This is a genomic window from Streptomyces sp. NPDC034084 (genome assembly GCF_055575535.1).
Map to the genome: position 1 here is coordinate 727,827 of NZ_JBVISK010000002.1, position 53,209 is coordinate 781,035.

A 53,209-nucleotide genomic window follows, 5' to 3' on the forward strand; every position below is an offset into this window, starting at 1 on the left:
AGGTGGACGTCCGTGACTACGACGCTCCGCCGGAGGGCTTCGACGCCGTGTGCGCCTTCTTCCCGCTGCTGATGATGAGCCGGGCGGAGGCGTCCGCCGCCCTGGAGCGGATGGCCGGCTGGCTGGTGCCAGGGGGCTATCTGGTGTCCGCCACGGTGCCGGCGGACGTGGACGGGGTGGAGATCGAGTTCATGGGCCGGCCGGTCAGGGTCTCCAGCTTCCCGGTCGATGAGTACGTGCGGACGCTGCGGGAGGACTGTGGCCTCGACGTCCTCCGGCACGAGGTGTCGGTCTTCCGGCCGGACGACGAGCGCGCGGTCCCGGAGGAGCATCTGTTCTGCTTCGCGCGGCGTCCCGACCGGGCCGGCGGCGGGGGCGTCTGAGCCCGGCCCGTGCGGGTGGTCCGCCGTTCGGGCGATCGTCTCGGAATGCGGAAGAGAAGAAGGTCACAGTCGTACGCCCTCCTGCACCTTTGTGGATCTCCCCTAGCATCCGAGCCATGACGGTCCTGCCTGATGACGGGCTCTCCCTGGCGTCCGAATTCCCAGACGCGCCACACGAACAGTGGCAACACCTCGTGGCGGGTGTCCTGCGCAAGTCGGGCAAGGAGGTCTCCGGCGCCGCCGCCGAGGACGTCCTGTCCACCCTGCTGGAGGACGGCCTCGGCACCCGCCCGCTGTACACCGCGCGCGACGCCGCGCCCGACCCCGGCCTCCCCGGCTTCGCGCCCTTCGTGCGCGGCGGGCGGCCCGAGGGCAACACGGCCGGCGGCTGGGACGTGCGCCAGCGCCACGTGACGGCCGACGGCGAGGCCGTCCTCGCCGACCTGGAGAACGGCGTCACGTCCCTCTGGCTCGGCGTCGGCGGCTCCGGCATCCCGGTGGCCTCGCTCGACGGTGTCCTGAACGGCGTCTACCTCGACCTCGCGCCCGTCGTCCTCGACGCGGGCGACGAGACGGAGGCGGCAGCCGAGCGGCTGTTCCGGCTGTACGAGGAGCGGGGCGTCGCCCCGGAGGCGGCCCGGGGCAACCTGGGCGCCGACCCCCTGGGCCACGAGGCCCGCACCGGCCGCCCGGCGTACACCCTGGCGTCCGTGGCCGGTCTCGCGCGCCGCTGCGCCGACGGCTACCCGGGGCTGCGGGCCCTGACCGTGGACGCCCTGCCGTACCACGAGGCCGGCGGTTCGGCCGCGCAGGAGCTGGGCTGCTCGCTCGCGACCGGTGTCGCGTACCTGCGCGGTCTGACCGAGGCCGGTCTGAGCGTCACGGAGGCGTGCGGGCAGCTGGAGTTCCGCTACGCGGCCACCGCCGACCAGTTCCTCACGATCGCCAAGCTGCGCGCCGCGCGCCGCCTGTGGGCCCGCGTCGCCGAGGCCTGCGGCGCCCCGGAGGCGGGCGCCCAGCGCCAGCACGCGGTGACCTCGCCGGTGATGATGACGCGCCGCGACCCCTGGGTGAACATGCTGCGCACCACCATCGCGACGCTCGCCGCCGGCGTCGGCGGCGCCGACAGCGTCACCGTGCTGCCCTTCGACGACGCCCTGGGCCTGCCGGACGCGTTCGCCCGCCGCATCGCCCGCAACACCTCCACCGTCCTCATCGAGGAGTCCCACCTGTCCCGGGTGATCGACCCGGCGGGCGGCTCCTGGTACGTGGAGCGGCTCACCGACGAACTCGCCCACGCCGCCTGGGACTTCTTCCAGACCATCGAGCGGGAGGGCGGCCAGGAGACGGCGCTGCGCTCCGGCACGATCGGCGCGCGGCTCGCCGAGACCTGGGCCGCGCGCAGCAAGAAGCTCGCCACCCGCCGCGAACCCATCACCGGCGTCAGCGAGTTCCCGCACCTCACGGAGAAGCCCGTCGACCGCGCCCCGGCGCCCGAGCCGCCCTCCGGGGGCCTCCCCCGCGTCCGGCGCGACGAGGCGTACGAGGAGCTGCGCGCCCGCTCCGACGCCCACCTGGCGGCGACCGGCGCCCGGCCCCGCGTCTACCTGGCCGCGCTCGGCCCTGCGGCCGCGCACTCGGCCCGGCTCACCTTCGCCGCCAACCTGTTCCAGGCGGGCGGCATCGAGGCCGTCACCGAGGGCACGTTCGAGGAGAGCGGCGCCCGCGAGGCCTGCCTCTGCTCCAGCGACGCGCTGTACGAGGAGCGGGCCGAGACCGCCGCCGGGGAGCTGCGCGCGGCCGGGGCCGAGCACGTCCTCCTCGCGGGGCGCCCCGGGTCGTACGCCGGTGTCGACACGTACGTCTTCGCCGGCTGCGACGCCGTCGCCCTGCTCTCCACGACCCTCGACCGCATGGGAGTGTCCTGATGTCCATCCCCGATTTCTCCGGGATCGAGCTCGGGGCACAGGCCGCCGCCGGCGGGCCCGACGAGTGGCGCTCGGCCGTCAAGAAGGCGGCGGGCGGTGACGACCTGCTGTGGGAGACCCCGGAGGGCATCGCCGTCCAGCCGCTCTACACGGGGCAGGACCTGGAGGGCCTGGACTTCCTGGACACCCGCCCGGGCATGGCGCCGTACCTGCGCGGCCCGTACCCGACGATGTACGTCAACCAGCCCTGGACGATCCGGCAGTACGCGGGCTTCTCAACTGCCGAGGAGTCGAACGCCTTCTACCGGCGCAACCTCGCCGCCGGCCAGAAGGGCCTGTCGGTCGCCTTCGACCTGCCGACCCACCGCGGCTACGACAGCGACCACCCGCGCGTCACCGGTGACGTCGGCATGGCCGGTGTGGCCATCGACTCGATCTACGACATGCGTCAGCTGTTCGACGGCATCCCGCTCGACAGGATGACGGTGTCGATGACGATGAACGGCGCCGTGCTGCCGGTCCTCGCGCTGTACATCGTGGCCGCCGAGGAGCAGGGCGTACCGCCCGAGAAGCTGGCCGGGACCATCCAGAACGACATCCTCAAGGAGTTCATGGTCCGCAACACGTACATCTATCCGCCCGGTCCCTCGATGCGGATCATCTCCGACATCTTCGCGTACACCTCGCAGCGGATGCCGCGCTACAACTCCATCTCCATCTCCGGCTACCACATCCAGGAGGCGGGCGCGACGGCCGACCTGGAGCTGGCGTACACGCTCGCGGACGGTGTGGAGTACATCCGCGCGGGCCGCGAGGCCGGGCTCGACGTGGACGCGTTCGCGCCGCGCCTGTCGTTCTTCTGGGCGATCGGCATGAACTTCTTCATGGAGATCGCCAAGCTGCGCGCGGCGCGGCTGCTGTGGGCGAAGCTGGTGAAGCAGTTCGATCCGCAGAACGCCAAGTCGCTGTCGCTGCGGACGCATTCGCAGACCTCGGGCTGGTCGCTGACCGCGCAGGACGTGTTCAACAACGTCACGCGGACGTGCGTGGAGGCGATGGCGGCGACCCAGGGCCACACCCAGTCGCTGCACACCAACGCCCTCGACGAGGCGCTCGCGCTGCCCACCGACTTCTCCGCGCGCATCGCCCGGAACACGCAGCTGCTCCTCCAGCAGGAGTCGGGCACCTGCCGGACGATCGACCCGTGGGGCGGCAGCGCGTACGTCGAGAAGCTGACGTACGACCTGGCCCGGCGCGCCTGGCAGCACATCCAGGAGGTCGAGCAGGCCGGCGGCATGGCCAAGGCCATCGACGCGGGCATCCCCAAGCTGCGCGTGGAGGAGGCGGCGGCCCGCACCCAGGCCCGTATCGACTCCGGCCGGCAGCCGGTGATCGGCGTCAACAAGTACCGGGTGGCGACCGACGAGCAGATCGACGTCCTCAAGGTCGACAACTCCTCCGTCCGCGCCCAGCAGATCGCCAAGCTGAAGCGGCTGCGCGAGGAGCGCGACGAGACCGCCTGCCGGGACGCGCTCGACGCGCTCACCCGGGCCGCCGGCGGCGACGGCAACCTCCTGGAGCTGGCCGTGCGGGCGGCCCGAGCGATGGCCACCGTCGGCGAGATCTCCGACGCCCTGGAGAAGGTGTACGGACGGCACGCGGGCCAGATCCGTACGATCTCGGGTGTGTACCGCAACGAAGCAGGCGAGTCCCCCTCCGTGGAGCGCACCCGGGCCCTGGTCGACGCCTTCGGCGAGGCCGAGGGGCGCCGGCCGCGCATCCTGGTCGCCAAGATGGGCCAGGACGGGCACGACCGCGGCCAGAAGGTGATCGCCACCGCCTTCGCCGACCTGGGCTTCGACGTGGACGTCGGCCCGCTGTTCCAGACCCCGGCCGAGGTGGCGCGGCAGGCCGTCGAGGCGGACGTGCACATCGTCGGGGTCTCGTCGCTGGCCGCGGGGCACCTCACCCTCGTGCCGGCGCTCCGCGAGGAGCTGGCGGCGGAGGGCCGCGAGGACATCATGATCGTGGTCGGCGGGGTGATCCCCCCGCAGGACGTGGCGACGCTCCTGGAGATGGGTGCGGCGGCCGTGTTCCCGCCGGGGACGGTGATCCCGGACGCGGCCCACGACCTGGTGACCCGGCTCGGGGCCGACCTCGGGCACGACCTGTGATCGGTCTCGACACGTACGTGAAGGGTGTGCTCGACGGGAAGCGGGCGGTGATCGCCCGCGCGATCACCCTCGTCGAGTCCACCCGTCCCCAGCACCGGGCCCTCGCGCAGGAGCTGCTCACCGAGCTCCTGCCGCACAGCGGCAAGGCCGTGCGGATCGGGATCAGCGGGGTGCCCGGGGTCGGCAAGTCGACCTTCATCGACGCGTTCGGCACGATGCTGACCGGGCTCGGCCACCGGGTGGCCGTGCTCGCCGTCGACCCGTCGTCGACCCGTACGGGCGGCTCGATCCTCGGCGACAAGACCCGGATGGAGCGGCTCGCCGTCGACCCGGCGGCCTTCGTCCGCCCCTCCCCCAGCGCCGGCACGCTCGGCGGGGTCGCGAAGGCGACCCGCGAGTCGATGGTCGTGATGGAGGCCGCGGGCTACGACGTGGTGCTCGTGGAGACGGTCGGCGTCGGGCAGTCGGAGACCGCCGTCGCGAACATGGTCGACTCGTTCCTGCTGCTCACCCTGGCCCGGACGGGCGATCAGCTCCAGGGCATCAAGAAGGGCGTACTGGAGCTGGCCGACGTGGTCGCGGTCAACAAGGCGGACGGCCCGCACGAGCGCGACGCCCGCGCCGCCGCGCGTGAACTGGCGGGCGCGCTGCGGCTGATGCACGGCGCCGACGCGATCTGGACGCCGCCGGTCCTCAGCTGCAGCGCCCGGGAGTCGGCGGGCCTCGACGAGGTCTGGGAGCGGCTGCGGCAGCACCGCGCGCTCCTCGATTCGACCGGCCGTCTCACGGCCAAGCGTCAGGACCAGCAGGTCGACTGGACCTGGACCATGGTCCGCGACGAGCTGCTCCGGCGGTTGAGCGCCGACCCGGCGGTCCAGGACGTCACGCCCTCCCTGGAGCGGCGGGTCAGGGACGGCGAGCTGACGGCGACCCTGGCCGCCGAGGAGATCCTCAGGACCTTCGGGGAGCGGCGGGACTGAGGCGGCGGGCCGAGGGCTGTGCCGGAGGACGCCTGGAGAAGGGCGCCTGAACGGGTTTCCCGTCAGGCGCCCTTCTCCGGTCCCGGGCTCAGGCGTCCTTCTCCATGCCCGGACGCAGCCGCGCGAGCAGGGCGTACAGGGTGGCACTGTCCTCCGCGCCGAGGGTGTCGAGGGCGCCGTGGGTGGCCTGCATCTCCTCGCGGACCCGCCGGATGACCTCACGGCCCTCGTCGGTCGCCACGACGTTCTTCACGCGCCGGTCGGAGGCGTCGGCCTCGCGGCGCACGAGACCGCGTCCCTCCAGGCGGTCCACGATCCCGGTGACGTTCGAGGCGTCGCAGACCAGCAGGGTGGCGAGGGCACGCATCGGCAGCGGGCCGTTCAGCTGGGCGAGGACCTTGGCCTGCGTGGACGTCAGCCCGTGGTGGGCGGCGGCCGCGGCGAAGTCGCGCCACTGGGCCGTGCCGATGGCGGCGAGGAGCTCAAGCAGCTGGAGCTTGGTGGGCGTCTCGGGGGTCGTCGCGGTCATGCTGCGAGCGTACTCACGATCCTTGACATTATCAATTGTTTACTTAAGCACCTCAAGCAATTACTTGACCCTCTCAAGCATCGGGCCTACCGTCGTCGTATTACTTGATGACATCAACGATCGACGACCTGAAGCACCGAGAAGGCCCCCACACATGAGTCAGACCACCCCGCCCGCCACCGATCCCCGGCGCGAGACGCTCATCGTCTTCGCGCTGAGTCTCGCCGCCATGGTCGTGTCGATGATGCAGACCCTGCCGGTCCCGATCCTCGGCCTCATCCGCGCCGACCTGGGCACCTCGGTCGCGAACGTCAGCTGGGTCACCACCGCCACGCTGCTCTCCGCGGCCGTCTTCACCCCGCTGCTCGGCCGCTTCGGCGACCAGCACGGCAAGAAGCCCACCCTGGTCGCCGTCCTCGGCGTCATGGTCGCCGGCTCCGTCGTCGCGGCCCTGGCGACCTCGCTCCCCCTGCTGATCCTCGGCCGCGTCCTCCAGGGCGCCGCCACCGCGATCTTCCCGCTGGCCCTGTCCGTCCTGCGCGAGGAGGTCCGCCCGCAGAAGCTGCCCGGCGCGATGTCCCTCGTCAGCGGCACCCTCGCCTTCGGCAGCGGCCTCGCGCTCGTCGCCACCGGCCTGCTCACCTCCGGCTCCGACGCCGACTACCGCAGCGCCTTCTGGATGGCCACCGGCTTCGCCGCGATCGCCCTGCTCGCCGTCGTGCTCCTGGTCCCCGCGACCCGCCACAAGACCGGCGGCCGCACCGACTTCCTCGGCGCGCTCACCCTCGGCGCCACCCTGCTGCTGCTCCTGCTGCCGATCTCGCAGGGCCACGAGTGGGGCTGGACCTCCGGCCGCACCCTCGGCAGCTTCGCCGGCGCGGCCGTCATGACCGTCGTCTGGGTCCTCACCGAGCTCAAGGTCCGCGAACCCCTCGTCGACATGCGCATGTTCGTGCACCGTCCGGTGCTCATGGCCAACCTGGCCGGCATCCTGGTCGGCTTCGGCATGTTCGCGAACTTCCTGGGCGTCTCGTACCTCGTCCAGATGCCCGAGGCCCTCACCGGCTACGGCTTCGGCGCGTCCATCCTCCGCGCCTCCGTGGAGTTCCTGCTGCCCGGCGCGATCGTCTCGCTGCTCGCCTCCCCGATCGGCGGCCGGCTCGTCCGCCACCGCGGCCCGCGCACGGCGCTGACCCTGGCCGCCGCCCTCGGCGCCGTGGGCTTCGCCTGGCTCGCGATCGACCACGGCCACACGGCCTCGGTGATCGGTGCCGGCGTGATCGTCGGCGCGGCCGTCAGCTTCGGGTACGCGGCCATGCCCGCCGTCATCATGGCGAGCGTCCCGCACCACCAGAGCGGCATCGCCAACGGCATCAACTCCATCTCCCGCTCCACCGGCAGCGCGATCGGCAGCGCCGTGGTCACCACGATCCTGGCCTCGAAGACGATCGAGCACCTGCCCGCCGGAGTCCCGGCCCTGCCCGCCGAGTCCGGCTTCACCCTCACCTTCGGAATCGGCGCCGCCGCCTTCGCCCTCGTCGCGGTCATCGCCCGCCTCGGCCTGCGGGCCGGCCAGGCGCCCCGTACGGAACGGGTGAGCGCCCCGGCCACCGAGACCCCCGTGAAGGAGAAGGCCCCGGCCGCATGACGCGAGGGGCGGGTCCGCCGATGGACGGACCCGCCCCCTCGGTCGTGGGCCGGGACGTCAGACGCGGTCGGCCGCGATCAGGACGTACTGGAACGAGCCGTCCTTGTACGACTCGATGAACGCCTCCTCGATGCCGGTGACCAGCGAGGACGTGGCCCGCAGCTCCCAGTAGGGCAGGGTGTCCGGCGTCAGGTCGATGACGGCCTGCGGCACGAGCCGGTTGTCGGCCATCGCGCGCAGGTACTCACGGCGGGAGTGGATGTTGCACTCGAAGTGCGCGTTGATCTGGGAGACCCACTTCGAGGGCTGGCCGTACTTCGGGTTCCAGCAGCCGGTGATGGTCACATAGCGGCCGCCGACCTTCAGGAAGCGCGAGTGCTCGGCGAAGAGGTCGTCCAGGTCGACGTACATGCTCGACTCGTTGTTCCACGAGGCGGCGATGCTGCCCTTCTCGAAGGGGGTGTCGAGCATGTTGCAGACCTGGGCGCGGACGTGGTCCTGGATGCCCAGTTCCCTGGCGCGCCTGTTGGCGAACTCGGCCTGCGCGGAGGAGAGGGTGACACCCTCGACCTTGCATCCGAAGCGCTGGTGGGCCATGACGCTCGAACCGCCGCGGCCGCAGCCGGCGTCGACGAGGGTGTCCTCGCCGGTGATCGCACCCAGGTGGTCCAGGAGGACCTCGGTCTGCGCCGACTCGAGCCGGTGCAGCTCGGCGATCAGCTTCTTCTCGTACTCGCTGTCCTCGATGTCCCCGAGGGCGTCGTGGTCGACGGCGCCGATGCCGTAGTGGTGGTGGTACAGCCCGTCGACGTCACCCAGGCGCAGGTTCACGGGCCTGGCCTCGGCGTTCCAGTACCGGGCGATGTCTCCCTGGTACGGCGTCGCCGGGCCGGGAACGAACGCGGAGGTGCCGTGGACGGTGGGGAGCTCGGTGTGGGTCACAGATGACATCCGTTCTTACCAGAAATCGGGCAGGCTGTAGCGGTAGGTGTTGGTCTGGTGCCAGTAGTGGTTGCCGTCGACCCACACGGCCACTCCCCGCAGGAAGCGGAGGACGCTCGGGACGGGGCAGGCGTCGGCCAGCTCGGCGGACGCGGCCTCGAAGTCGCGCATGAGGTCGTTGTGGACCTCGACCGCCTTCAGGTAGGCGTCCCTCTCCGAGAGGGACTCCCGCTCGGCGAGCACCACGGGCAGGTTCATGTGCCGGCCGGGGCTGGCGAGTTCCTTGGTGTACGAGTACAGGTCGTTGACGATGGTGCTGGCGTTGCCCGCGAGCGCGAGGACCCGTTGCATGGCCGGCTGGGCGTGCAGGTCGGCGGGGAGTTCGTAGCCGCCGACGGTGTCGGTGATGGTGGGGCAGGGGCGGAAGTTGTTGAACTGACGCATCACGAGGTACTCCCAGACCTCCGGCACGTGGTTCGTCTCGTCCCACGCGGCCTCGGCGAGGTAGCCCAGGTGCAGCCGCGCCATGTCGTGCCGGAACCGGTCGGCCTGGGAGGGGGTCGCCTGCCGGACGAAGTACTCCATGGCGGAGCGGTAGGCGCGCCGGGGCGCGTCCGCGTGGAGCGACTTCGCCCACTCCGGCTGGTACTCGGCGGTCGAGTGCAGCGGGTCCAGGGCGGTGTGGGCGAGGAGGAGACGTCCGCCCAGACCGATGGGCGAGCCGCCGAGGTCCTCGCAGTAGCAGTCGTCCACGGCGTTCTCGGCGACCATCAGCCGGGTGGCGACCATGAGGTGGTCGACGGTCGGGGCGTCGGGGTGGCAGGCCACCATGTAGCGCCCGACGTGGAACCCGTCGAAGTCGCCCTCCCAGTCGTCGGGGAAGAGCTGCACCTCGTCGACGGCCCAGGACTTGATGCGGCGGCTGACCTCCGCCACGCGCACCGGGTCGGGCTCGGGCACCGGGTGCCAGTAGAGGCCGGGGATGATCAGGGCGTCCGCCGGAGGCGCGGGGGCCGCGGGAGGCTCCCTGTGCGGTCCCGCCGCCGGAAGCTCCGCGCGCGGGGCCAGGGAGAGGCCGGCCGTGCCGAGACCGGTGGGCCCGCGCGGGACCCACGCCGCCCCCTCCCCACCCTGAACGGGCGGTTGTACGCCCCCGGTTGCGGCCGCCGCGACCGGGGAGGCGCCGAACGGCGCGGAGGGCGGGGCCGATCGGTCGGCGCCGGGCTCGGCGACGGGGGCTTCGGTACCGGTTCCGGCGGGCGGCCCGGCCGGGGCCACGGCCCGGACCTGGGCGGCGGTGGCCAGCGGGGGGTGTCCGAGGGCGAGGGCCTCGGCACGGGCCGCCGCGGCGGCGAGGACGTCGGCCCCGAAGTGGGCGGCGGCGTCGGGCAGGCTGGACTGCAGAGGGGAAAGCCCGGGATCGGGCATCCGTGACTCCTTGGAGAGGGCGGGTGGGCCGTCCCGGATTCCGGGCACGCCGGCCCGGCCCGGGTGGTCCGGGTGGTGATGGCCTGCGGGGGGGGGAGCCCCGGGCACGTCCTAGTCGCGCCTGCGCGCGATCTGCACGTTCTCCAGAACGCCGAGCGCGTTCGGGACGAGGACGGCGGCGGAGTAGTACGTCGTGACGAGGTACGACATGATCGCCTGCTCGTCGATCCCCATGAACCGCACGGACAGGCCCGGCTCGTACTCCTCGGGCAGACCGGTCTGGCGCAGACCGATGACGCCCTGGTTGTCCTCGCCGAGACGCATGGCGAGGATCGAGCTGGTGTTCTCCTTGCTGATGGGGATCTTGTTGCAGGGGAGGATCGGGACCCCGCGCCAGGCCGGGACCTGGTGCCCGTCGAGCTCGACGGTGTCCGGGTAGAGCCCGGCGCGGTTCCACTCGCGTCCGATCGCGGCGATCGTCCGGGGGTGGGCGAGGAAGAGCTTGGTGCTCCGGCGGCGGCAGAGCAGCTCGTCCAGGTCGTCCGGGGTGGGCGGGCCGGAGTGCGGCTGGATCCGCTGCTTGAAGTCGGCGTTGGGGAGCAGGCCGAACTCCGGGTTGTTGATCAGCTCGTACTCCTGGCGCTCGCGCAGCGCCTCGACGGTGAGCCTGAGCTGCTCCTCCGTCTGGTTCATCGGCCCGTTGTAGAGGTCCGCGACGCGGGTGTGGACCTTCAGGACGGTCTGGGCGACGGAGAGTTCGTACTCGCGCGGGTTGAGCTCGTAGTCGACGAAGGCGCCGGGGATCTCGGCCTCGCCCTTGTGGCCGGCCGACATCGCGATCTCGGCCTCGCCGTGCTTGTTCTGCCGCTGGAGGGGCAGCGAGCCGAACTCCTGGATGTGGGCCTGGAGGCTCGGTGCCGAGGCGAGGATGTTCGCGAAGTCGGCGCGGGAGAGGGTGAGCAGGGTGCCGGAGGTCTCGGCGGTCGCGGTGTAGTCCCAGCCGGCGTCGGCGTCCAGCAGGGCGTTCTCACCGAACCGGTCGCCGTCGGCGAGAACCGCGACCGCGACCTCGTCGCCGTACTTGCCGACGGATGTCTGGCTGACGCGGCCGTGGGCGATCAGGTGGATCTTCTCGGCGGGCGTACCGCGCTGGACGAGCACCTCGCCGGCCTGGAAGTCGCGCTGGACGCAGCGCTCGGCGAGGGCGTTCAGCACGTCGATGTCGTCGAAGCCCCGCAGCAGGGCCAGTTCGCCGAGTTCGCGCGGGATCACGCGGACGCGGGAGCCGTCCTGCACGAACTCGACGCGTCCGTCGCCGACGGTGTACGTCAGCCGGCGGTTCACCCGGTAGGCGCCGCCCTTGGTCTCCACCCAGGGAAGCATCCGCAGCAGCCAGCGGGAGCTGATCTCCTGCATCTGCGGGGCGGACTTGGTGGTGGTGGCGAGGTTGCGGGCGGCCGTGGTGCTGAGACTGGACTGCCGGGGCGGCGCCGGCTGGACGTCCGGGTGATCGTCAACGGTCATCGGGCGGGCTCTCTTTCGCACAGGCGGATTCCGGCGCGCGGGCGCGCTGAAATCCGGTGAAAGAAGACGAGGGGGGGCGAAGATCCGGGAATCCGTCCAGATCCCGGGGAACAGTAACGGCCGTCGAGCCCGCCTCACCCTTGGACTCCGGGGGCATTACCTCCATGCAGTGATCTTGCTTGAACGATGTTTATCCCGGCGATCAGCAGGGTTCCGGCCACTCACTCGCGAGTCGGCCAACGGCGCGCGACGGGCCGGCCGGTTCGTGCGCCCGTTCGGCCCCCCGGTCCGGGGGGCCGGGGGGCCGGGGGCGCATGGCTCGTCCGTGCGTGTGAAGTGTCGGCCTTCCTCTGCGTCGTGTTGACCAGGGGTCAGCGCTTCAGCTGGGCATCCAGCCACTCGACGACCTCGGGCGTCACCTGGTCCGTGAGGTCGGCGAACTCCTCGTGCTTCTTGAGGAACTTCGCCACGTAGGGGCAGACGGGGACGATGCGCATCCCGGAGGCGCGCACGTCGGTGAGGGCCTGCTCGACGAGGATCGCGGCCAGGCCCTGTCCGGCGTAGGCGTCGTCGATCTCGGTGTGGAAGAACACCCTCCGGTCGTCGCGGTCGCGGTACGCGGTCAGGCCGGCGCGCTTCTCGTCGACGAGGATCTCGTACCGGTGCCGGGGGTCCACGCGCCGGACCACCGGGTGGGTGGTGGTGGTCTGCTCGGTCATGGGAGTGCCTTTCGTGGGGTGGGAGGAGGTGCGGGGGAACGGGGCTTCGGCGGGCCGGGCGTTCTGGCGCGGGGCGATCAGGACGTCGGCCGGGGCTGGGGCGGGGAGCCGGTAGCCCGGGTAGCCCTCGACCGCGCGGCCGCGCTGACTGCGGCTCGACGACGTCCTCGTGGCCGCGGCCGGTGAAGTTCCACCACAACCCCCGTGGAAACCGCATCATCACAGGTCAGCACCCTTTGCGCCAGGCAGCGGTCGGCAGGAGGCCGGCATCGGCGCCTGGGGTCGTGTCGGCCCTGTGGTCGGGCAAGCCAAGTGGCCTGGTCACGGGTAGTGCCGTGGTGCCGTACAGTTGGGGCTACCGACGCGGGGTGGAGCAGCTCGGTAGCTCGCTGGGCTCATAACCCAGAGGTCGCAGGTTCAAATCCTGTCCCCGCTACTGAAGTGTCATGAGGCCCGGATCCTGTGGATCGGGCCTCATGCGTGCGCCTGCACCTCAGGCTGTCCGCCCGGTTCTCGCGGGGGCTTTCGCCGTGCGGTGCAGGGAGCGAGGGCTTCTCAGGACACGATGAGGGCCCGGGTTCCGCCGGGGTGGGCGGCGGTTACGGTCGCCGGTCACGACTCGTCGCTCTCAGCGCGGGCGTGCGGGATCAGTCGTGATCCGGCGGTATCCAGCTCGGACTTTCGCGGCCGGTACGGCCGAGCCTACGGCTTCGGGCGGTCGGCCGAGGCTTGGCGGGTGTCCGCCCCGGAGCTGACGTGCCGCTGGGTCTCCTGCGGACCGTGCCAGTCCAGACACATCACGGTGGCATCGTCCTCCAGGCGGTCGCCGGCTGCGTCCCGTACCGCCGACGTCATCGCCAGAGCGGTCTCGCGGGGGTGCAGGTTCCGGGTGCGTTCCAGGAGGCCGGGCAGATCGACCTTCTCTCCGTGGCGCTCGAGCATGCCGTCGGTGAACATGAGCAGTCGGTCGCCGGGGCGCAGGTCGACGTCCTGAGCGCGGTACGGGTGGGGCATGGGCACGGACAGTCCGAAGGGATGGTCCACCTCGCAGGTGATCGCCTTCGCGACCCCCTGGCGCAGTCGCAGTGGCCAGGGGTGACCGGCGTTGACGAGCTGGGCCCGCCCGGTGCGGAGGTTGATGCGCAGCAGCTGCCCCGTGGCGTGGCCCTGGCCGTGGTCGGCCAGGGCCTGGTCCGCCAGATGAGCCTGCTCCACCAGGCCGGCCCCTGCGCGACGGGCTCCCCGCAAGGCGCCGACCAGCACGGTGGCGGCCAGGGCCGCGTCGATGTCGTGCCCCATGGGGTCGGTCACGGACACGTGCAGGGTGTCGCGGTCCAGGATGTAGTCGAAGGTGTCGCCGCTGAGGTCTTCGGAGGGCTCGAGGCTCCCGCACAGGGTGAACTGGGCCGCTTCGCACGACAGGGCCGGGGGAAGCAACTGGTACTGGATCTCCGCGGCCAGCGTGGGCGGCCTGGAGCGCTTGCCCCAGGTGTAGAGGTCGGTGAAGCGACCGTTGGCGATCACGACGTAGGCCAGGACGTGCGCGGCCTCCCCGACCGCGGTGAGGGTGTCCTCGCCGGGTCCGGCCGGCAGAAGGAGTTCCAGGAGCCCGATCGCGTCCCCTCGGTTGGTGACGGGCGCGATCACGCGGTGTCCGCGGTGGGTCGCCTCCTGGTACAGCCGCTGGGTACGGATCACATGTTCGTACACGCTGCCGAACAGTGGAATGCGTTCCGCTCTCCGGCCGCTCTCCCCCACCGCGGTGGTGGACAGCCGGGCCACCGCCTTCCCCGTCAGGTCCACGATGAGGAAGGAGACCTCGACGGCCTCGAACCGCCGTCGCAGATCCCGCGCGACGACGTCGACGGCGTCCACCGGCGCGGCCGTCTCCGCTGCGGTCAGAAGCCGAGGAAGCTCCCTCTGCCCTTCACTCACGGCCACGGTCCCTTCGACGAGCCCGCCCTGCGCCGACGCGGTGATCCGCCAGGGTGAGCGCCACAGCCAGGCCCTTCACCTAGACATCATCCACCCGGAGAGAGCCGACCACAGGTCTGCCGCGTCGCGCCGTAGCACGGCGCGGCAGGTTACCGGCGTGTAAGGCCCCGGCCGGACGCCGATGCAGCTCTGGCGACGGGCGCACGCGCCTCGACCAGCGCCTTCCGGCTCAGGTCACCTCGGCATCGCCGAGCCCCCGGTCCGTTCGTTCCGCAGTGTCAACCACAGCGTGAGTGCGTTCCGGGGACACGCGGATCGGGGTGCGCAGAGCAGCGGCGCGTCTGGAGTCCGGTGCCCCCGGTTTCGCCGACGGGGTGGTGACGGATCAGGCGAGGGAGATGTTCTCCGCCTGGGGGCCCTTCTGGCCCTGGGTGACGTCGAACGTCACGGCCTGGCCCTCCTGGAGCTCACGGAAGCCCGAGGAGTTGATCGCCGAGTAGTGGGCGAAGACGTCCGGGCGGCCGCCGTCCTGGGCGATGAAGCCGAAGCCCTTCTCCGCGTTGAACCACTTCACAGTTCCCGTAGCCATGTCTCATGCCTTCCAGTCGATGGACGCCGCCCACACGGTGTGGGAGGCGGAGGTGATCGCCCTGGTTCCTGCGGCACAGCACAGCAAAACGCCCACGCCGAAAGCGTGGGCAAAGGGAACGTCCGAACCACGACAGCTAACGGGGACGGTACACGCCCGCACACCCCGTCACCAGAAGGGCTCCTCCAAGTGGGAACGGTCCGCCGAGGGACGGCGGGGGGCGCACCGTCACAGGCCGCGGCCCGCGGGTCGGACCTCTGCCCCCGTAAACAAGGTCAGCCACATGCGCACCCGGGCGTTCCTCATCCCCTCCATCGACTCGACAGAGAAAGACCCAGGTCAGCCGAGCGCCGGGTTCTTGCGCGGGGCGATCCGGGCATTGGGGAGGGCGGGGGCGGGGAGGCGGTCGCCGGGGTAGCCGTCGACCTCGCCGAAGCGGTCGGAGGCCTTCTCCCACTCCTCACGGGCCTCGACGATGTCCTCGTGGCTGCGGCCGATGAAGTTCCACCACATGACGATCTCCTCCTCGAACGGGGTCCCGCCGAGGAGGACGGCGCGGGCGGGGGCGTCCGACTCGTTGGTGAGGGTCAGCTCCTCGGCGCCGGTGCCGGCGTATCCCAGCTCGGCCGGGCGCAGGAGCGTTCCGGCCAGGCGGACCTCTCCGCTGTCGACGAGCAGGCCGTGCTCGAAGGCGGCGTCCGTGCGGAGGGTGACGGTCGCGCCCGGGTCCAGGAGGAGTTCGGCGCCGAGCAGCGGGGTGAAGGTCGGGACCGGGGAGGCCGAGCCGGCGAGGGAGCCGAGGAACACCCTGAGGTCCGCGCCGTCGACGCGGACCGTCTCCGGGGCGTAGTGCTGGAAGTTCCGGGCGGTGTCGCGGTGTTCCCCGGGGAGTGCCACCCAGAGCTGCACGCCGTGCAGGGTGGTGGTGCGGGCGGTGGACACCTCGGTGTGGCTGATGCCGTGGCCGCCGGTCATGAGGCTCAGCTCGCCGGGGCGTACGTACGCGTGGCTGCCCAGGCTGTCGCGGTGCTCGATCTCGCCGCTGAACAGCCAGCTCACGGTCTGCAGTCCGATGTGCGGGTGGGGTGCGACGTCCATGCCGCCGGATTCGGAGACGTCGTCGGGACCGTAGTGGTCGGCGAAGCACCAGGCCCCGATCAGCGTCCGGGCCCGCTGGGGGAGCGTCCGCCGTACGGTCATCGCGCGCGGCCCGCCCAGGGGGACGTCCCGTGCCGTCAGGACCTCGATCTCCGCGATATCCATGCCGACCCCTCCGAAATTAGTTCCATTTTCAACAATCATGGATCATGATAGCTCCTGCGACGGTGACGCGCACCGTCCGGTGACGCGGCCACGAAGGCCCGGAGGGAGCGCACGGTGAGCGACACGGCAGGAGCCCCGGCGGACAGGCGGATCCACCTCGACAAGCAGAGCCCCGACGCGTACCACGCACTGCTGCGGACGGCCAAGGCCGTGCGCGCGACGGCCGACGAGGCGGGGCTCGACCGCATCCTGGTGGAGCTCGTCAACGTGCGTGTGTCCCAGATCAACGGCTGCGCGTCCTGCCTCGACGCGCACACCGGGGCCGCCCTGCGCTCCGGCGAGACGCCCCGCCGCCTCGGCGTGCTCGCCGCCTGGCGCGACACCGAGCTCTTCACGGATCGGGAGCGCGCGGCCCTCGCCCTGGCGGAGGCCACCACCGCCCCCGCCGACGCCCTCGCGCAGGAACGCGCCTACGCCACGGCCCGCCGGTCGCTGAGCGACGACGAGATCTCGGCGGTCATCTGGGTGGCGATCACGATCAACGCCTTCAACCGGGTCTCGATCCTGAGCAAGCACCCCGTACGGGAGACGCCCGCCGCGTCCTGACCCCGCCGGCGGAACCGGCGAAGGTCCGGCGCCACCCGGGCACCGGACCTTCGAGAGGAACGCGGCGGCGGATCGAGGAGATACGCCGTGTCGAGGTCGCACCCTCACGACGGGCCGGGCTGCCGCGGGCCGCGGTCCTCCCCCGCCTCAGCGCCCGAACGGGAATCCCGGCGCCTCCGGCCGGCTCAAGGGGTCGTACGTACGGGGAAGCTGAAGGTGTGTCCGCTCTCCTTGAGCCACGGCAGCACCTGGCGCAGGGCCGCGACGGTCTGGCCGCGGTCACCGCCGCCGTCGTGGAAGAGGATCGTGGGCCCGTTGGACAGCTCGTTCTTGACGGTGTTGACGATCGAGGCCGTGCCCGGCTGCTCGAAGTCCTTCGTGTCCACGTTCCAGCCGAGCGGCCGCATCCCCGCCGCGGCGGCGAGCCGCCGGCTGTCCGGGGTGAACGCGCCGCCCGGCGCCCGGTAGTACTCGACCTTCGCTCCCCCGGCGGCGTCCTCGATCATCTTCCTCGCTTCGAGGATCTGCTGCTTCTGGTACGCGACGGGCTTCTTGTCCATCGTCGTGTCGTGGGACACGGTGTGGTCGCAGAGCCGATGGCCCTCGGCGACGACCCTCCTGACGAGGTCGGGGTGTTGGCGGGCCTGCGGGCCGACCATGCAGAACACGGCCTTGACGCCGTTCTGCTTGAGGATGTCCAGCATCTGGGGCGTCCACCGCGGGTCCGGCCCGTCGTCGATGGTGATGTTCACCGCCGATCCCCCCGCCTCCGCGGCGTGCGCGATGCTCTCGGGCACCTTCTGCGGCCGCACCTCGGCCGGCTCCCCCGGCTTGCCGGCGGGCGCCTGCGAGCTGGGCGCGTCGCCCATCTTCGCGGCGGCCTCACTGTCCATCAGCGCCGCGGCACCCCACACCGCCAGACTCAGCCCCACCGCCGAAGCCACCACGGCTATGTGCGCGGTGTACTTGCCCTGCCCCATGGAAATCCCCACTCCCCGTGTTCCGATCATCTCCCTGGTGAGAGGACGGTACGAGGAGTCGCAAGGTTTCACCGAATCCCGACCAACTGCCGGGACGTGTGCGCGGCGGGGGCGCTCCGGCCCGCTGACTGCCGCTCAGCTCGCGGCGAGCGGCAGGTGGTACAGGGCGAAGGCCCGGTCGATGACGGGCTGGGCGACGTTGCGGACGCGCACCCCGCCGGCGGTCATGCCGTGTTCGGTGCCGAGGTGGGCGTGGCCGTGCACCGCGAGGTCGGCGCCCGCCCGGTCGATGGCCTCGGCGAGGTGGTAGCTGCCCAGGAAGGGGTAGATCTCGACGGGTTCGCCGGCCAGCGTGTCGGGCACGGGCGCGAAGTGGGTGAGGGCGATCCTGGCCCCGCAGCCGTCGGCGCCCACGTCGGCCAGCGCCCGGTACAGGCCTTCGGCGCTGCGGCGCGCGCTGCGTACGAAGTCCTTCATCTCGCGCTCGCCGAACTCCCCGGCGCTGCGGCCCGCGAAGCCGCCGCAGAAGCCTTTCGCCCCGGCGACGCCGACCTTGCGTCCCGCCACCGGCAGGACCACGCCGTCCCCTTCCAGGACCGTGACCCCGGCCTCGGTGAGGACGCGGGTGACGTCGGCCTCCCGCTCGGAGTGGTAGTCGTGGTTGCCGAGGACGGCGACCACGGGGACGCCGATGTCGCGCACCTCGTCCGCGACCACCTCGGCCTCCGGGACCGTGCCGTGCCGGGTGAGGTCGCCGGCGAGGAGCAGCAGGTCCGCGCAGAGCGGGAGGGTCTCGAAGGACGGGCGGAGCAGGCCCCGGCAGTCCGGGCTCAGATGGATGTCGCCCACGGCCGCCACACGGACGACGGCCCCGTCCCCTTCGGCGTCGGTGGTCACGACAGGTCCTCCGAACGGTCGGGGGGCTCGGCGGAGGCGACCAGGAGATCCGCGTGGAGGGGGATGCCGGCCAGCTGGACGCCGGCGAGGCGGAGGATCTCTTCGCGGCGGTCGGCCGTGGGGAGCGTGCCCGTCAGGACGACGGCGGCGCCGCGGACCTCGACGCGCACGCCGAGTTCGGCCACGTCCTCGCGTGCGAGCCGTTCCCTGAACCGGGCGATCTGGTACTCGCTCTCGCCGCCGTTCATCGCGGTCCTCCGTCCTGGGGGCGGCCCGACGCTACGCGCCGGACCGGGCCGGGTCCTTCGGTGCGTGTCGGTGGGGCACGCGGGCCGGCGCGTGCGTGCCGTTCCGCGAGATGCGGTTGCCCGGAGGGCGGTCGCGCAAACCCTCCGGGCGGAGGCCCCCGCCGCTGCCACGCGCGGAACACTCTCTAGGCCGCCGGGACGCTCTTGAAGGGGCTCGTGTCCAGGTGGGCGAGGAGGTCGGCCGGGTCGGCGTACACGGAGGCGGCGCCCGCTTCGGTGAGGTCGGCCCGCGGGATGCCGCCGCACAGCAGCCCGGCGCACACCACGTGCGCGCGGCGCGCGGCCTCCATGTCCCAGACGCTGTCGCCCACGAACACGGCCCGGTCGGCGGGCACGCCGACGAGGGAGAGGGCGTGTTCGATCGGGTCGGGGGCCGGTTTGCCCTCCTCGACGTCGTCGGCGGTGGCGGTGTCCGTCAGGGCCTCGTCGGCGTCGATGGCGCGGCGCAGCGCGGCGAGCTCGCGGTCTTTGGCCGAGGTCACGAGGACGACCTTCCACCCGTCGTCGGCGAGGGTGCGCAGCAGCTCGCCGGCCCTGTCGAAGGCCTGCAGCCGCTCGAAGAAGGAGCCGTAGAGGGTGTCGTGGGCGGCGCTGAGACGGTCGTCGTCCGACCGGTCGCGGGACTCGCCGAGCAGATGGTCGATGAGCTGCTCGCCCGGCAGGCCGATCGCGCGGTGCACGGCGTGCGTCGGGACGCGGTGGCCGCCCTGCCGGAGGGCCTCCCACCAGGCGACGACGTGCAGGTGGTTGGTGTCGACGAGGGTGCCGTCGATGTCGAAGAGCGCGGCGCGGTCCATGGACGGGCTCCCTAGAGGTCGCGGAGGGCGGGCAGCAGGGTCGACTCGGCCCAGCGGATGAAGGGCAGCTGGTGGTCGCCGCCGATCTGGACGAGGGCGAGGTCGGTGAAGCCGGCCTCGGCGAAGGGGCGGGCCGCCTCCAGGACGGCGTCCACGTCGTCCCCGCAGGGGATGCTCTTCGCCACGTCTTCCGGACGGGTGTGCTCGGAGGCCTGCTCGAAGCTCGCGGGCAGGGGCAGCTCGGCGTTGACGCGCCAGCCGCCCAGCGCCCACCGGAACTGCTCGTGGGCGCGGGCCGTCGCCGCGTCCTTGTCGGGGTCGTAGCAGATGGGCAGCTGTCCGATCCGGGGCTTTCCCGCACCGCCCTGGGCGTCGAAAGCGTCGAGCAGCTCGCGTTTCGGCTCGGTGGCGATCACCAGGTCGCCGTGGCGTCCGGCGACCGCGCAGGACCGGGGCCCGGACACGGCGATGCCGAGGGGCGGCGGCGTGTCCGGGACGTCCCAGAGTTTGGCGTCGGCCACCTGGAAGTGGGTGCCGTGGTGCGTCACGTACTCCCCGGTGAACAGCGCGCGGATGATCTCCGCGGCCTCGTCCAGCATGGCGAGACGGACGCGCGCCGAGGGCCAGCCTTTCCCGACGATGTGCTCGTTGAGGTTCTCGCCGGAGCCGAGGCCGAGCCGGAACCGCCCTTCGGAGAGGAGTTGGAGGGTCGCGGCCTTCTGTGCGATCACCGCGGGGTGATAGCGGAAGGTCGGGCAGGTCACGTAGGTCATGAGCGGGATCTCGGTGGTCGCCTGCGCCGCCGCTCCGAGGACGCTCCACGCGTACGGCGCGTGTCCCTGGGAGGGCAGCCAGGGGAAGGAGTGGTCCGAGGTCACGGAGAAGTCGAATCCGGCCCGCTCCGCCTCGACGACGTGTCCCACCAGCTCACGGGGGCCTGCCTGCTCGGTCATCATGGTGTACCCGATGTGCATCATGTCCCGCGACTTGCCACGACCGCGGTGTCCGAAACGGGAGAAACGGAAAGGGGCCGGCCCCCGAGGGGCCGGCCCCTTTCCGTTCGGACCACGGTGGGGTGAGGGTCAGCGCATGCCGGGCTCGTCGTCGGGCGGCGTCGGCCAGGACCGCGGCTCGCCGGCGGCGGGCGTCGAGCCGGGCATCTGCACCGGTCCCGGGGCCTCCCTCATCGCTTCGGGATTCGCGCTGGTCCCCATGGACGGGTCCTGGCCCATGGTGCCGTCACCGGCGGTGCCGGCCTCTCCGGGGCGGATCCGGCCGCGCCAGCCTCCGGTGGCGTCCCCGCGCTCCTCGATGAAGCCCTTGAAGCGCTTGAGGTCGCCCTTGACCCGGCGGTCGAGCATCCCCATCGCGTCGGCGGCCTTCTCCGCCATGCCGTGGGGCTCCACGTCCATCGCGAGCCGGACCCGGGTGTGCGCCTCGTCCAGGGGCTGGAAGCTGACCACGCCCATCTGCTTGACGTCGCCTCCCGTCGTACGCCACGCGATGCGCTGCTCCGGAAGCTGGTCGACGATCTCGGTGTCGAACTCGCGCCGGACCCCGGCGATCTTGGTCCGCCAGTGACAGTGCCGGTCGTCGGTCTGCCGGACGTCCTCGACGCCCTCCATGAAACTCGGGAACTCCTCGAACTGGGTCCACTGGTCGTAGACGTTCCGCAGCGGCACGTCCACGTCGATCGTCTGCTCCACCTTGCTCATGGTGCGGCCTCCTCAGGTCGTGCTCTCGTGGCCGCGTCTGCCCGCTCCGGGCGAGCCGAACCGGCGGGAATCCGACCTCCGGCCGCGGAATCCGCCGGCCCGCCGTGCCGGGGGGCGCGGCCCCCGCTCACAGGGCGTCCGCCGCCGTCCGGAGGTCGGCGACGAGTCCCGCGTACATCTCCTGCCGGTCTCGCGCCCGCAGGACGGCCGAGGGGTGGACGGTCGCGAGGACCTGGATGCCGTCGTCGGCGTCGGGCAGCGGTCTCGGCACCCCCCGGTCGCTGCCGACCCGGAAGGAGGGCCCGAGGAGGGCCCGCCCCGCCGTGGCCCCGAGGACGACGATCAGCTCGGGTGAGACGAGCCGGATCTCGGCCGTGAGCCAGGGCCGGCAGGCGAGGGTCTCGCGCAGGCTCGGCGCCTTGTGGATGCGGCGTTTCCGGGTCTCGTCGACAGTGAACGTGAAGTGCTTGACCGCGTTGGTGACGTACAGGTCGTTCTCGTCGATCCCCGCCTCCGCCAGGGCGCGGTGGAGCAGTCGTCCGGCGGGCCCCACGAAGGGGACGCCCTCGCGGTCCTCCTGGTCGCCGGGCTGCTCGCCGACCAGCATCAGCCGTGCGTCCGGGTCGCCCCGGCCGAAGACGGTCCCCGTCGCGTCGCGGTGGAGGGGGCAGCCCCGGCACTCGGCCGCCGCCTCGCGGAGCGCCGGGAGTCCGCCGCGGCCGGGCAGGAAGGGCGTGGCGTCGTACGCCTCGGGGGTGAGCCCCCGGTCCTCGGTACCGGCCATCGCGCACCTCCCCGCAACGGGCCCGCCGGCGCCGGTGGGCGCCGGTGCTTGCCGCTGACGCGCGGGCGAGTGCCCGCACGGCATGGGGCCGAAACGGTCGCGTGCGGACGGCGGGGGTGGGCCGGGTGGGCGGGACCGCGGCATGGCGGGCTCGCTTCCGGGTACTCGCGCCCCGACGCGAGGAGCGGTGATGAAGATCCTGACCATGGGTGTCGAAGAAGAGTTCGTGCTGGTCGACCGCGTGACGCGGGCCCCGGTCAACCGGGCGCCGGAGGTCATCCGACGGGCGAGTCACGAACTCGGCGAGCAGGTCCAGACGGAGTTCTTCAACGCGCAGATCGAGATCTGTACCCGGGCCACCGCGAGCCGCGACGACCTGCGCGAGGAGCTCGCCCGGTTGCGCGCGGCGGTGGGCGCGGCCGCCCGCGAGGCGGACTGCATGCCGGTCGCGTCCGGCACGCCCGTACTGCCGCCCGGCGAGCCGCTGACGGTGACCGACACCGCGCGGTACCGGCTGATGGCCCGGCGCTTCGCGCCCCTGGTCACCCGCGAGGACGGAGTCGCGCGCGACGACGGACTCGTCTGCGGCTGCCACGTCCATGTCGGGACGCTCACCCACGAGCAGGCCCTCGCGCTGGCCCAGCACATGCGGCCCTGGCTGCCCGTGCTCCAGGCGCTGGCAGGGAACTCGCCCTACGCCGGGCGGCAGGACACCGGCTACCAGAGCTGGCGCGCCGTCGAGCACGCCAGGTGGCCCACCGTCGGCCCGACGCCGGTCCTGGACGAGGCCCGGTACCTCGCCCATGTCGCCCGCCTCGTCAGGGACGGGACGGTGCTCGACAACCGGATGGTGTACTGGCACGCCCGGCCCTCGGAGCACGTACCGACCCTGGAGATCCGGGTCGCCGACGTCAACGCGGACCTCGACACGGTGGTGCTGCTCGCCCTGCTGGTCCGCGGTCTCGCCGCGACCCTGCTGCCGCGCGTCGACGCCGGCGTCCCCGCGCCCCTGATCCCCCGTTCCGCGCTGCTCCGGGCCCACCGGCTCGCCGCCGTCCAGGGCATCACGGGCACCGGGCTGGATCCGGCCGACGGCTGTGAGCGGCCGGCAGCGGCGCTGCTCGACGCGCTGATCAGCCTCGCGCGGCCGGGGCTCGACGCCACCGGAGACACCGCGTGGGTGCGCGAACAGTGGGAGCGGATCCGCACGGACGGCGGCGGTGCGGCACGTCAACGTGCCGTCTTCCGGGAACACGGCAGGCTGAGCGCGGTGGTCGACGACCTGGCCGCTACCACGGTGAGGGGCTGATCGCATGGGTTCCGCTGTCTTCGACGGCCGTTCCGTCCTCGAAGGGGAGCACGAGGCCGGCCTCCGGGTCTGCCGGCTCCCCGGGGTGTACGCGCCCCAGGCAGACACCGGGCTCCTGGTGGAGCAGGTGCGGCGGGAGAAGCTCCACTCCGGCGCGCGCTCCCTGGACCTGTGCACGGGAACCGGCATCGTCGCGGTCGCCGCCGCCCTGCGGGGCGCGCGGGCCACCGCCGTCGACGTCTCGCGCGCCGCGATCGCCGCCTCCCGGCTCAACGCGCTGCTCTACGGCTGCCGGATCCGCGCCCTGCGCGGCGACCTGGACGCCCCGGTCGCGCGGGAACGCTTCGACCTGGTCACGGTGAACCCGCCGTACGTGCCGAGCGAGGACCCGGACCTGCCCGCCCACGGCCCGCGGAGGAGCTGGGACGCCGGATCCGACGGCCGCCTGGTCCTCGACCGCGTCTGCGAACGGGCGCCGGGCCTCCTCACGCCGTCCGGAGTGCTGCTGCTCGTGCAGTCGTCGCTCTCCGGGGTCACCGCCACGCTCGACGCGCTCGGGCGGAACGGGCTTCGGGCCCAGGTCGTCGAGCGACGTACCGAGCCGTTCGGCCCCGTGATGTCGGCCCGCGCGGAGTGGTTCGCCGACCGGGGGCTGGTCCCTCCGGGGACGCTTACCGAAGAGCTCGTGGTGATCCGCGCGTGCCGGGCGTGATTCGGGACAGAAGAGGCCGGGCAGTCGCGCGATACCGACGCGGAGACCGAACCGAAGGGTGGTGTGGGTGATGTCTGCTTCCCCGAACGAGAGCGGCCCGTCGGCGGGGGCCCAGGAGGTCGGTGGACGGGAGGGTCCGGGCAACGCCCGGCCCCGGACGTCCCCGACCCGGTTGAGTCCGCTCCCGGAAGGCCCGCTGCTCGTCGAGGGGCCGGCGGAGATCGTCATGCCGGACGGTTCGGTGATCCTCTGCGAAAGGCCGGTGATCGCCCTGTGCACGTGTCGGCGGAGCCTGCGGGCGCCGTTCTGCGACACGAGCCACCGCCCGCGCCTCCGTCGCCGTGCGGGCACGGCGGCCACGCGAACGACCACCGGCCCCTCACGCGCGACGCGGGGCCCGGCCGAGGAAGAGGAGGAGACGTCATGACCCTGCTGGCCCCACCGGCCACCGCCACGCTGCCCGAGGCGCCCGAGGCCCGCGGCGAGATCTCCGAGGCGGTACGGAACCGGCTGCTCGGCGGCGGCTCCGACCGGCTGCCCCGGTCGGCCGACATCGCGCGCTGCTCCCCCTACGGCGAGGATCTCCAGCTCGCCCTCCACCTCTGCTACGAGCTCCACTACCGGGGCTTCGCGGGCGTCCCCGACACCCTGGAGTGGGACCCCGGCCTGCTCGGACTCCGGGCCCTGATGGAGGACCGCTTCGAGAGCGCCCTGCGCCACGACTGCCGCGACCGCCCGAACGTCGAGGAAGGGCTCGCGGAGCTGCTCGTGGAGCCGGCCGACGGCACGGGCGTCTCCCACTTCCTGGTGTCGTCGGGCGAGCTGTGGCACCTGCGCGAGTACGTCGCACTGCGTTCCGTACACCAGTTGCGCGAGGCCGATCCGCACCTGTGGGTGATCCCCCGGCTGCGCGGCCGCGCCAAGGCGGCGATGGTGGCCGTCGAGTACGACGAGTACGGCTGCGGGCGGGCGGAGCGGATGCACTCCCAGCTCTACGCGGACCTGATGGCCGATCTGGGTCTCGACCCCTCGTACGGGCGCCACGTGGACGTTGCCGGGGCCGAGACGCTCGCGGCAGCGAACCTGATGTCGCTGTTCGGTCTGCACCGCAGGCTGCGCGGGGCGCTCGTGGGTCACTTCGCCGTCCTGGAGACGACGTCGTCGCCCGCCGCCGCCCGCATCGCCTCCGCCATGCGCAGGACGGGGGCCGGACCGGCCGCCGAGCTGTACTACGACGAGCACGTGGAGGCCGACGCCGTCCACGAGCAGCTGGTTCGCCGTGAGGTCGTCGGCGGGCTCCTGGAGGACGAGCCGGACCTCGCTTCCGACGTCGCCTTCGGCATCGCCGCGACCGGCTTCGTGGAGGACCGGCTCGGCGGCCACGTGGTCGACGCCTGGTCGCGCGGCGAGACCGCCCTGCGCGCGCCGCTGCCGGAGGCACCCGGGAACGAGAGCTGAGGCACCGGCGGGCCCGTGGGACCGGGGGTGCAGTGGCCGGCAAGGAGGGTTCGGGTGATCGTCGGGTGCGCCGCGCGCACGGGTGGCGGCGGATGGGGTTCCCTGGGAGGGACAGACGCTGGTCCCTCCGCGAGGGCGTCGCGACCAGCCGCGAGGAGAGGAGCATGCCATGAACCTCACGGAAGGCCCGGCCGCACACCTGGCGGCAGGCGGATCGGCATCCGCGTCCACCCCGCACCGCTCGCCCGCGCACGCGGCCGACTCCCCGTCCGCCGCTCTGCCGCCCGACCACACCCAGGCCATTCTGGAGGCGACGAAAGAGGTCGGCGCGGTACTGAAGGCGTCGGGCCGGCCGTTCGCCCTGGTCGGCAGTGTCGCCTCGTACGCTCACGGCATCCCGGTCCGGCTTCAGCACGACACGGACTTCGCGGTCCTGCCGGAGGACGCCGAGGCCGTGGCGGAGTACCTCCGGGATCATGGTGTACGGATCGTCGACCCGCCCGAGGACTGGCTCGTCAAAGCCAGTGCGGGAGGCGAGCAGATCGATCTGATCTTCGCTCTCGCCGGACGGCCGGTCACGCCGGAACTCCTCGACCGGGCCCAGACGCTGCCGGTGGATTCCGTGCACATGCCGGTGCTCGCCCCGACCGACCTCATGGTGTGCCGTCTGCTGGCACTCTCCGAGCACCACTGCGACTTCGGCCCCCTGCTGCCGGTGGCCCGGGGGCTGCGTGAGCGGATCGACTGGGAGCGCGTGCGCGAGGAGACCGCCGGCGCCCCGATGGCGGAGGCCTTCCTGTATCTGCTCGGGCTGATGGACGTGCTGCCTCGCGGCTGACCTGAGGCGGCGGGTCCTCCCGGCTGTCGGCGTCGGCGCCGTCAGGAGTCCGTGGAGACCGTCCCGAGGAAGTCGCCGACCTGCCGGTCCGGCATGGCGCGGGCGAGGTCGGCCTGGGCGATGATGCCGACGAGCACGTGCTCGTCGATGACGGGGACCCGCCGGATCCGGTGGCCGCTCATGACGCTCAGCACCTGCTCCGCGCTGTCGTCCACGCCCACCGTGACGATCTCGTCCTGAGCGAGCTCGCCGGCCGTGCACTGCGCGGGGTCCTTGCCCTGGGCGACGACCTTCACGACGATGTCGCGGTCGGTCAGCATGCCCTTGAGCTTCTCGTCGGGGCCGCAGATCGGCAGGGCTCCCACGCGCAGCTCGGCCATCTTCCGCGCGGCGTCGACGAGGGTCTCGTTCCAGCGGACGCAGGTCGCGTCCGGTGTCATGAGGTCGCGTGCGGTGGTCATGGCCCTCACCTGTCCCTGTGTCTGCGGCTCGGTGGTGTGTTCTCAACGGCGCGCCTGCCCGGTGCCGGGGGCCTCAACCACGGACGGGCGGGGGTGGGTCCGGCGGACGCGGCGGGGCACGGCGGGCCGGACGCGCGTGCGGACGCCGCGGGCCCCCGGCGGGAAGGGGATCCGCCGGGGGCCCTGGCGCTGCCGCTCGCACCCGTGGAGTTCGCGCGCCCATGCCGCTGCGTACGGCTGCTCGTCCGTCTCAGGAACGGCGCCGCTTCAGGGCGTCGCCGGCCTTCTCGGTCGCCTCACGGGCCTTGTCTCCGGCTTCGCCGGCCCTGCCCTTCGCCTGGTCGGCCTTGCCCTCGGCCTCCATCCCGCGGTTACCCGTGGCCTTGCCGATGGTCTCCTTGACCTTGCCCTTGCCCTTCTGCATCCCGCTCTTGGCCATGAGGGGTTCCCTTCTCGTCACTTGCCGTTCCCGCTGCCCGCGAGGGCGCTGACGAGCGCCGCCGAGAAGGCGTCGAGGTCGTCCGGCTTGCGGGAGGTGATCAGGGTCCGGCCCCCTGAGGTGTCGACGACGACCTCGCGGTCCTGCCAGGTGGCACCCGCGTTCTCCAGGTCCGGACGGAGCGAGGGGTACGAGGTCAGTTCGCTGCCCTCGGCGAGCCCGCTGTCGACGAGAAGCCACGGGCCGTGGCAGATGGCCGCGACGGGCTTGCCGGCTTCGGCGAAGGCCGAGACGAGGCGCCGGGCGTCGGCGTCGGTCCGCAGCTGGTCGGCGTTCACGGTGCCGCCCGGCACGATCACGGCGTCGTAGTCCTCGGCCCTCGCCTTGGCGAGGGTCATGTCCGGCTGGACGACCGCCCCCGGACTGCGGTCGGAGACAAGGGTCTGGACCTCCTCGTCCTTCTGCGCGGCGACCGAGACCTGGGCTCCGTTCTCCCGCAGGACGGCCACCGGCTTCTGCAACTCGTCCTGCTCGGTCCCGTAGTTGGTCGTCAGGACGAGGACGTTCTTTCCGTCGAGCTTTCCGTCGGACGGCACGATGCTCTTCCTCTCCGGTGTGTCGCGGCCCCCCGTCATGTCTGCGCCTCACCGCGCACGCGCGGCTCAAACGTCGCATCACGTGCGGGCCGAATGCGGCGCCGTGGGACCCGTCCCTCACTCCCGCGTGCGTGATGCGGCCGCCCTGCGCCGGGTCCAGCGCACGACCAGGATCAGCAGGCCGACCAGGGTCAGCACCCACACGGCGGCGAACGCCCAGGTGAGCGCCGGGGACCCGGTGGCGACCGCGAGGCCGAGCAGGACGAGGGTCAGGGCGCCGAGCGCGGCGACGCCGAAGGAGGGAAGGTGACGGCGGGCTCCGGTGGACGGGAACGACGGCACGGGCAGGCGCGGGGCCCGTCGCATCCTGCGCAGACGGCGCGCGAGCGGCTCGTCCCGGTCCAGTTCTTCCTCGATCTCCGCCAGAACGCGCCGCTCGTGCGCCGAGAGCCGGGCCTCGTCCATCGCGGACACCTCCTCCAGCTCTTCCACGCGCCGGCACGGGCGCGTCGTCCTACTGCGGCTTCCCCCGAGAATCGTGTCAAACCATCCCAAGACGGGCATGATGTTCTCAGGACGTTCGATCGACGCACCTCCGCCGTCGCTCGCACAGCGGCGGCACGGGCCTGTCGCCGCCCTGCCGAAGGAGCACCCATGTCCACCGCCGGAGACCGCTCCGAGTTCTCCCCGACCCCCAGCGCCTCCGGACCGCGTTTTGGTCCCACGGGGACACGGGCCCTCGCGGGTGCCGGAGCCGCAACCCGCCGCAAGGCACTGGACGGGCTCCCCGAGCCGGCCCGCCCGACGGCCGTCTCCACGGACGACGCCCGGACCCTCTCCGTGGCGCTGTTCGCACGGCTGCGGGTACTGGAGGAAGGGACCCCGGAGTACGCGTACGTCCGCAACACGCTGGTGGAGCTCAACCTCAGCCTCGTCAAGTTCGCGGCCCGGAGGTTCAGGAACCGCGCCGAGCCCGCCGAGGACATCGTCCAGGTCGGCACGATCGGCCTGATCAAGGCGATCGACCGCTTCGACCCCGACCGCGCCGTCGACTTCTCCGCCTTCGCGCTCCCCACGATCGTGGGCGAGATGAAACGCTTCTTCCGGGACACCAGCTGGGCCGTGCGGGTGCCCCGCCGGCTCCAGGAGCTCCGGATCGACCTCGCGAAGGCCGCCGACGCCCTGGAACAGAACCTCGGCCGCCGCCCCACCCGGGCGGAGCTGGCCGTGGAGCTGCACCTCACCGAGGAAGAGGTCGCCGAGGGCCAGCTCGCGGCGCACGGCTACGCGGCGCGGTCCCTGGACATCCCCGCGGGCGAGGAGGACTCCGCCCCCGGCGCGGCACCCCGCCATCTGGCCGACCTGGAGCCCTCGTACGAGCTGATCGAGTCGCTGACCGCGCTGCGGCCCCTGCTCGAGCGGCTCGACGACCGCGACCGGCGCATCCTGGAACTCCGCTTCGGCGACGAACTCACCCAGGCGGAGATAGGCCAGCGGATCGGCCTGTCCCAGATGCACGTCTCACGGCTGCTCGCCCGCATCCTCGGCGAACTGAGGGACGGCCTCCTCCACGACGGCCCGCCGCCGGACGACGCGGGATCCGGCGTCCGGCCCGCGGAGGACTAGGGCGCCGACGACAGCGCCGAGGCCGGGACCGGCGGCTGCTCAGGCCGGGACCGGCGGCGTCTGCTGGTGCACCAGGCGGAAGCGGTGGTTCTCGAGGGCGAGCACATGCCCCTCGCCGTCGACGAACCGGCCCGTCACCTCGTACGTCCCGCAGTTCGCCCGGCCTACGGGCAGCCGCTCGGGCGGCAGGTGGATCTCGTACGGTCCACCCGCCCGGAATCCGCCGAGCACGGTCCGGGTGGTGGCGATGACGTCCCCGGCGTAGCGCCGGGTCTCCTCGAAGGTCAGCCCGTCGATGTCCTCGTCCAGGCGGAAGGTGAGGGCGACGCTGATCGTCGCGCCTTCCGGGACGTCGACCGGCTCGCCACCCCGCGTGTCGAGGGACAGCGGGCGGGGGCGCCGTTCGTCCGGGGCGAGGGCCAGATCCATCAGTTCGAAGAGCGCCATGTCGCCCTCACGTCCTCATTCCGGTGGGGCCCGCGCCCGGGTGGAGCTCGGGACGGACGATCACGTCGGGGCAGGACGCGTGCGGGGCGCGCTGCCGGCCGACGGACTCCAGGAGCGGGCCGCCGAAGCCGCCCGCTCCCCTGCCGCCCGTCACCAGCAGCTCGCCCGCCGACGCCTCGGTCAGCACCGCGGCGGGATCGCCCCGCACCACGCGCTCACGCAGGGGCACGCCGTGGGCCCGGACGAGTCCGGTCCGGATCAGAGCCCGGCCGGCCTGCTCCTCGTCGAAGGTGGCGCCCACGGCGGGGGCGGACCAGCCCGCCGCTCCGGGCACCTCGTACGCGAGCCGCGCGTGGCGCACCGCCTTCCGCGGCGCCTCGTACGACGCCGGCGATCCGTCCGCCCTGACCATCCCACGACGCCCGCGCTCGCTGGTGTCCATGGTCCGCTCCCTCCTTCAGCCGGGCGGCTACCCCCGTCGCGGAACCGTAGACCCGGAGACGGCCACCGATCCGGATGTCAGAAACGGATGAAATCGGGCAGGGGCTCGATGGGAGCTTCCGGATCCGGAGTTCCCCGAGCAGGTGTGAGGAGGCGGGTGGGCCCTATGGAGGACGGAAGCCGGACGGATGTAACGAGGGCTTCGCGGGCGGACCGTCTCCTCGTGGAGACCAGGCCGCACCGGCGGGCCGGCACGGTCGTGGTGACTCTCGACGGCGAGCTCGACCATGACACGGCGGGACCGCTCCGCACGGCCCTGGAGCGGACCTCGGGGGCCGTCCGGGTCGTGGTGGACTGCTCAGGGCTGCGGTTCTGCGACTCGACCGGGCTGAACGTCCTTCTGAAGACGCGGCTGCGGCTGCTCGCCGAGGGCGGGCGCCTGGACCTCGCGGGGCTGGGGCCGCCCGTGGACCGGCTCTTCGAGATCACCGGGGCGCTGCAGGTCTTCGGGGTGTACGAGGACGCCGACACCGCACTCGACGCCCCGCGCTAGCCCCGGCGTGGGGCCGCCCTCCCCGTCCCACCGCCAGCCCCTCCCGGGAAGTGGCGCCCCGCATGATTCGGCGCCGCCGGCCGGGGAAGCCGCAGCCGTATGACCGGTCCGCGCGTCCCGTGTGCGAGCCCCCGCAGCCGCCGCTACGAGCTGGCGGCCGGTCCCGGGGTGGTGGGAGAGTGCCGCGAGCTCACGCGGCGGGCGCTGAGCGAGTGGTTCGGGACGGCGGGCGCGCCGGGTCAGGTGGCCGCCGAGGACGCGCTGCTGCTCGTCTCCGAGGTCGTCACGAACGCGCTCACGCACGGCGGCGTCCCGTACGAACTGCGGCTCGACCGCACCGAGGGCCGTCTGTGGGTCCAGGTCAGCGACACGAGCGCGGCACGGCCACGTCCCCACGGCCCGCACCGCCCGGGCCGCCCCTCCGGCCACGGCCTCTACCTGCTGGGCCGGCTCGCGGCCGCCTGGGGCAGTGTCCCCCGGGGCAGCGGCAAGGCCGTCTGGTTCGAGGTGGAGGTGCCGCCGCCCCGGGCCGAAGGACACGCGCCGGACCTGGAGTGAGGGGGTGCGGTCCTGCGTGGCCCGCGCTTCGGCCCGGACTCCGGGAATCCGCTGCCGGGCCGCGGCCTCGACGACGGCCACGCCCCCGTGTCCGGCGAGCCGCCGGCAGTCGTGGTCCGGCGGAGCCGGAGACTGTCGGCGCCGAGCAGGGCGAGAGATCCCTCCCCCCGGAGACCCGGCGGGCCGCCGGGGACCCGTCACCACGACCTCCCGTCCGCCTCCGCGCGGACGTCCGGGGCACGCGTTCGGATCGGCTCCGGATTCTGCCCGCAGCCTGAGGCCGCCCGACCGTTCGCGGCCGGGCGGCCTCAGGCCGCGAGGGCATCGACGACCTCGGCACACGCCAAGAGCGAGGGCCCGCGGCCCTCTCGTACAGCTCGGAAGGGCAAGGGCAGCTCGGAAGGGCGAGGGCTCACCGGCCTCGTCAGTCAGCCGGTTCCTCCGGCGCGGGGTGCTCGGGGTGGACGGTGCCGTCCTGGGGCCGCCCGCGCGGTCCCGTGCCGGCCTCTTCCGTGTCCGGGGGCTTCGCGGCTCCGGTCTCGTCGGGGACGGGTACCGAGAGTGCGTCCTGCCCGCCCGACTGCTGGTCCTCGGGGTCGCGCGGGAGAGGCTCGTCCGCTCGTGGTTGGTTCTGCTGATCGCTCATCCTGCTCGCCTTCCCTCCGGCGCCCCGCCGTCCACGTCTCTGAGCGGCATGAGCGCGATGCATTCGGCGTCGATGCGGTCGGCGACCTCCGTCAGCGCGTCGGCCAGGGCCTGGACCGTCTCCGGTTCGAGGCCCGAGTCGCCGACCTCGGCCGAGTCCAGCCAGTGCGAGCCGAGCCGCCGCAGGAGGCGGGTCACCTCGTCGGCGGGGAGCAGGAGAGGACCTCCGGGGACATGCACGAGAGACATCGACGCGTTCATGAGGAACCGACCTCCGCGGTACGGGACGGGCGTCCGTCAGGGAGCCGTGTCCGTCGCGCCGGCGGGAGTGGGCCGTCGGCGCCCCGGACCACGCGGGGGGTGCCGTCGCCGAGGTTCACGATCGTGCTCCTTCCCGCTCACGTTGTCCATCGGGCCCGAGGGAGCCGGAGCGGTCCCGGTTCCTCTCCCCCGGCCGACTACCCCGCGCGCCGTGCCGTACGCGTGTACGCGTGAGGGCGGGGCGGGCGGGTAGACGCGGCCCGAGGGAGCAGAGGCCGGTGGCCCGGCGCACGAGGTCCCGTGGACGCGGAGGAGGGTTCCCATGGACACCGCCCAGGCGGTCGCGCGACTGCTGCGCGAGCACGGGCGGACCTATGCCGACGAGGCCGGCATCGCCCTGCGGGACGAGCCCGCCCCGCTGTACCAGCTGCTCGTCCTCACGGTCCTGTGCTCCGTGCGGATCAGGGCCGGGACCGCCACCGCCGCCGCCCGTGAGCTGTTCGCCGCGGGACTGCGGACCCCCCGCGCCATGGCGGACTCCTCCTGGCGGGCACGCGTGACCGCGCTCGGGCGGGCGCACTACGTCCGGTACGACGAGAGCACGGCCACCGCCCTCGGGGAGGGCGCGACGCTGGTCCTCGACCGTTACCGGGGCGATCTGCGGCACCTCCGCGAGGAGGCCTCGGGCCGGCCGGAGAAACTCCGCGAACTGCTGCGGGAGGTGCCCAGGATCGGCCCGGTGGGCGCCGGCATCTTCTGCCGCGAGGCGCAGGCCGTCTGGCCGGAGCTGCGCCCGTACTTCGACGACAGATCCCTCACGACCGCCGGCGTCCTCGGCCTCCCCCACACCCCGGCGGGCCTCGCCCGCCACGTCCCGCCGGAGGACCTGGCCCGCCTGGCGGCCGCCCTCGTACGCGCCGGGCTGTCGGGCCTGACGGTGCGGGAGCTCCGCGCGGCGTGAGAGCGGCAGCCGTTCGGGCCGCCGCCCGTGACGTACTCCGTGATGACCGGAAAGGACCCCGTGATGACCGCACCTCCTCTCACCACGCTCGGCCCCCGCAGCGATCTCTCCCAGGTCTTCGAGCTCGCGCAGCAGTTGCGGGTGGACTCGGTGCGCGCCAGTACGGCCGTGGGCTCCGGGCACCCCACCTCCAGTCTGTCCGCGGCCGATCTGATGGCGGTCCTGATGACCCGCCATCTCCGCTACGACTGGGAGGCGCCGGACAATCCGGCCGCCGACCACCTGGTCTTCTCCAAGGGCCACGCGTCGCCCCTGCTCTACGCGATGTTCAAGGCCGCCGGGGCGATCGGCGACGACGAGCTGATGACGACGTACCGCCGCTTCGGCCACCGACTCCAGGGCCATCCCACCCCCGAGCTGCCCTGGGTGGACGTGGCCACCGGCTCACTGGGCCAGGGCATCGGCTACGCCGTCGGAATGGCGCTGGCGGTCCGGGACCTGGAGCGGCGCCCCTCCCGGGTGTGGGTGCTGTGCGGCGACAGCGAGACGGCCGAGGGCTCCGTGTGGGAGGCCCTCGACAAAGCCGGGCACCACCGGCTGGCGAACCTCACGGTCCTGCTCGACGTGAACCGCCTCGGCCAGAGCGGGCCCACCGAGCTGGAGTGGGACACCGACACCTACGCCCGCCGCGTCGAGGCGTTCGGGTGCCGGGCGATCGTGGTCGACGGACACGACCTCGAAGCGATCGACCGGGCTCTGATCACGGCCGCCGACGGGCGGGCGCCCACCGTCGTCATCGCCAGGACCGTCAAGGGTCGTGGTGTGACGGAGGTGGCCGACAAGGAGGGGTGGCACGGCAAGGCCCTGCCCGAGGACCTGGCGGAACGCGCCGTGGCCGAGCTGGGCGGCGTACGCGATCTGCGGGTACGCGGCCCCCGGCCGCCCGACGACCCTTCACCGCGACCCGGCGGACCGTCCGCACGCCCCGGCGGCCGCGCCGAGCCGGTCGAGCTGCCCCGCTTCGAGGTCGGCGACGAGGTCGCCACCCGCGTGGCCTTCGGTGCTGCCCTGGCGGCCCTCGGTGTCAGGCCGGAGATCGTCGCCCTGGACGCCGAGGTGGGGAACTCGACCCACGCCGAGGACTTCGGTAAGGCCCATCCGGAGCGGTACTTCCAGACGTACATCGCCGAACAGCAGATGATCGCGGACGCGGTCGGCATGGCCGTGCGCGGCTTCCGCCCGTACGCCACCACTTTCGCCGCCTTCCTCACCCGCGCGCACGACTTCATCCGGATGGCCGCCGTCTCGCGGATCACGATGGCCTTGTGCGGGACGCACTGCGGCGTCGAGATCGGCGCGGACGGGCCTTCGCAGATGGGGGTGGAGGACCTCGCGATGATGCGGGCGGTCCTCGGTTCCACCGTGCTGTATCCGAGCGACGCCACCTCGGCGGCCGCCCTGACCGCGGCCATGGCCGACCTGGACGGGATCTCCTATCTGCGCACCACCCGCGGGGCCTACCCGGTCCTCTACGGCGAAGGCGAGACCTTCCCGGTGGGCGGCTCGAAGACCCTGCGCCAGGGCGCGGACGACCAGGTCACGCTCGTCGGCGCCGGGGTCACCCTGCACGAGTGCCTGGCGGCCGCCGAGGAGCTGGCGGAGGAGGGCGTACGGGCCCGGGTCGTCGACCTGTACTCCGTCAAGCCCGTCGACGCCGCCACCCTGGCCCGCGCGGCCCGGGAGACCGGCGCGCTGGTCGTCGTCGAGGACCACCATCCCGAGGGCGGGCTCGGCGAGGCCGTCTTGTCGGCCCTCGCCGCGCAGGGCGTCCACCCCGCCTTCGCCCATCTCGCCGTCACGGAGCTGCCCGGTTCCGGCACCACCGAGGAACTCCTCGACGCCTGCGGCATCTCCCGCACTCACATCGCGCGGGCCGCCCGGGCCCTGGTCGCCGGGTAGCCACCTGCCCGGTCGGCCCGCCTCATCGGCCGGAAAGTCACTCCTTCCGATGATTTCCGTCGGTTGGCCGGGCTCTGCGTGTTATCGCGCCCGCGCGGTCCGCCGTAGGCGACCATGACGGACGCCGAAACCGTCACGATGAGCGGAAGAAGGACCCACGTGCCCGGCAGCGAGAGCGAGAACCCGGCGATCCCCTCGCCCACCCCCACCGAGACCCGGCCCAAGACCAACAGGGACTGGTGGCCGAACCAACTGGACCTGCAGGTACTCCATCAGCATTCGCCCCTGTCCGATCCGATGGGCGACGACTTCGACTACGCGAAGGAGTTCGCGGGCCTCGACGTCGACGCGCTGAAGCGGGACGTCTTCGCGGTGATGACGGACTCCCAGGAGTGGTGGCCCGCCGACTACGGCCACTACGGGCCCCTCTTCATCCGGATGAGCTGGCACGCGGCGGGCACGTACCGCATCGCGGACGGCCGGGGCGGCGGCGGGCGGGGAGCCCAGCGGTTCGCCCCGCTCAACAGCTGGCCGGACAACGCGAGCCTCGACAAGGCGCGCCGGCTGCTGTGGCCGGTCAAGCAGAAGTACGGGCGGAAGATCTCGTGGGCCGATCTGCTGGTCTTCGCCGGCAACTGCGCCATGGAGTCGATGGGGTTCAGGACGTTCGGGTTCGGCTTCGGGCGCCCCGACATCTGGGAGCCCGAGGAGATCTTCTGGGGCCCCGAGGACACCTGGCTCGGGGACGAGCGCTACAGCGACGACCGGGAGCTCACCGGCCCCTTCGGCGCGGTGCAGATGGGTCTGATCTACGTCAACCCGGAGGGGCCCAACGGCAATCCGGACCCGGTCGCCGCCGCCCGGGACATCCGGGAGACCTTCGGGCGCATGGCGATGAACGACGAGGAGACCGTCGCGCTCATCGTCGGCGGCCACACGTTCGGCAAGTGTCACGGCGCGGTCGATCCGCAGTACATCGGCCCGGAGCCCGAGGCCGCCCCCATCGAGCAGCAGGCCCTCGGCTGGAGGAACGCGTACGGCACCGGCACCGGCGCCGACGCGCTCACCAGCGGGCTCGAAGGGGCGTGGACCACCGAGCCGACGAAGTGGGACAACGGCTACCTGGACAACCTCTTCCGATACGAGTGGGAGCTGACCAGGAGCCCCGCCGGCGCCCAGCAGTGGACCCCGAAGGACGCGTCCGCGAAGGACACGGTGCCCGACGCGCACGACCCGTCGAAGCGGCACGCCCCGATGATGCTCACGACGGACCTCGCGCTGCGGATGGACCCGGTCTACGCGCCGATCGCGAAGCGCTTCCACGAGAACCCCGACCAGCTCGCGGACGCCTTCGCCAAGGCCTGGTACAAGCTGCTGCACCGCGACATGGGCCCCCTCTCGCGCTACCTCGGCCCGTGGGTGCCCGAGCCGCAGCTCTGGCAGGACCCCGTGCCCGCGGTCGACCACCCGCTGGTCGGGGAGGCCGACATCACCGCTCTCAAGGCCAGGATCCTCGACTCCGGCCTCTCCGTCTCCCAGCTGGTCACCACCGCCTGGGCGTCGGCCGCGACCTTCCGCGGCACCGACAAGCGCGGCGGCGCCAACGGGGCGCGGATCCGGCTCGCCCCGCAGAAGGACTGGGAGGTCAACGACCTGCCCGAGGTGGCCCAGGTAATCGAGACCCTCGACGGGATCCGCGAGGACTTCGAGGGCTCTTCCGGCGGGACGAGGATCTCGCTCGCGGACCTCATCGTCCTCGGCGGGTGCGCGGCCGTGGAGCAGGCCGCGAAGAACGCCGGGCACGACCTCACGGTCCCGTTCGCGCCGGGGCGCACGGACGCCTCGCAGGAGCAGACGGACGTGGAGACGTTCGCGGTGCTCGAGCCCCGGGCGGACGGCTTCCGCAACTACCTCCAGGCGGGAGAGAAGCTGTCGCCGGAGACCCTGCTGCTCGACCGCGCCAGCCTGCTGACGCTGACCGCGCCCGAGATGACGGTGCTCGTCGGCGGCATGCGGGTGCTGGGCACCGGCTTCCGGCAGTCGCCGCACGGGGCCTTCACCGACCGGCCGGAGTCGCTGACCAACGACTTCTTCGTACAGCTCCTCGACATGGGCACGGAGTGGAAGGCGTCGACGACCGACGAGAACGTCTTCGAGGGCCGCGACCGCGCCACGGGCGAGGTGCGGTGGACCGCCACGCCCGTCGACCTCGTCTTCGGCTCGCACTCCCAGCTGCGGGCCCTCGCGGAGGTGTACGCGGCCTCGGACGCGGGAGAGAAGTTCGCGCGGGACTTCGTGGCCGCGTGGGACAAGGTGATGAACCTGGACCGGTTCGACCTGCGCTGAGCGCGGAACGCCCCGCGACGCCCGGGCCGGCCGGGCGTCGCGGGGCGGCTGTCGGCGGCTGTCATGGGTCAGGTGGTGAGCAGCCGATGGGGTCAGCCGGTCGGGTCAGGTGGTGAGCAGCCGGTTGAAGAACGAGCGGTACTGGCGCAGGGCCGTGCGCAGGCCCTCCGTGTCGACGTCCTCGCCCTCGCTCCACTTCCCCTCGAGCTCCTTCTTGCGGTCGGCGAAGGTGTCGGCGAGCTTCCGGATCACCTCGGTGACCAGTTCGTCGGCCTCGTGCACGGCTCCGCGGGGGTCGTCGACGAACCGGCTCTGGATGTCGTGCCAGCGCGTACGGAACGCCTCGTCGTCATCAGGGTCCAGCAGGCGCGGCAGCTCGCCGTCGGAACCCTCTTCCCGAGTCCCGTGCGTCTCCTGGGTCTCCTGGGTCTCCTGGGTCTCCTGGGTTGCGTCGTCGCGGAACGGGGTGTCGGTGCCGGAGCGGGCGGGCGCCTGGCTCTCGGCCTCGGCTCCGGTGTCTGCGCGGCCGGTGTCCGTCCGGGTGTACGGGTCTGTGTCGGCGTCGGTTCCGACCTCTGTTCCGGTGCCGGTGCCGATGCCTGTGTCGGCCTCGGTGCCGGTGTCGGTGTCGGCCTCCGTGTAGGGGCCGGTGCCCGTTTTCGTACGGTCCGGGAGGTCGGTGCCTTCCCCGGGATACATGGGCGGTGCGTCGGGTCCGCCGTCCCGCGCCGGTGTGTCGTACTCGCGCATGGCGCGTCCTCCTGTTCAGGTCAGGTCCGGTCGGTTCCGGGCGCGTCGCCGTTGGAGAGAAGCTCGTCGAACAGGGCCCTGTAGTGGACCATCGCGCCTCTCAACTGCTCGGTGGTGGCCTGCCGCGAGGCACTCAGGGTGTTGATCTCGTGCGCTGCCTGATAGTGCTCCAGCGTGCGGCCGTGCTCCACGGAGAGGTCCCGCATCTGCTGCTCGAAGCCCTCCGTGGGATAGCCCCGCTCGCGCATGAGCGAGGTCACCAGCGTGTCCGCGTCGTGCACCGCGCCCTCGGGGCGGTCCACGAACTCCTCCTGCACACTGCTCCACCGCTCGGCGTAACGCTCCCTCGCACCGCTCGGCAACGGCTTGATGTCCAGGTCCTCATGGCGCTTCTCGCGGTCCCCGAGGTCGCGCTCGGCGGCCCTCCTGCTTCCGGTCTCCTCGACGGCGCGGTCGTACTCGGGTCCGAAGCGCTCGCGGAGGCGGCGCCGGCGCCGCCTGTCCAGGGCGATGGCCAGCACGATCAGCGCGATGACCACCACGACGGGTATGACAATGGCCAGAATCGTTCCTGTCGACATCGGCCTCGTCACCTCGGCTCTCATCGATCTCCCCGGCGGCTGCCCAGGCAGGCGGGCCTGAAACGGCGGCGGCGGCGCGGGTACGGGATGGCTGCCTGGTGGTGTCGACACCAGGTGTGGCACACACTCCCGGCCGGCCGCCGGGCACGCCACTGTGGTGGTCATGACCCACACCACTCTGATCACCGGCGTCACCCATGGCATGGGGCGCGCGCTGGCGCTCGACCTGGCGCCGCGCGGCGGCACCCTCCTCCTGCACGGCCGGAACGCCGAACGGCTGGAGGGCGTGGCCGTCGAGGCTCGTGCCGCCGGTCCCGGCACCACCGTCCGCACCTACCTCGCCGACCTGTCCGATCTCGACCAGGTGCGGTCGATGGCCGCCCGGATCCGGGCGGCGGAGCCGCACCTCGACGGCCTGATCCACAACGCGGTGGCGGGCGGCGGTTCACGGCCGCTCGTCCGGGAGATGAGCCGTCAGGGTCATGAACTCCGCTTCGCCGTGAACCACTTGGCACCGTACACGCTGACCCGCGCCCTGCTGCCGCTGCTCACCGCCTCGGCTCCGGCGCGGGTCGTCAACGTCGCCTCGATCGGACAGGAGGCCATCGACTTCGACGACGTGATGCTGGAGCGGGACTACGAGGGGCTGCGCGCCTACTGCCGGAGCAAACTGGCCATGATCATGGCGACGTTCGAGCTGGCCGCCGAGCTGGAGGGCACGGGGGTCACGGTGAACGCCCTCCACCCGGCCCATCTGATGGACACGCCCGGCGTCCGCTCCTACGGCCTCGCGCCCGTCACCACCACCGAAGAGGGCGTCCGCCCGACCGTACGACTACTCCTCGACCCGGAACTGGCGACCGTCACGGGCCGCTACTTCGACCGGTTCACCGAGGCACGGGCCCACGAGCAGGCGTACGACACGGGTGCGCGCGAGCGTCTGATGAAGGTGACGCACGACCTGATCGGGAGCCCCCGCTGACCGGGGCCCTTCAGGTCGCCCGCCACGCGCTTCCGGTACCGGGGCCGGAGCGGCGGCGACGGGGGCAGGCGCATCGGCCGCCTCAGACCGCCGCCGACTCCCCGTCCGGCGTGTGCGCGGCGGTCTCGGCCGCGGTGAAGGAGGAGGTGAAGGTGAACGCGCGCGGGGACGGTCCGTGGGCCCGCAGGTCCGCGAGCCGTTCCAGGGCCTCGGCGACGGTCGGGATGTGGCCGGCGGGGACCCACCAGAGCACCAGGTGCGCCTCGACGTGCCGGTGGAACCAGTCACGGCGCTTCCGCATGACCTCCAGGTGCCCACTGCGGTACGCGAAGCCCCACAGCGCTTCCCGGCTCTCCCACACCGACAGGTTGACGATGACGTCCTCGCCCAGCGGGCGCAGGCCGGTGGCGTCGGCCTCCCCGTCCTCCACGAGCCGCCACACGAAGCCCGGCGCGCCGTCGGCGGCGGCGTTGACCGGATCGAGCATCTCGACGAACGGCGCCACGCGCGGATCGTCGAGGGGGTGCCGAAGCGTCGCGACGTTGAGCTGGGCGAGGTGGACGGAGTGCGGGGATGTGGTCATGGCCTCATCCCAGCACGCACCGCTTTTCTATGTCAATCCACATTGTTTTTAGAAACCTCGACCACCACGCAGCACTCCCCCGGCCGGGCGTCCATGCGGGCGCGCACGGGACCGTCCGCGCCGAGCAGCCCTTCGAGAAGGGCGAGGTTCATGCCGCAGACGAGCGGCGGAAAGCTCTCGGCGACGACATGGAAGGGGCAGTTGCGCATCCGGACGGCACCCGCGGCCTCCCCTTCAGCGCCCTCCAGGTACGGCTCGTAGCCCCGGCCCGCGAGTATCTCCGCGGCTTCTTCGAGGCTGCCGCAGGGCCCCGCCGAGCCGCGCAGGGCCTCGCCCCGGCGGCGCGCCGACGCGCAGAGCCCGGCGTCGAGCCCGGCCTGCTCGGCGGCTTCGGCGAGCAGCTCGGCGGCGGTGCGGTAGTCACGGGCGGGCAGTGACACCGACCGCTCACCCGGGGCTCGCGTGTACACCTTGGCAGGGCGGCCCGCGCCCGGTCCCGAGCGTCCCGACAGGCGCCGACTACCGCTCTCCAGCAGCCCGGCCGCGGTCAGCTTGTCCAGATGGTGCGCGGCCAGGGTGCGCGTCACCCCGGCCGCCTCGGCGGCCTCGTTGCGCCCGACCTCGCGGCCCTGGGCCACCACGTACTCGTACAGGCGGCGCCGTACAGGATCCTGTAGCACCGCGATCGCGTCGATGTCCTCCACGAGACCAGTCTAGGAACAACGCGCATAGGCGATAGAAGCCGCCCACCTGATGAAATTGTTCATTCAGACCCTTGATACCTGTTGATCCCTATGCGAGATTCGGCGCACCGCAGTGCGGGTCGCGGCTGCGGTTCGTCCGGATCCACAGGAATGCCGCGGAGAAGGGTCTCCCACATGCCGGTCCAACACGCCCCCGGGGAACGCCTCGCGATGGAGAGGCGCACCATCGAGGTCATCCCCGACACCGAGCGGCACGGGACGCCGCGCAGCCAGTTCACGCTGTGGTTCGGCGCGAACATGCAGATCACCGCGATCGTCGACGGCGCCCTGTCCGTCGTCTTCGGCGCCGACGCGCTGTGGGCCATACCCGCGCTGCTCATCGGCAACGTGCTCGGCGGCATCGTGATGGCGCTGCACTCCGCGCAGGGACCGCGGCTCGGCGTACCGCAGATGATCTCCAGCCGCGCGCAGTTCGGCGTCCACGGCGCGGTCCTGCCGCTGCTTCTCGTGATCCTCATGTACCTCGGTTTCGCCGCGACCGGCAGTGTCCTGGCCGGCCAGGCGCTGTCCGAGCTGCTCCACGTCGACGACACGCGCGTCGGCATCCTGGTCTTCGGCGTGCTGACCGCCGTGGTCGCCGTCACCGGCTACCGGCTCATCCACGCCGCCGGCCGCGTCGCCACCGTCGTCGGCGTGCTCGGCCTCGGCTACCTCCTCGTGCGGGTGTTCACCCAGTACGACGTCGGCGCGCACGTCGGGAACAAGGACTTCGAGACGGCGACCTTCCTGCTCGCCGTCGGCCTCGGCGCCGGATGGCAGCTCACGTTCGGTCCGTACGTCGCCGACTACTCGCGCTATCTGCCACGCGACACCAGCACGCGCGCGACGTTCTGGTCCACGTTCGCCGGTTCCGTCATCGGGTCCCAGTGGGCGATGACGCTCGGCGCGCTCACCGCGGCCGTCGCGGGCAAGGCCTTCCTCACCGACCAGGTGGGCTTCCTCGGCGACCTGGCAGGGCCCGCGGCCCTCGCCTTCCTGATCTACCTGGTGATCGTGGTCGGCAAGCTGACCGTCAACTGCCTCAACGCGTACGGCGGCTTCATGTCGATCCTGACGACCGTCACCGCCTTCGACGGCCGCTCGCGGATCTCGGCCGCCGCTCGCGCCGCCTACATCGTCGGCTTCACCGCGGTGTCGATCGGGATCGCGCTCGCCGCCAGCGCCGACTTCCTGAACAACTTCAAGAACTTCGTGCTGCTGATCCTCATGGTGTTCACCCCCTGGAGCGCGATCAACCTGGTCGACTACTACCTGGTCTCCCGCGAGCGCGTCGACATTCCCGCGCTGTACGACCCGGAGGGCCGTTACGGCCGGTGGAACGTCACCGCGCTGACCTGTTACGTCGTGGGCGTCGCCGTACAGATCCCATTCCTGGCCACCAAGCTGTACACGGGCGCGATCACCAAGAAGCTCGACGGCGCCGACATCTCGTGGATCGTCGGTCTCGCGGTCACCGCGGCCCTGTACTGGCTGTGGGTGCGGCGCACCGCGAACCCGCCCGCAGAGACCGTGCATCCGGCCACCACCGGAGACGGCGAGCGGTCGGCGGCTCCCGTCGGCTGACCCGTACTCCTCGATGTTTGAAATCGGAATTACGGTGCATACGCACCCGTGGACAGGGTGAACCACCGGGAGTTCGCTACGGATCCGGTGCTCCTGGCACCCTGCCGACGGCAGGTGATACCCGTGACATTCGGTGTGGGGCGACATGGCAGCCATCGGGGCAGCGCGCCGGCCCGATGGTTGCCCATGGCCCTCAAGTACCGGGCCCTCGTGCGACTGACGAAGTGGGGGCTTCGTCTTTTGGCATGGGGAGCTCGGCTGGCGGTGCGGCGGGGTGTGCGCTCGATGACCCCGACCGCTCTGCGGCACAGAGTGTGAAGGACGACGCATGAGCACGTGGGAGAGGGCGAAGGCCCAGGTGGAGGAAGTCGCCGGGAAGGCCGTCAGGAAGTCCGCGCACGCGATGGGCAAGGAGAAGCTGGCGGCCAAGGGCGGAGCGCTGGAAGCGCGAGGCAAAGCGCGCGAGCTGAAGGAGAAGGCGAAGCACGAGCTTCCCTGACCCACGGCGCAGACGGGGTTTACAAGTCGAAGGCCGGTAAACAAGCCGCGGGGAACCACATTCCCCAGCAGGAGACAGGACGGAATCATGGGCATCATCGCTTGGATCCTCATCGGGCTTCTCGCGGGCATCATCGCCAAGATGCTGATGCCGGGGAAGGACCCGGGCGGCATCATCATCACCACGCTCATCGGTATCGCCGGCGCCCTGCTCGGTGGATGGCTCGGGAAGGTCCTCTTCGACGTGGACTCCGTCGACGGGTTCTTCGAACTCTCCACCTGGATAGCCGCCATCGTCGGCTCGCTCATCCTCCTCGCGGTCTACCGGCTGCTCACGCGGCACCGGTGACGGGCGCGACCGGCGCCCCACCGGCACCACACGGTCCGACGGCCTCCCCTCTTCCGAGGGGAGGCCGTCGGACCGTGTGGTGCTCAGTGTTCGGGGGGAAGCAGGTGGCCGAGGGGGCCGAGGTCGAGGTTGAGGTCTTCGAGACGGTAGCCGTGCTCGGCGCACAGCTCGGTCATGCGGTCGTGCAGGGCGAGGAGGGTGGCTCCCAGCTCCTCCTCCTGCGCGTCGCTGAGGTCACCCGCGTCGACGCGGCGCAGGGCCTGGCGTTCGATGAGCTGGCGCAGGAGCTCGACGACGGTGAGGACGAGCTTGAGGAGGTCCTCGCCGACGGTCTCGGGGTCGGAGCGCATGCGGTGGGCCGGGGGGCGGGATTCCCCGGGAGCGGCCGGAGGTGCCTGGAGCAGGCGGAAGGCCTGGGCGAGGGGGGTGCCGAGCGCTTCGAGGTCGGGACGCGTGGCTCGGGGGTCGCGAGGGGCGGTCACGGCCGGTCCCCGGGAGCGAAGGGGTCGTCGGACGTCGTGACGGAGGTGATGAGGGCCCGCAGGGAGATGCGTACGAGGTCGATGTCGGCGATCGACAGGACGATGTCGCCCGTGATGACGACGCCGCCGGCCAAAAGCCGGTCCAGGAGGTCGACGAGGGCGACCTGCCGGCCGGGCAGGGGTTCGTCCCGCGCGGTGAGGCTCATGACGGCGCGCCGGGGTCGTCCGGGGGCGGGTCCTGCGGCATGGCGAACGAGTAGGGCGCCCAGGGGCCGGTGACGTCGATGCGGATGCCGGGCAGGTCCCGGCCGGCCTCCTGGAGGGCGGCACGGAAGGCCTCGGCCTGGTCGTCGGGAACGAGATAGGCGTCGTTGAGGACGTTCTCGCCGTGCTCGCCGCGGGTGAGCGGTCCGGTCTGCACGGGGTGACGGACGGCGTGGGTGGCGTGCCGGGCCGCGGTGGCGGCGATGCGGTCGGCTGCCTGGCGGGCTTGCAAGTGGCGGTCCTCCCGGGCGTGGTGCTGGGCCCGTCGGGCTTGCAGATAGGCCTTCCCGGGGCCCGCGGAGGCCGGGGGTGCTGCGGGGGTGTCGGCCGGGTCGGCGCCGGGGGCGACGTAGACCTTGACCCCGTACTCGGTGTGGTGGGCGAGGAGCGCCAGCCGGGCCGCGAAGGCGTGCTGCTGCTCGCGCAGGGCGTCCCGTGCGCGGTCGCCGTCCTGGTAGAGGGTGGCCAGCCGCAGGGGCAGTACGACCGTGTGCTCCGCGAGGACCTGGATGACGTGGTGGTGGGCGCGGGCGGTGTCCTCCAGCCAGGCGAGGTCTTCGAAGCGGGACCTGAGGGCCTCTTCCCCCCACTCCCCGGCGGGGACATCACTGACGACGAACGCCGGTCCTGCCGGGTCGCCGCCGTGGGGCGACAGGAGGGCGACCGGTGCGTCGCCGACCCCGCGCAGGCCGGCCAGCGGCTCGCCGAGCCGTGGGGCGGGCACGGCCACGGCGTAGACGTAGGTGAGACCGGGCTCGCCGGTGGTGATGCTCGGCTCGCCGGTGGTGCGGCTCGGCTCACCAGTGGTGAGGCCGGGTTCCCCGGTCACGCGGCTCGGATCCCCGGTCATGCGGCTCGGCTCGCCGGTCATGGTGCGGGCCTCTGCCGCCTGGTGGCGCCGGGCCGAACCGTGTCGTCCCGCTCCGGGCTCTCCTCGGCGTGGCCGGGCGGGGCGGCGTCCAGCCGCTCGCGGCGGAGGGCGTCCAGCTCGGCGCGCAGTCGGCGGTTCTCCTCCGCCAGCGGATCGCCGCTGTGGCGGGAGGAGAGCGAGGGGTCGTGCTCCCACCAGTCGATGCCCATCTCCTTGGCCTTGTCCACCGACGCGATCAGAATCCGCAGTTTGATGGTCAGCAGTTCGATGTCGAGGAGGTTGATGCGGATGTCACCGGCGATCACGATGCCCTTGTCCAGCACGCGTTCGAGGATGTCGGCCAGGCTGGCCGACGAGGACGGCGGGTACGACGCCGGCGTCGCCCGGGAAGGCAGCGGGGCGATCCGGTGGGCAAGCGGGTCAGTCACGGGATCCGACCTCCTGGGTCACGGCCGGCTGTGCCGGAATTGCGCGATCTCGTCGAGACGGTCGAGGAGTTCGTCCTCCTGGCGGTCGAAGGCGGCCTGGTCGATCTCCCCGTCCTGGAGAGCGCGTTCGAGCTCGGCCAGGGCCGCGTAGACGGGCGCGGGGTCGTAGTACTCCGCGTTGGCCTGGTCCAGGGCCTGCTGCGCCGCCCACGTCACGAGCCGCACGGGCATCAGCGGCGCGGTCAGCAGCTGGGTCAGTATCCCCATCACTCCTCCTCGGCGCTTCTGTGGCCGGACCTCACCGGCCTGGACCCGGCTACACGAAGCTGTAGGGGGGCAGCGGGCCGTTGAAGCGGAACTCGACGTCCTCGACCTGCTCCGCGAGGCGGGCCTGCGCCTCCAGGAAGGCGTCCTTGTTGTCGTCGTGGACCAGCAGGGAGATGCTGAGGATGTCGCCGCCGGCCGGAGCGCGGACGCTGTGGTCCTCCGCGAGGGAGACCAACGCCTGCACAAGCCCCGCGGCGAGGGATTCCTGCCTCTCCTGCACTTCGTTGGCGACGATCTCCCCGAGCTCCATCGGCAGCCGCGGATCGGTGTCGCCCGACCGGATCCGGTCGTTGAGCTCCCGGGCCCGATCCGAGTCGAGGAGGATCTCGCGGAGGAGAGCTTCTTCGTCCTGCGAGGCCTTCACGTGGTACTCGGCGCAGCCCTCCAGCCGCTCCAGAGCCTCCAGATAGCCGTCCGCTCGCTCCAGGAGCACCTGGGTGACCGCCTGGTCGTCGGGCGCCGTGTAACCGAACTGCAGAGGAAGGACCGATCCGTCCGCCATGAGCCGTTCCTGCACCTCCTGGTGGGCGGACAGGTCCCGGCGCCTGGGCCGGATCTCCTCGTCGACATCGGAGACGACCGCGCGCAGCTGCCCGGCGGTGATGGCGCGCAACGGCGCGGGATCCGACCCGACGCCCGTCAGCCCGTCCAGACGACAGGGGTGCGAGGCGGCGATGACGGAGTACACGTAGAGAGGCATCGTCTACTCCCTCTCTCGGCGGGCGGGGCGCCGGGCGGGCCGACGGCGGCGGGGAGCCTCTTCCTCCACCGCCTCTTCTTCCGGCTCTTCCTCGTCGTCCGACCTGCCCGTGAGGGACTGCGTCACCGCGTCCACCGCGCCGCCGATGGCTCCCTTGGACTTGCCGCGCGCCCCGCTCTCGACCGTGTCGCCGACGATGTCGGTCAGTTGCGCGGGGGCCTTCCGGCCCGACTCCAGGTCGAGGCGGTTGCAGGCCTCGGCGAAGCGCAGGTAGGTGTCGACACTGGCGACGACGATCCGTGCGTCGATCTTGAGGATCTCGATGCCCACCAGGGAAACGCGCACGAACACATCGATCACGAGACCGCGGTCGAGGATCAACTCCAGGACGTCGTAGAGACTCGTGCCCCCGCCGCCGGCAGTGGTTCTGCTGACGTTGCTTCCGCCCTGCGGCACCACAGTCATGGCCGCTTCCCTTCGCAGGGCCGGCCCGATCAGGTCGGCCGGTCGATCATGCCCCGGCTGTACCGCCGGGTTCGTTCGTACGAGATCAACTCGCCTTCCTCGTCCATGGTGACCTTGTAACTGGCCAGGATGCTGGTGGTGTCGGGGATCCGCTCCAACTCGAGCACCTCGACCTGCGCCTCCCACCCGTCCTCGCTCGGCCTGAGCGACGAAACCGATTCGGGGACGCGCCCCAGCAACTCCGACAGCTGCTCCACGGCGGAGCGCATCGCCCCGGCCGCGCCGGTCACACCGCGACGCGTTGGTGCCTTGCGCGCCGGCGTCTTGCGGGCCGCGACCTTCCGAGCGGGCCTGGCGGCCCGTCTCTCGCGGTCCTGGCCGTCCTCCGGTGGAGGACGGCGGCTGCGGCCCGGCTCTGCTGCGGCCATGAACCTGCTCCCCTCGCGGACTGATCCGTACGCCTGCCCCAGCAGATCTACAACAAACGCCCGAATTCGTACGAGATCTCTATTATCCCAGCATTCCATGCATATCTGGCATCGGGCCGAGCAGTCCCCGTAGTAAGCGTGCGAGCGGAAAGGAACGGCTCATGGAGGACACCACCAAGATCGCCTTGGCGGCCGCGGTCGCCGGGGGCTACGTACTGGGGCGGACGAAGAAGGGTCGCCTCGCTTTCTCCCTGATCACGTACGCCGCGGGTCGCCGCATGGGCCTCGACCCCCGAGCGATCGCGACGGAGGGCCTGAAGAAGCTGAGCGAGATGCCGCAGGTGGCCGAGCTCGGCGACCAGATCAAGGGCGAGGCACTCGACGCGGGACGTAAGGCCCTCGTGGCCACGGCGAACCGCCGCATGGCCGGACTCGCCGACTCGCTGCGCGAGCGCACTCTCGCCCTGGGCCGGACCGACGAGGACGAGGAGGGCGAAGAGGGCGAAGGGGAGTACGAGGAGGCGGAGGACGGCTACGAGGAGGAGCCCGAGGAGGGCGAGCCCTACGAGGACGAGGAGGGCGAAGAAGAGGAGCCGGAGGAGGAGGAAGAAGAAATCGGGCCCGAAGAGCCCGCGGCCGAGGAGGAACCGGAGGAAGAGGAGGAACCCGAGGAAGAAGAGGAACCGGAGGAAGAAGAGGAAGAGCGCGAAGAGCCGGAGGAGGAGCCCGAGGAAGAGGAAGAGCCCGAGGAAGAGGAAGAGCCCGAGGAGGAGGAAGAGGAGGAGGCTCCGCCGGCCCGCCGTCGACCCGCCCGCCGTTCCGCCCCCGCGTCCAAGACTGCTCCGCGCCGCACCCCGGCCCGCAAGACCGCGCCGGCCAAGAAGGCGGCTCCGGCCAAGAAGGCGACTCCCGCCAAGAAGGCGGCCCCGGCCAAGAAGGCGGCACCTGCCAAGAAGGCTGCCCCGGCCAAGAAGGCCACGAGCTCCGGGACGAAGGCTCCGGCGCGCAAGACGGGCACCGGCTCGGCGAGGAAGAGCGCGTCGAGCGCCACGAAGCGCAGCGCCCCCGCGAAGAAGACCGCGGCCAAGAAGAGCGCGTCGAAGCCGGCCGCGAAGAAGACGGCGGCGAAGAAGAGTACGGGGCGCGCCACGGCGTCCAAGTCCGCGGCGAAGAAGACCGCCGCCACCAAGACGGCCCAGCGCAAGCCGACCGCGCGGAGGTGAACCATGGCCACCAATCGTGCGACCGACGGCGACAAGTCCGGGTTCGACCGGCTGATGGAGGAAGCGTCCGCGTTTCTGTCCACGCAGGCCGAACACCTCGCGGACAAGGCCGTGGACAAGGTGAGCGACCTGACCGAGGGGCTCAACGACGTCGCCGAGAACGGCGGCCAGCTCGCGGGCCTCGGCGGCCGCCTGCTCAAGGGCGACTCCCCGACGAAGGCCGTGCTCGGTCAGGCGTTCAGCGGGCTCAAGGACAAGGTCAAGGACGCCGGCTCGGGACTGTTCGGCGGCAAGAAGAAGAACCGCAAGAGCGGGGGCAAGGCCATGAACATGGTCGAGACCCTCGACGTCGGCGTACCTCTGCGAACCGCCTACGACCACTGGACGCAGTACGAGAACTTCAGCAGCTTCGCGAAGGGTGTGCGGAGCGTCTCGCAAGGTGACGAGACGACCACCGACTGGAAGGTCAAGGTCGGCCCGTCCACCCGCGGCTGGAAGGCCACCGTCCAGGAACAGGTACCCGACGAGCGGATCGTCTGGACGTCAGAAGGCCCCAAGGGCTCCACGCGCGGATGCGTGAGCTTCCACGAACTCGCCCCCTCCCTCACGCGGATCCTCCTGGTCGTGGAGTACTACCCGGCCGGGCTCTTCGAGAAGACGGGCAACCTGTGGCGGGCCCAGGGCCGGCGCATGCGCCTGGACCTGAAGAACTTCGGCCGCTTCGTCACCCTCGGCACCGAGGAGCCGGAAGGCTGGCGCGGGGAGATCCAGGACGGCGAGGTCGTCCGCACCCACGAGGAAGCCGTAGAGGAAGAGGGCGAGGAGCAGGAAGAGGGCGAAGAGCAGGACGGTGAAGAGCAGGAAGAAGGCGAAGAGCAGGCAGAGGAAGGGGAGGAGTACCCCGACGAGGAGGAAGAGGAGGACGACGAGGACGCCTATGAGGACGCGGACGAAGAGGAGGACGGAGACGAGTACGAGGACCAGGACGAGGACGAGTACGAGGAGGAAGACGAGGAGGAGGACGAGGAACCCCGCCGGGCAGGCCGTCGGCGCTGAACACCGGGCGGGACAAGGAGAGGCCGACGGCTCGCGCCGCCGGCCTTCTCCATTGTCAAGGATCAGTGCTTGAGGGCGTCCTTGGCCTTCTGCGCGGCCTGCTTCGCGTCGCCCGCGGCCTGCTCGGCGCGGCCCTTCGCCTCCAGGCTCTCGTTGCCGACGGCCTTGCCGGTGACCTCCTTCGTCTTGCCCTTGACCGTCTTGCCCATGTTCTTGGCCTTTTTCCCAGTGGCCATCCCAGTCACCTCCCAAGGGTGCTATTGGTCCGTTACCCCAGGAAACACGGGCGAAGCGCCCATAACGGGGCGGTCTCACTCCACGGGTCGCCCCGGCAGACGGAAGCCGTCGAACAGGTCGTCCATGCCGCGCAATGCCAGCCGCGTGGGGGTGGCACGGACCGCCAGGTCGCGGGCGGCCACGGCGAGCGGGTGCCGGAGGGCGCCCAGACGGCCCACGCGGCGGGCGCGGACGCGCACGGCGTCGGTGCGGTCGCGGCGGGCGTCGGTGTACGCGGAGAGGGCAGCCGCGATGCCGTCGGCCCCGTCAGCGCCGTCCCCGGCGGGCAGCAGGTGGGCGAGCACGACCGCGTCCTCGACGGCCTGGCAGCCGCCCTGGCCGAGGTTCGGGGCCATGGCGTGGGCGGCGTCGCCGAGCCAGGCGATCCGCCCGTGGTGCAGCCGCGGGAGCGGGGCGGCCAGCTCGTGGAGGTCGTGGTGGAGGACATCGGCGGGGGCCAGACGGTCGACGCGGTCGAGCAGGGCCGGAATCGGGTCGTGCCAGGAGCCGAAGCGTCGGCGGAGTTCGGCGCGGGGGTCGGCCGGCCGTGTGCCGGCCGGGACGGCCGCGGTGGCGTAGAGGTAGAAACGGCCGTCGGAGAGCGGGGTCACGCCGAACCGCTCGCCGCGCCCCCAGGTCTCGCTCATGTCCCGGATCCGCAGGCCGGGGGCCTCCACGAGGGCCCGCCAGGCTACCTCGCCGAGGTAGCGCGGGCCGGGGTGGGCGGGGAAGTAGGCGCGCCGCAGGGGGCTGTGGATCCCGTCGGCGGCGACGACCAGATCGGCCGGGAGGCCCGGACCTTCTTCCGTACGAACGACCGGGTGGCCCGCTGCGTCGTCGATGGCGGTCACGACGGTGCCGAGGCGGAGAGCCTCCACGGGCAGGGCGGCGGAGAGGGCGAGGGCGAGGGCCGGCCGCGGGACGGCGAGAGGAGGCATCCCGTACCGCACCGCCATATCGACGGTGGCTGTCCGGACGAGCCACCGGCCGTCGGAGCGGCGTACTCCCATCGTGGCGGGCACGGCGCTGCCGGTGACCCGGGTGACGTCGACGCCGATGGCGTGGAGTGCGCGCAGCGCGTTGGGCGCGAGGCCGATGCCGGCGCCGGTGGCGGCGGGTTCGGGGGCGCGTTCGCAGACGGTGACGTGCCAGCCGCGGCGGTGGAGTGCCGCCGCGGCCGTGAGGCCGCCTATTCCCGCGCCGACCACTACCGCGCGACGTGTCGGCACGGAACCTCTCTCTCCGGTCGGGGCGCTCGCCGACGGGCCCGTACTCATGTCGTGGGCGCGATGTCCGCCCAGAGGCCGACGGCGTCGGCCGAGAGCGGTGTGATCGCCCGGCCCGGCGCCGCATCGTCCTCGTCCCACCACACGCCCTGTCCGGCGGCCAGAGGGCGGCCCTCGGCGCCGGGCCGCCACTGGCCGCGCACCACGGAGAACACCCCGGCGTGGCCGTCGGGCGGTACGACGGGCCCGGTGACCCGGTCCACCCGCGCCGCCCGGCGGCCGCGTCGCACCATGACGTTGAGCACCCGGCAGGCACCCCCGAGGAGTTCGGCGGCCAACTCCAGGTCACCGGGGAACCCGAGGGGCTCTCCCGCGCGCGCCGTCCGGTCGAACGCCCCGGGGGCCGTCAGCCGCACGCCGTCGCCGGCCAGGAGGGTGAGCGTCCGGTCGACCCCGGGGAACGCCGAGAACGGCCCGTCCCGGTCGATGTCGGCCACGCTCGCTCGCCACTGGAACTCCGTGGCGCCCTCCGGCCGGGAGACGATCTCCCGAGTGGCACCCCCGCCGTTGCGCCACCGGCCCGCCGCCAGATCCTCGACATCGAACCGGTGCATACGGGCTCCTGAGCTGCGTGCGGCAGGGGTGCGGATCACCCCGGCCCCGACCACGATAGGTCCCTCAGAGGGCGCCCACGATGTCCTCGACCCGTGCCTTCGCGTCGCCGAAGAGCATCGAGGTGTTCTCCCTGAAGAACAGCGGGTTCTGTACGCCCGCGTATCCGGAGGCCATCGAGCGCTTGAACACGATCACCTTGTCCGCCTCCCAGACCGTGAGGACCGGCATGCCGGCGAGCGGGCTGCCGGGGTCCTCGGCACCGGCCGGGTTGACCGTGTCGTTGGCGCCGATGACGAGGACGACGTCGGTCTTGGCGAAGTCCTCGTTGATCTCGTCCATTTCGAGCACGATGTCGTACGGCACCTTGGCCTCGGCCAGCAGGACGTTCATGTGGCCGGGCAGGCGGCCGGCGACCGGGTGGATGCCGAACCGTACGTCGACGCCCTTCGCGCGCAGCTTCGAGGTGAGTTCGGCGACCGGGTACTGCGCCTGCGCGACGGCCATGCCGTAGCCGGGCGTGATGATCACCGACCGGGCCGAGCCCAGGAGTTCGGCGGCGCCCTGGGCGGTGATCTCGTGGTGGTCGCCGTAGTCGACGTCTCCACCCGAGGGTGCCTCGATGCCGAAGCCGCCGGCGATGACCGAGAGGAACGAGCGGTTCATCGCCCTGCACATGATGTACGAGAGGTAGGCACCTGAGGAGCCGACCAGCGCGCCCGTGACGATCAGCAGGTCGTTGCCGAGCAGGAAGCCGGAGGCGGCCGCGGCCCAGCCGGAGTAGCTGTTGAGCATGGAGACCACGACCGGCATGTCGCCGCCGCCGATCGAGGCGACCAGGTGCCAGCCGAGGGCCAGCGCGAGGACGGTCACGGTGATCAGCAGCCAGAGTTCCGGCGTGATCACGAACCACACCGTCAGGGCCACGAACAGGACCAGCGAGCCGAGGTTGAGGGCGTTCTTGCCCGGCAGCACCAGCGGCTTGGAGTCGATCTTCGCCGAGAGCTTCAGGTACGCCACGATCGAGCCGGTGAAGGTCACC

Annotated in this window: 61 protein-coding genes, 1 tRNA gene and 1 pseudogene (2 of these 63 only partly in view); 24 read left to right on the top strand and 39 right to left on the bottom strand. The window is 72.1% G+C overall.

Annotated features, from left to right (window positions below):
* The 4 genes from ACZ51I_RS08640 to meaB all read left to right on the top strand — a co-directional run.
* A protein-coding gene (locus ACZ51I_RS08640) for a class I SAM-dependent methyltransferase (RefSeq protein WP_468872784.1) crosses the window boundary here: on the top strand, positions 1-383 show its 3' portion. It extends 289 nt beyond the left edge of the window; 383 of the gene's 672 nt are visible here — the last part of the coding sequence; its start codon lies beyond the left edge, outside the window; it ends in the stop codon at positions 381-383.
* A 116-nt stretch (positions 384-499) separates the two neighbouring features.
* Positions 500-2,311 (top strand): methylmalonyl-CoA mutase family protein, encoded by a 1,812-nt coding sequence (locus ACZ51I_RS08645; protein ID WP_468872786.1) that lies wholly within the window; start codon positions 500-502, stop codon positions 2,309-2,311.
* The gene (scpA, locus tag ACZ51I_RS08650) at positions 2,311-4,485 is read left to right on the top strand and encodes a methylmalonyl-CoA mutase (protein WP_468872788.1); all 2,175 of its coding nucleotides are present in this window, start codon (positions 2,311-2,313) and stop codon (positions 4,483-4,485) included. The genes ACZ51I_RS08645 and scpA overlap by 1 nt, the downstream gene beginning before the upstream one ends.
* Positions 4,482-5,465: a methylmalonyl Co-A mutase-associated GTPase MeaB gene (meaB, locus tag ACZ51I_RS08655; RefSeq protein WP_468872791.1), complete on the top strand. Its 984-nt coding sequence runs from the start codon at positions 4,482-4,484 to the stop codon at positions 5,463-5,465. Before scpA ends, meaB begins: the two co-directional genes overlap by 4 nt.
* A gap of 88 nt (positions 5,466-5,553) precedes the next feature.
* On the opposite strand, the gene ACZ51I_RS08660 is transcribed toward meaB, so the two are convergent.
* Entirely contained in the window at positions 5,554-5,994 is a 441-nt protein-coding gene (locus ACZ51I_RS08660; protein WP_468872793.1) for a MarR family winged helix-turn-helix transcriptional regulator, read from the bottom strand.
* 154 nt (positions 5,995-6,148) lie between these two features.
* On the opposite strand from ACZ51I_RS08660, the gene ACZ51I_RS08665 reads away from it, so the two are divergent.
* Positions 6,149-7,642 (top strand): MFS transporter, encoded by a 1,494-nt coding sequence (locus ACZ51I_RS08665; protein WP_468872796.1) that lies wholly within the window; start codon positions 6,149-6,151, stop codon positions 7,640-7,642.
* Between the two features lie 57 nt (positions 7,643-7,699).
* On the opposite strand, the gene ACZ51I_RS08670 is transcribed toward ACZ51I_RS08665, so the two are convergent.
* From ACZ51I_RS08670 to ACZ51I_RS08685, 4 genes are all read right to left on the bottom strand, one after another.
* Positions 7,700-8,593, bottom strand: coding sequence for a geranyl diphosphate 2-C-methyltransferase (locus tag ACZ51I_RS08670; protein ID WP_468872798.1), 894 nt, complete (start codon positions 8,591-8,593; stop codon positions 7,700-7,702).
* 6 nt (positions 8,594-8,599) lie between these two features.
* On the bottom strand, positions 8,600-10,012 hold the full coding sequence (locus ACZ51I_RS08675; protein WP_468872800.1) for a family 2 encapsulin nanocompartment cargo protein terpene cyclase: 1,413 nt from the start codon (positions 10,010-10,012) through the stop codon (positions 8,600-8,602).
* Positions 10,013-10,123: 111 nt separating this feature from the next.
* A complete protein-coding gene (locus ACZ51I_RS08680; protein WP_468872802.1) occupies positions 10,124-11,536 on the bottom strand; it encodes a family 2B encapsulin nanocompartment shell protein in 1,413 nt (470 codons plus the stop codon).
* A 371-nt stretch (positions 11,537-11,907) separates the two neighbouring features.
* Positions 11,908-12,255 (bottom strand): GNAT family N-acetyltransferase, encoded by a 348-nt coding sequence (locus ACZ51I_RS08685; RefSeq protein ID WP_468872804.1) that lies wholly within the window; start codon positions 12,253-12,255, stop codon positions 11,908-11,910.
* Positions 12,256-12,617: 362 nt separating this feature from the next.
* On the opposite strand from ACZ51I_RS08685, the gene ACZ51I_RS08690 reads away from it, so the two are divergent.
* A tRNA-Met gene (locus tag ACZ51I_RS08690) sits at positions 12,618-12,691 on the top strand.
* A 266-nt stretch (positions 12,692-12,957) separates the two neighbouring features.
* Here ACZ51I_RS08690 and ACZ51I_RS08695 read toward each other — a convergent pair.
* The 3 genes from ACZ51I_RS08695 to ACZ51I_RS08705 form a co-directional block, all read right to left on the bottom strand.
* The gene (locus ACZ51I_RS08695) at positions 12,958-14,190 is read right to left on the bottom strand and encodes a PP2C family protein-serine/threonine phosphatase (RefSeq protein WP_468872806.1); all 1,233 of its coding nucleotides are present in this window, start codon (positions 14,188-14,190) and stop codon (positions 12,958-12,960) included.
* 385 nt (positions 14,191-14,575) lie between these two features.
* Complete coding sequence (locus ACZ51I_RS08700; protein WP_468872808.1) at positions 14,576-14,779, bottom strand: cold-shock protein; 204 nt, start codon at positions 14,777-14,779, stop codon at positions 14,576-14,578.
* A 339-nt stretch (positions 14,780-15,118) separates the two neighbouring features.
* Entirely contained in the window at positions 15,119-16,042 is a 924-nt protein-coding gene (locus ACZ51I_RS08705; protein ID WP_468872810.1) for a pirin family protein, read from the bottom strand.
* A gap of 114 nt (positions 16,043-16,156) precedes the next feature.
* On the opposite strand from ACZ51I_RS08705, the gene ACZ51I_RS08710 reads away from it, so the two are divergent.
* Positions 16,157-16,648 carry a carboxymuconolactone decarboxylase family protein gene (locus ACZ51I_RS08710; RefSeq protein WP_468872813.1) on the top strand — a complete coding sequence of 164 codons (492 nt, stop codon included), beginning with the start codon at positions 16,157-16,159 and terminating at the stop codon, positions 16,646-16,648.
* A 185-nt stretch (positions 16,649-16,833) separates the two neighbouring features.
* Here the strand turns inward: ACZ51I_RS08710 and ACZ51I_RS08715 are convergent, their stop codons facing one another.
* The 7 genes and pseudogenes from ACZ51I_RS08715 to ACZ51I_RS08745 form a co-directional block, all read right to left on the bottom strand.
* A complete protein-coding gene (locus ACZ51I_RS08715) occupies positions 16,834-17,628 on the bottom strand; it encodes a polysaccharide deacetylase family protein (RefSeq protein ID WP_468872816.1) in 795 nt (264 codons plus the stop codon).
* Positions 17,629-17,763: 135 nt separating this feature from the next.
* Positions 17,764-18,525 carry a metallophosphoesterase family protein gene (locus ACZ51I_RS08720; RefSeq protein WP_468872818.1) on the bottom strand — a complete coding sequence of 254 codons (762 nt, stop codon included), beginning with the start codon at positions 18,523-18,525 and terminating at the stop codon, positions 17,764-17,766.
* Positions 18,522-18,773, bottom strand: coding sequence for a hypothetical protein (locus ACZ51I_RS08725; protein WP_468872820.1), 252 nt, complete (start codon positions 18,771-18,773; stop codon positions 18,522-18,524). Before ACZ51I_RS08725 ends, ACZ51I_RS08720 begins: the two co-directional genes overlap by 4 nt.
* Positions 18,774-18,958: 185 nt before the next feature.
* Positions 18,959-19,630 carry an HAD family hydrolase gene (locus tag ACZ51I_RS08730; protein ID WP_468872823.1) on the bottom strand — a complete coding sequence of 224 codons (672 nt, stop codon included), beginning with the start codon at positions 19,628-19,630 and terminating at the stop codon, positions 18,959-18,961.
* Between the two features lie 11 nt (positions 19,631-19,641).
* On the bottom strand, positions 19,642-20,607 hold the full coding sequence (locus tag ACZ51I_RS08735) for an LLM class F420-dependent oxidoreductase (RefSeq protein WP_468872825.1): 966 nt from the start codon (positions 20,605-20,607) through the stop codon (positions 19,642-19,644).
* A gap of 267 nt (positions 20,608-20,874) precedes the next feature.
* Positions 20,875-21,345: pseudogene (locus ACZ51I_RS08740) on the bottom strand (SRPBCC family protein); the annotation flags it as partial.
* Between the two features lie 127 nt (positions 21,346-21,472).
* Positions 21,473-22,129 carry a UdgX family uracil-DNA binding protein gene (locus ACZ51I_RS08745; protein WP_468872827.1) on the bottom strand — a complete coding sequence of 219 codons (657 nt, stop codon included), beginning with the start codon at positions 22,127-22,129 and terminating at the stop codon, positions 21,473-21,475.
* A gap of 190 nt (positions 22,130-22,319) precedes the next feature.
* Here ACZ51I_RS08745 and ACZ51I_RS08750 point away from each other — a divergent pair, with 190 nt between their 5' ends.
* From ACZ51I_RS08750 to ACZ51I_RS08770, 5 genes are all read left to right on the top strand, one after another.
* Complete coding sequence (locus ACZ51I_RS08750; protein WP_468872830.1) at positions 22,320-23,438, top strand: carboxylate-amine ligase; 1,119 nt, start codon at positions 22,320-22,322, stop codon at positions 23,436-23,438.
* 4 nt (positions 23,439-23,442) lie between these two features.
* Complete coding sequence (locus ACZ51I_RS08755) at positions 23,443-24,150, top strand: HemK2/MTQ2 family protein methyltransferase (RefSeq protein ID WP_468872832.1); 708 nt, start codon at positions 23,443-23,445, stop codon at positions 24,148-24,150.
* Positions 24,151-24,220: 70 nt separating this feature from the next.
* A complete protein-coding gene (locus tag ACZ51I_RS08760) occupies positions 24,221-24,577 on the top strand; it encodes a CDGSH iron-sulfur domain-containing protein (protein WP_468872835.1) in 357 nt (118 codons plus the stop codon).
* A complete protein-coding gene (locus ACZ51I_RS08765; RefSeq protein ID WP_468872837.1) occupies positions 24,574-25,608 on the top strand; it encodes an iron-containing redox enzyme family protein in 1,035 nt (344 codons plus the stop codon). The genes ACZ51I_RS08760 and ACZ51I_RS08765 overlap by 4 nt, the downstream gene beginning before the upstream one ends.
* Positions 25,609-25,777: 169 nt before the next feature.
* A complete protein-coding gene (locus tag ACZ51I_RS08770; protein ID WP_468872841.1) occupies positions 25,778-26,446 on the top strand; it encodes a nucleotidyltransferase family protein in 669 nt (222 codons plus the stop codon).
* Between the two features lie 41 nt (positions 26,447-26,487).
* On the opposite strand, the gene ACZ51I_RS08775 is transcribed toward ACZ51I_RS08770, so the two are convergent.
* From ACZ51I_RS08775 to ACZ51I_RS08790, 4 genes are all read right to left on the bottom strand, one after another.
* Positions 26,488-26,907 carry a CBS domain-containing protein gene (locus ACZ51I_RS08775; RefSeq protein ID WP_468872844.1) on the bottom strand — a complete coding sequence of 140 codons (420 nt, stop codon included), beginning with the start codon at positions 26,905-26,907 and terminating at the stop codon, positions 26,488-26,490.
* Between the two features lie 250 nt (positions 26,908-27,157).
* On the bottom strand, positions 27,158-27,346 hold the full coding sequence (locus tag ACZ51I_RS08780; RefSeq protein ID WP_468872847.1) for a CsbD family protein: 189 nt from the start codon (positions 27,344-27,346) through the stop codon (positions 27,158-27,160).
* Between the two features lie 17 nt (positions 27,347-27,363).
* Positions 27,364-27,942: a type 1 glutamine amidotransferase domain-containing protein gene (locus ACZ51I_RS08785; RefSeq protein ID WP_468872849.1), complete on the bottom strand. Its 579-nt coding sequence runs from the start codon at positions 27,940-27,942 to the stop codon at positions 27,364-27,366.
* Positions 27,943-28,059: 117 nt separating this feature from the next.
* A complete protein-coding gene (locus ACZ51I_RS08790; RefSeq protein WP_468872851.1) occupies positions 28,060-28,434 on the bottom strand; it encodes a DUF3040 domain-containing protein in 375 nt (124 codons plus the stop codon).
* Positions 28,435-28,596: 162 nt separating this feature from the next.
* Between ACZ51I_RS08790 and ACZ51I_RS08795 the strand changes: the two genes are divergently transcribed.
* Positions 28,597-29,568, top strand: coding sequence for a SigB/SigF/SigG family RNA polymerase sigma factor (locus ACZ51I_RS08795; protein WP_468872853.1), 972 nt, complete (start codon positions 28,597-28,599; stop codon positions 29,566-29,568).
* 39 nt (positions 29,569-29,607) lie between these two features.
* Here ACZ51I_RS08795 and ACZ51I_RS08800 read toward each other — a convergent pair whose 3' ends face one another.
* Together ACZ51I_RS08800 and ACZ51I_RS08805 are read right to left on the bottom strand one after the other, a co-directional pair.
* Positions 29,608-30,015, bottom strand: a complete 408-nt coding sequence (locus ACZ51I_RS08800; protein ID WP_468872856.1) for a rho GDP-dissociation inhibitor — start codon at positions 30,013-30,015, stop codon at positions 29,608-29,610.
* A gap of 7 nt (positions 30,016-30,022) precedes the next feature.
* Positions 30,023-30,457: a universal stress protein gene (locus ACZ51I_RS08805; protein ID WP_468872859.1), complete on the bottom strand. Its 435-nt coding sequence runs from the start codon at positions 30,455-30,457 to the stop codon at positions 30,023-30,025.
* Between the two features lie 165 nt (positions 30,458-30,622).
* Here ACZ51I_RS08805 and ACZ51I_RS08810 point away from each other — a divergent pair, with 165 nt between their 5' ends.
* A complete protein-coding gene (locus tag ACZ51I_RS08810) occupies positions 30,623-31,009 on the top strand; it encodes an STAS domain-containing protein (protein WP_468872862.1) in 387 nt (128 codons plus the stop codon).
* Between the two features lie 99 nt (positions 31,010-31,108).
* Positions 31,109-31,567 (top strand): ATP-binding protein, encoded by a 459-nt coding sequence (locus tag ACZ51I_RS08815; RefSeq protein ID WP_468872864.1) that lies wholly within the window; start codon positions 31,109-31,111, stop codon positions 31,565-31,567.
* A 424-nt stretch (positions 31,568-31,991) separates the two neighbouring features.
* On the opposite strand, the gene ACZ51I_RS08820 is transcribed toward ACZ51I_RS08815, so the two are convergent.
* Both ACZ51I_RS08820 and ACZ51I_RS08825 read right to left on the bottom strand, forming a co-directional pair.
* The gene (locus ACZ51I_RS08820; protein ID WP_468872866.1) at positions 31,992-32,213 is read right to left on the bottom strand and encodes a hypothetical protein; all 222 of its coding nucleotides are present in this window, start codon (positions 32,211-32,213) and stop codon (positions 31,992-31,994) included.
* Positions 32,210-32,461 (bottom strand): DUF6213 family protein, encoded by a 252-nt coding sequence (locus ACZ51I_RS08825; protein WP_468872869.1) that lies wholly within the window; start codon positions 32,459-32,461, stop codon positions 32,210-32,212. Before ACZ51I_RS08825 ends, ACZ51I_RS08820 begins: the two co-directional genes overlap by 4 nt.
* A gap of 334 nt (positions 32,462-32,795) precedes the next feature.
* Here ACZ51I_RS08825 and ACZ51I_RS08830 point away from each other — a divergent pair, with 334 nt between their 5' ends.
* The 3 genes from ACZ51I_RS08830 (at position 32,796) to katG (ending at position 37,739) form a co-directional block, all read left to right on the top strand.
* Positions 32,796-33,434 carry an endonuclease gene (locus tag ACZ51I_RS08830; protein WP_468872871.1) on the top strand — a complete coding sequence of 213 codons (639 nt, stop codon included), beginning with the start codon at positions 32,796-32,798 and terminating at the stop codon, positions 33,432-33,434.
* Between the two features lie 63 nt (positions 33,435-33,497).
* Positions 33,498-35,393: a transketolase gene (locus ACZ51I_RS08835; protein ID WP_468872874.1), complete on the top strand. Its 1,896-nt coding sequence runs from the start codon at positions 33,498-33,500 to the stop codon at positions 35,391-35,393.
* Between the two features lie 159 nt (positions 35,394-35,552).
* On the top strand, positions 35,553-37,739 hold the full coding sequence (katG, locus tag ACZ51I_RS08840) for a catalase/peroxidase HPI (RefSeq protein WP_468872876.1): 2,187 nt from the start codon (positions 35,553-35,555) through the stop codon (positions 37,737-37,739).
* Between the two features lie 105 nt (positions 37,740-37,844).
* Here katG and ACZ51I_RS08845 read toward each other — a convergent pair whose 3' ends face one another.
* Both ACZ51I_RS08845 and ACZ51I_RS08850 read right to left on the bottom strand, forming a co-directional pair.
* Positions 37,845-38,489, bottom strand: coding sequence for a hypothetical protein (locus tag ACZ51I_RS08845; RefSeq protein WP_468872879.1), 645 nt, complete (start codon positions 38,487-38,489; stop codon positions 37,845-37,847).
* 20 nt (positions 38,490-38,509) lie between these two features.
* Entirely contained in the window at positions 38,510-39,070 is a 561-nt protein-coding gene (locus ACZ51I_RS08850; protein ID WP_468872881.1) for a hypothetical protein, read from the bottom strand.
* Positions 39,071-39,233: 163 nt separating this feature from the next.
* Between ACZ51I_RS08850 and ACZ51I_RS08855 the strand changes: the two genes are divergently transcribed.
* Entirely contained in the window at positions 39,234-40,052 is an 819-nt protein-coding gene (locus ACZ51I_RS08855) for an SDR family NAD(P)-dependent oxidoreductase (RefSeq protein WP_468872884.1), read from the top strand.
* 82 nt (positions 40,053-40,134) lie between these two features.
* Here ACZ51I_RS08855 and ACZ51I_RS08860 read toward each other — a convergent pair whose 3' ends face one another.
* Positions 40,135-40,635, bottom strand: a complete 501-nt coding sequence (locus ACZ51I_RS08860; RefSeq protein ID WP_468872886.1) for a DUF3291 domain-containing protein — start codon at positions 40,633-40,635, stop codon at positions 40,135-40,137.
* A gap of 32 nt (positions 40,636-40,667) precedes the next feature.
* Complete coding sequence (locus ACZ51I_RS08865) at positions 40,668-41,339, bottom strand: helix-turn-helix transcriptional regulator (protein WP_468872889.1); 672 nt, start codon at positions 41,337-41,339, stop codon at positions 40,668-40,670.
* Between the two features lie 174 nt (positions 41,340-41,513).
* On the opposite strand from ACZ51I_RS08865, the gene ACZ51I_RS08870 reads away from it, so the two are divergent.
* From ACZ51I_RS08870 to ACZ51I_RS08880, 3 genes are all read left to right on the top strand, one after another.
* Positions 41,514-42,962, top strand: coding sequence for a purine-cytosine permease family protein (locus ACZ51I_RS08870; RefSeq protein ID WP_468872892.1), 1,449 nt, complete (start codon positions 41,514-41,516; stop codon positions 42,960-42,962).
* A gap of 328 nt (positions 42,963-43,290) precedes the next feature.
* Positions 43,291-43,461 carry a hypothetical protein gene (locus ACZ51I_RS08875; protein ID WP_468872894.1) on the top strand — a complete coding sequence of 57 codons (171 nt, stop codon included), beginning with the start codon at positions 43,291-43,293 and terminating at the stop codon, positions 43,459-43,461.
* A gap of 87 nt (positions 43,462-43,548) precedes the next feature.
* Positions 43,549-43,809, top strand: a complete 261-nt coding sequence (locus ACZ51I_RS08880) for a GlsB/YeaQ/YmgE family stress response membrane protein (protein ID WP_468872896.1) — start codon at positions 43,549-43,551, stop codon at positions 43,807-43,809.
* A gap of 83 nt (positions 43,810-43,892) precedes the next feature.
* Here the strand turns inward: ACZ51I_RS08880 and ACZ51I_RS08885 are convergent, their stop codons facing one another.
* Genes ACZ51I_RS08885 through ACZ51I_RS08920 form a run of 8 tightly spaced genes read right to left on the bottom strand, consistent with a single transcriptional unit; the run spans position 43,893 to position 47,774 of the window.
* Positions 43,893-44,291 (bottom strand): gas vesicle protein K, encoded by a 399-nt coding sequence (locus ACZ51I_RS08885; RefSeq protein WP_468872898.1) that lies wholly within the window; start codon positions 44,289-44,291, stop codon positions 43,893-43,895.
* Complete coding sequence (locus ACZ51I_RS08890) at positions 44,288-44,497, bottom strand: gas vesicle protein (protein WP_468872901.1); 210 nt, start codon at positions 44,495-44,497, stop codon at positions 44,288-44,290. Before ACZ51I_RS08890 ends, ACZ51I_RS08885 begins: the two co-directional genes overlap by 4 nt.
* Entirely contained in the window at positions 44,494-45,384 is an 891-nt protein-coding gene (locus ACZ51I_RS08895; protein WP_468872904.1) for a GvpL/GvpF family gas vesicle protein, read from the bottom strand. Before ACZ51I_RS08895 ends, ACZ51I_RS08890 begins: the two co-directional genes overlap by 4 nt.
* 38 nt (positions 45,385-45,422) lie before the next feature.
* Positions 45,423-45,854 (bottom strand): gas vesicle protein, encoded by a 432-nt coding sequence (locus ACZ51I_RS08900; RefSeq protein ID WP_468872907.1) that lies wholly within the window; start codon positions 45,852-45,854, stop codon positions 45,423-45,425.
* Between the two features lie 18 nt (positions 45,855-45,872).
* Entirely contained in the window at positions 45,873-46,121 is a 249-nt protein-coding gene (locus tag ACZ51I_RS08905) for a gas vesicle protein GvpG (protein WP_468872909.1), read from the bottom strand.
* A 49-nt stretch (positions 46,122-46,170) separates the two neighbouring features.
* Positions 46,171-46,881, bottom strand: coding sequence for a GvpL/GvpF family gas vesicle protein (locus ACZ51I_RS08910; protein ID WP_468872911.1), 711 nt, complete (start codon positions 46,879-46,881; stop codon positions 46,171-46,173).
* 3 nt (positions 46,882-46,884) lie between these two features.
* Complete coding sequence (locus tag ACZ51I_RS08915) at positions 46,885-47,346, bottom strand: gas vesicle structural protein GvpA (protein ID WP_468872914.1); 462 nt, start codon at positions 47,344-47,346, stop codon at positions 46,885-46,887.
* 29 nt (positions 47,347-47,375) lie between these two features.
* Positions 47,376-47,774: a gas vesicle protein GvpO gene (locus ACZ51I_RS08920; RefSeq protein ID WP_468872916.1), complete on the bottom strand. Its 399-nt coding sequence runs from the start codon at positions 47,772-47,774 to the stop codon at positions 47,376-47,378.
* 161 nt (positions 47,775-47,935) lie between these two features.
* Here ACZ51I_RS08920 and ACZ51I_RS08925 point away from each other — a divergent pair, with 161 nt between their 5' ends.
* Positions 47,936-48,997, top strand: coding sequence for a histone protein (locus ACZ51I_RS08925; RefSeq protein ID WP_468872919.1), 1,062 nt, complete (start codon positions 47,936-47,938; stop codon positions 48,995-48,997).
* A 3-nt stretch (positions 48,998-49,000) separates the two neighbouring features.
* A complete protein-coding gene (locus ACZ51I_RS08930; protein WP_468872921.1) occupies positions 49,001-50,053 on the top strand; it encodes an SRPBCC family protein in 1,053 nt (350 codons plus the stop codon).
* Positions 50,054-50,115: 62 nt separating this feature from the next.
* Here ACZ51I_RS08930 and ACZ51I_RS08935 read toward each other — a convergent pair whose 3' ends face one another.
* The 4 genes from ACZ51I_RS08935 to pntB all read right to left on the bottom strand — a co-directional run.
* Positions 50,116-50,289 (bottom strand): CsbD family protein, encoded by a 174-nt coding sequence (locus ACZ51I_RS08935; protein WP_358474512.1) that lies wholly within the window; start codon positions 50,287-50,289, stop codon positions 50,116-50,118.
* A 75-nt stretch (positions 50,290-50,364) separates the two neighbouring features.
* On the bottom strand, positions 50,365-51,558 hold the full coding sequence (locus ACZ51I_RS08940) for an FAD-dependent oxidoreductase (protein WP_468872924.1): 1,194 nt from the start codon (positions 51,556-51,558) through the stop codon (positions 50,365-50,367).
* Positions 51,559-51,602: 44 nt separating this feature from the next.
* The gene (locus ACZ51I_RS08945; RefSeq protein WP_468872926.1) at positions 51,603-52,169 is read right to left on the bottom strand and encodes a HutD/Ves family protein; all 567 of its coding nucleotides are present in this window, start codon (positions 52,167-52,169) and stop codon (positions 51,603-51,605) included.
* A gap of 64 nt (positions 52,170-52,233) precedes the next feature.
* Positions 52,234-53,209, bottom strand: the 3' portion of a protein-coding gene (gene pntB / locus ACZ51I_RS08950) for a Re/Si-specific NAD(P)(+) transhydrogenase subunit beta (protein WP_468872928.1). The gene runs 443 nt beyond the window's last position; only the last 976 of its 1,419 coding nucleotides appear in the window; its start codon lies off the right edge, out of view; its stop codon occupies positions 52,234-52,236.

Bases quoted from the DNA above. Each gene is read 5' to 3' on its own strand.
- ACZ51I_RS08645 (WP_468872786.1), top strand. From the start codon at position 500: ATGACGGTCCTGCCTGATGACGGGCTCTCCCTGGCGTCCGAATTCCCA.
- scpA (WP_468872788.1), top strand. From the start codon at position 2,311: ATGTCCATCCCCGATTTCTCCGGGATCGAGCTCGGGGCACAGGCCGCC.
- ACZ51I_RS08660 (WP_468872793.1), bottom strand. From the start codon at position 5,994: ATGACCGCGACGACCCCCGAGACGCCCACCAAGCTCCAGCTGCTTGAG.
- ACZ51I_RS08665 (WP_468872796.1), top strand. From the start codon at position 6,149: ATGAGTCAGACCACCCCGCCCGCCACCGATCCCCGGCGCGAGACGCTC.
- ACZ51I_RS08670 (WP_468872798.1), bottom strand. From the start codon at position 8,593: ATGTCATCTGTGACCCACACCGAGCTCCCCACCGTCCACGGCACCTCC.
- ACZ51I_RS08675 (WP_468872800.1), bottom strand. From the start codon at position 10,012: ATGCCCGATCCCGGGCTTTCCCCTCTGCAGTCCAGCCTGCCCGACGCC.
- ACZ51I_RS08680 (WP_468872802.1), bottom strand. From the start codon at position 11,536: ATGACCGTTGACGATCACCCGGACGTCCAGCCGGCGCCGCCCCGGCAG.
- ACZ51I_RS08685 (WP_468872804.1), bottom strand. From the start codon at position 12,255: ATGACCGAGCAGACCACCACCACCCACCCGGTGGTCCGGCGCGTGGAC.
- ACZ51I_RS08700 (WP_468872808.1), bottom strand. From the start codon at position 14,779: ATGGCTACGGGAACTGTGAAGTGGTTCAACGCGGAGAAGGGCTTCGGC.
- ACZ51I_RS08705 (WP_468872810.1), bottom strand. From the start codon at position 16,042: ATGGATATCGCGGAGATCGAGGTCCTGACGGCACGGGACGTCCCCCTG.
- ACZ51I_RS08715 (WP_468872816.1), bottom strand. From the start codon at position 17,628: ATGGGGCAGGGCAAGTACACCGCGCACATAGCCGTGGTGGCTTCGGCG.
- ACZ51I_RS08725 (WP_468872820.1), bottom strand. From the start codon at position 18,773: ATGAACGGCGGCGAGAGCGAGTACCAGATCGCCCGGTTCAGGGAACGG.
- ACZ51I_RS08730 (WP_468872823.1), bottom strand. From the start codon at position 19,630: ATGGACCGCGCCGCGCTCTTCGACATCGACGGCACCCTCGTCGACACC.
- ACZ51I_RS08735 (WP_468872825.1), bottom strand. From the start codon at position 20,607: ATGATGCACATCGGGTACACCATGATGACCGAGCAGGCAGGCCCCCGT.
- ACZ51I_RS08745 (WP_468872827.1), bottom strand. From the start codon at position 22,129: ATGGCCGGTACCGAGGACCGGGGGCTCACCCCCGAGGCGTACGACGCC.
- ACZ51I_RS08750 (WP_468872830.1), top strand. From the start codon at position 22,320: ATGAAGATCCTGACCATGGGTGTCGAAGAAGAGTTCGTGCTGGTCGAC.
- ACZ51I_RS08755 (WP_468872832.1), top strand. From the start codon at position 23,443: ATGGGTTCCGCTGTCTTCGACGGCCGTTCCGTCCTCGAAGGGGAGCAC.
- ACZ51I_RS08760 (WP_468872835.1), top strand. From the start codon at position 24,221: ATGTCTGCTTCCCCGAACGAGAGCGGCCCGTCGGCGGGGGCCCAGGAG.
- ACZ51I_RS08765 (WP_468872837.1), top strand. From the start codon at position 24,574: ATGACCCTGCTGGCCCCACCGGCCACCGCCACGCTGCCCGAGGCGCCC.
- ACZ51I_RS08770 (WP_468872841.1), top strand. From the start codon at position 25,778: ATGAACCTCACGGAAGGCCCGGCCGCACACCTGGCGGCAGGCGGATCG.
- ACZ51I_RS08775 (WP_468872844.1), bottom strand. From the start codon at position 26,907: ATGACCACCGCACGCGACCTCATGACACCGGACGCGACCTGCGTCCGC.
- ACZ51I_RS08780 (WP_468872847.1), bottom strand. From the start codon at position 27,346: ATGGCCAAGAGCGGGATGCAGAAGGGCAAGGGCAAGGTCAAGGAGACC.
- ACZ51I_RS08795 (WP_468872853.1), top strand. From the start codon at position 28,597: ATGTCCACCGCCGGAGACCGCTCCGAGTTCTCCCCGACCCCCAGCGCC.
- ACZ51I_RS08800 (WP_468872856.1), bottom strand. From the start codon at position 30,015: ATGGCGCTCTTCGAACTGATGGATCTGGCCCTCGCCCCGGACGAACGG.
- ACZ51I_RS08805 (WP_468872859.1), bottom strand. From the start codon at position 30,457: ATGGACACCAGCGAGCGCGGGCGTCGTGGGATGGTCAGGGCGGACGGA.
- ACZ51I_RS08810 (WP_468872862.1), top strand. From the start codon at position 30,623: ATGGAGGACGGAAGCCGGACGGATGTAACGAGGGCTTCGCGGGCGGAC.
- ACZ51I_RS08815 (WP_468872864.1), top strand. From the start codon at position 31,109: ATGACCGGTCCGCGCGTCCCGTGTGCGAGCCCCCGCAGCCGCCGCTAC.
- ACZ51I_RS08820 (WP_468872866.1), bottom strand. From the start codon at position 32,213: ATGAGCGATCAGCAGAACCAACCACGAGCGGACGAGCCTCTCCCGCGC.
- ACZ51I_RS08825 (WP_468872869.1), bottom strand. From the start codon at position 32,461: ATGTCTCTCGTGCATGTCCCCGGAGGTCCTCTCCTGCTCCCCGCCGAC.
- ACZ51I_RS08830 (WP_468872871.1), top strand. From the start codon at position 32,796: ATGGACACCGCCCAGGCGGTCGCGCGACTGCTGCGCGAGCACGGGCGG.
- ACZ51I_RS08835 (WP_468872874.1), top strand. From the start codon at position 33,498: ATGACCGCACCTCCTCTCACCACGCTCGGCCCCCGCAGCGATCTCTCC.
- ACZ51I_RS08845 (WP_468872879.1), bottom strand. From the start codon at position 38,489: ATGCGCGAGTACGACACACCGGCGCGGGACGGCGGACCCGACGCACCG.
- ACZ51I_RS08850 (WP_468872881.1), bottom strand. From the start codon at position 39,070: ATGTCGACAGGAACGATTCTGGCCATTGTCATACCCGTCGTGGTGGTC.
- ACZ51I_RS08855 (WP_468872884.1), top strand. From the start codon at position 39,234: ATGACCCACACCACTCTGATCACCGGCGTCACCCATGGCATGGGGCGC.
- ACZ51I_RS08860 (WP_468872886.1), bottom strand. From the start codon at position 40,635: ATGACCACATCCCCGCACTCCGTCCACCTCGCCCAGCTCAACGTCGCG.
- ACZ51I_RS08870 (WP_468872892.1), top strand. From the start codon at position 41,514: ATGCCGGTCCAACACGCCCCCGGGGAACGCCTCGCGATGGAGAGGCGC.
- ACZ51I_RS08875 (WP_468872894.1), top strand. From the start codon at position 43,291: ATGAGCACGTGGGAGAGGGCGAAGGCCCAGGTGGAGGAAGTCGCCGGG.
- ACZ51I_RS08880 (WP_468872896.1), top strand. From the start codon at position 43,549: ATGGGCATCATCGCTTGGATCCTCATCGGGCTTCTCGCGGGCATCATC.
- ACZ51I_RS08890 (WP_468872901.1), bottom strand. From the start codon at position 44,497: ATGAGCCTCACCGCGCGGGACGAACCCCTGCCCGGCCGGCAGGTCGCC.
- ACZ51I_RS08905 (WP_468872909.1), bottom strand. From the start codon at position 46,121: ATGGGGATACTGACCCAGCTGCTGACCGCGCCGCTGATGCCCGTGCGG.
- ACZ51I_RS08910 (WP_468872911.1), bottom strand. From the start codon at position 46,881: ATGCCTCTCTACGTGTACTCCGTCATCGCCGCCTCGCACCCCTGTCGT.
- ACZ51I_RS08915 (WP_468872914.1), bottom strand. From the start codon at position 47,346: ATGACTGTGGTGCCGCAGGGCGGAAGCAACGTCAGCAGAACCACTGCC.
- ACZ51I_RS08920 (WP_468872916.1), bottom strand. From the start codon at position 47,774: ATGGCCGCAGCAGAGCCGGGCCGCAGCCGCCGTCCTCCACCGGAGGAC.
- ACZ51I_RS08925 (WP_468872919.1), top strand. From the start codon at position 47,936: ATGGAGGACACCACCAAGATCGCCTTGGCGGCCGCGGTCGCCGGGGGC.
- ACZ51I_RS08930 (WP_468872921.1), top strand. From the start codon at position 49,001: ATGGCCACCAATCGTGCGACCGACGGCGACAAGTCCGGGTTCGACCGG.
- ACZ51I_RS08935 (WP_358474512.1), bottom strand. From the start codon at position 50,289: ATGGCCACTGGGAAAAAGGCCAAGAACATGGGCAAGACGGTCAAGGGC.
- ACZ51I_RS08945 (WP_468872926.1), bottom strand. From the start codon at position 52,169: ATGCACCGGTTCGATGTCGAGGATCTGGCGGCGGGCCGGTGGCGCAAC.